Consider the following 57,671-nt stretch of genomic DNA (forward strand, 5'->3'; position numbering starts at 1 on the left):
AGATTAGAAGATTTAAATGTAATCGTTAGAAGTAATCCTAAAACTGGGAAAGTAGCTCTTGTTAGTGGTGGAGGAAGTGGGCATGAACCAGCTCATGCAGGATACGTTGGTGAAGGTATGCTAGATGCTGCAGTTGCCGGTGAAGTGTTTACATCTCCTACACCAGATCAGGTTTATGAAGCTATAAAAGCTGTAGATAATGGAAAAGGTGTATTATTGATAATTAAAAATTATACTGGCGATATAATGAATTTTGAAATGGCTAGCGATATGGCAAAAGATGAAGGGATTGAAGTAGAACAAGTCGTAGTAAATGATGATGTCGCAGTTGAAGATAGCACTTATACTACTGGCAGAAGAGGTATTGCCGGAACAATATTTGTCCATAAAATTGCGGGTGCAAAAGCAGAAATGGGTGGCAGTTTGCAAGAAGTAAAAAATGTAGCTGAGAAGGTAATTAAAAACGTTAAATCTATGGGAATGGCATTAACATCATGTACTTTGCCTGCAGTTGGCAAACCAAGTTTTACTTTAGGAGACAATGAAATGGAAATTGGCATTGGAATACACGGTGAGCCAGGTACACATAGAGATGAAATTAAGCCTGCTGATGAAATTGTGGATGAATTGCTAAATAAGATATTTGACAACCTTAAATTAGATAGCGGTGATGAAGTTGCTGTGATGGTAAATGGCATGGGAGCAACTCCTCTGATGGAGTTAAATATCGCTAATTCAAGAATAAATGATGTCATAGTGAATAAAGGGATTAAAATAGTCAGAACATATATAGGAAACTACATGACTTCTTTAGATATGGCTGGTTTTTCAATAACTTTACTAAAGTTAGACGATGAATTAAAAGAATTGTTATTGTATAAATCAAACACACCAGCTTTAGTTCAGTTTTAATTTTATAAACAATTTATTCCATGTATATCAAGGGTAAAGAAGAGAGAGAACCGTTGATAGGTTCTCTATTTTTTTGCTCTTATATAAATAAATATTGGAGGGGTATATATGTCAACATTTATGGCTGAATTAGTAGGTACAGCAATTTTAATCATCTTTGGTGGAGGCGTAGTAGCAGGAGTTTCTTTAAAACATTCTAAAGCTGCAAATGGTGGATGGATAGTTGTAACAGCTGCATGGGCGCTTGCAGTTGCAATGGCAGTATATGCTGTAGGAGACATTAGCGGTGCACACTTAAATCCTGCAGTTACAATTGGATTAGCAGTTATAGGATCATTCCCTTGGAGTGATGTATTACCTTACATTGCAGCACAATTTATTGGTGCATTCTTGGGAGCATGCATTGTTTACCTTGCATATTTGCCACACTGGGAGGCAACAGAAAGTCCAGAAGCAAAACTTGGCGTATTCTCAACAGCACCAGCTATAAGAAACACATTTGCAAATCTTTTAACTGAATTTATTGGCACTGCAGTATTGTTGTTTGGAATTTTGTTCATCGGAAGAAACGAAATATCACCTGGACTAGCACCTTTTATTACTGGACTTTTGATATTTGCTATTGGATTGTCACTAGGAGGACCTACTGGATATGCTATTAACCCTGCAAGAGATTTAGGCCCAAGAATAGCACATTTTGTTCTTCCAATAAAAGGAAAGGGAGGTTCTGACTGGGGATATGCATGGATACCAGTTGTTGGACCAATACTTGGAGGAATTTGTGGGGCATTGTTATTTAAGCTGATTTTTGGAATGTAATTTTTATATAATAATATTGGATTTAAAGTTTAGAATGGAGGGCTAAAATGAAAAATTATGTAATGGCATTTGACCAAGGTACCACTAGTTGTAGGGCAATATTGTTTGACAAAGATGGTAAAATAGTTGGTGTTTCACAGCAAGAATTTGCTCAAATTTATCCAAAACCAGGATGGGTTGAACATGATGCTATGGAGATATGGGGAACTCAAAGCGGTGTAGCAAGACAAGTTTTAGAGGTAAATGGCATAAGGCCAGATGAGATTGCAGCAATTGGGATTACTAACCAAAGAGAAACAACTGTAGTCTGGGATAAGAACACAGGAAGACCTGTTTACAATGCAATCGTATGGCAATGTAGAAGAACTGCTGATATATGTGAAGAGTTAAAAGCAAAGGGTTATGAGGATTTAGTCAGAGAAAAAACAGGACTTGTAATAGACGCATATTTTTCAGGAACAAAGATAAAATGGATATTAGACAATGTAGAAGGAGCTAGAGAAAAAGCTGAAAGAGGAGACTTATTATTTGGGACAATGGACACTTGGCTTATCTGGAATTTAACTAGAGGTAAAGTCCATGTAACTGACTATACAAATGCATCTCGTACAATGATTTTCAACATAAACACTCTAGAATGGGATGATGAGCTGTTAGAAATACTTAACATACCTAAATCAATGTTACCAGAAGTAAGACCTTCAAGTGAAATATATGGTACTACTGATGAAAGAACATTTGGAGGAGCAAATATTCCGATTGCTGGTGATGCTGGAGATCAACAAGCAGCACTTTTTGGCCAAGCTTGTTTTGAAGAAGGAATGGCTAAGAACACTTATGGTACAGGATGCTTTTTACTCATGAATACAGGAGAAAAACCAGTAAAATCAGATAATGGTCTTTTGACAACTATTGCTTGGGGAATAGATGGAAAAGTAAATTATGCATTAGAAGGAAGTATATTTATTGCTGGTGCCGCAATTCAATGGTTGAGAGATGAATTGAAATTAATTTATGATTCACCACAAAGCGAATATTATGCAAAATTAGTTCCTGATACTAATGGTGTTTATGTAGTACCTGCTTTTACAGGACTTGGAGCACCTCACTGGGATATGTACGCAAGAGGAGCTATCTTGGGATTAACCAGAGGTGTAAAGAGAGAACATATTGTTAGAGCAACTCTTGAATCTATAGCTTATCAAACTAAAGACGTTATTAGAGCTATGGAAGAAGATTCAAAAATCAAATTAAACAGGTTAAAAGTTGATGGAGGCGCAAGTGCTAACGATTTCTTAATGCAATTCCAAGCAGATATATTAGGAGTGCCTGTAGATCGACCAAAAGTATCAGAAACTACAGCTCAAGGAGCAGCTTACCTTGCTGGATTAGCTGTTGGATTCTGGAAAGATAAAAAAGAGATTGAAGACAAATGGGAGCTAGATAAAACATTTGAAGTAAATATGGAATCAGAAAAGAGACAAAAGCTATACAGCAAATGGTTAAAAGCTGTAGAAAGGTCTAAAGACTGGGAAAGAGATTAATAGCGAGGTAATGGATATGTACGATTGTTTAATTATAGGTGCGGGTGTGGTAGGTGCTGCCACAGCCCGCGAACTATCAAAATATGATTTAAAAATAGCAGTACTAGAAAAAGGGACAGAAGTTTGCCAAGGAACGAGTAAATCAAATAGCGCTATAGTCCATGGCGGATATGACGCTACTCATGGCTCTTTAAAAGCGAAACTAAACGTAAGAGGCGAAAAATTATTTGAAACTTTATCAAAAGAACTAAACATCCCCTTTGACAAATGTGGTTCTTTAGTGCTAGCTTTTAATGAAGAAGATGAGAAGAAGTTACAAGAACTATATGAGAATGGACTTAAAAATGGCGTAGAAGGATTAAAAATCATTGACAAAGACGAAATATTAATGATGGAACCACATGTTTCTAAAGAGGTAACTAAAGCGTTGTACTGTAGTGAAGCTGGAATTGTTTGCCCTTTCAATGCAACTTTTGCTTTTATTGAAAATGCTATGGACAATGGAGTGGAGTTGTTTTTAGATGAAAAAGTTATAGAAATAGAAAAAAATGACGACGCAATTTTAGTGCGCACTGAAAAAGGTAGCGAATTTCAAACAAAAATTCTAATTAACTCTGCTGGACTGTATTCAGATGAAATAGCAAGCCTTGCAGGAGACACAGAATTTACAGTAAAACCAAGAAGAGGAGAATACAGAATTTTAGACAAAAAGGTTTCAGATATTGTAAAACATGTTATTTTTACTACTCCTACTAAAGCTGGGAAGGGAATATTAGTTTCTCCAACTGTTCATGGCAATATAATTGTTGGACCAACGTCAGACCCTGTAGAAGATAAGGAGGACACAAGAACTACTGATTCTGGAATAAGCAAAGTTGATGAGGTTGCACGAAAGCTTGTGCCTGAGTTGGCATTGAATGAAACAATCAGATTGTTTTCTGGCTTAAGGGCTTCTATATCACAAGGTGATTTTTTGATATATGAATCTAAAAATATCAAAGGAATGATAAACCTAGGTGGAATAGACTCTCCCGGTTTAGCTTCATCGCCTGCTATAGCCGAGGAAGTACGTGATTTTGTTTCAAGGCATTTAGATTTAGTAGAAAAGAAAAATTTCATCAAAGAAAGAAAAGCAATACCACACTTTAACGATTTGAGTGACGTAGAAAAAGAGGAAATACTCAAAAAGAATCCAAATTATAAGAGAATAATTTGCAGATGTGAAATGATAACAGAAGGAGAAATAATAGAAGCTATTCACAGAAATGCAGGAGCTAGGACTGTAGATGGCATTAAAAGGAGAGTAAGGCCAGGGTCAGGGAGATGCCAAGGAGGATTTTGTGGTCCGAGAATACTAGAGATACTCTCTCGAGAGTTAGGAATTCCTGTAGAAGAAGTATTAAAGGAAGGCCAAGGCTCAAATATTGTTATTGGGAGAACTAAAGGGGTGCTTTAAATGGAATATGATTGCATAGTAATCGGAGGAGGTCCAGCAGGACTTGCAGCTGCTATTGAAGCAAAAGACAATGGAGCTGATAAGACATGTATAATAGAAAGAGATAGAGAGCTAGGGGGCATTTTGAATCAATGCATTCACAATGGATTTGGTTTGCATGAATTTAAAGAAGAACTTACGGGCCCAGAATATGCATACAGGTTTATAGAAGAAGTGTTAAAAAGAGATATAGATGTATATTTAAACACCATGGTAATGGATATATCGAAAGACAAAGAAGTAGTTGCACTTGGTGATAGAGGATTGATGAACTTCAAAGCAAAATCAATTGTATTGGCTATGGGATGCAGGGAAAGAACTGCAGGAGCTATAGGGGTTAAAGGTTTTAGACCATCTGGAGTATACAATGCGGGGATGGCACAGAGATTAATTAATATGGAGGGATATCTCGTAGGCAAAGAGGTAGTCATATATGGTTCAGGCGATATTGGACTCATAATGGCAAGAAGAATGACTCTAGAAGGAGCTAAAGTGAAAGCAGTTGTTGAGATTATGCCTCATTCAAGTGGACTTAATAGAAATATTCATCAATGTTTAAATGATTTTGACATACCGCTTTTATTAAGCCATAAAGTAGCAGAAATTCATGGGAAAAATAGAGTTGAGGGTGTCACGATAGCAGAAGTTGATAACAAATTTAATGAGATTGAAGGCACACGAGAATATATAAGCTGTGACACATTGCTTTTGTCAGTTGGACTTATTCCGGAAAATGAATTAAGTCAAAAAGCTGAAGTGAGTTTAGACCCTAGAACAAAAGGAGCATTTGTTGACAGCAATATGCAAACAGAAATACCAGGTATTTTTTCATGTGGGAATGTACTACACGTACATGATATAGTGGATTTCGTGACAAGAGAAAGCAGGATTGCAGGGAAAAACGCAGCTAGATTTGCAAGGGGAGAATTAAACAACAAAAAATACGTAGATGTATATCCTGGAGATAAGCTCATTTATGTACTTCCTCAAAAGATAGCTCTTGATGATGAAAATGGAGCATTGATATGCTTTAGAAGTAGAAAAATATATCGAAATCCAATTGTAAAGATTTATACAGAAGACAAAGTATTAAAAGAAAAAAAGTACAAGATTATAGTTCCTTCTGAAATGATACAAATACCTTTAAAAAATGATGTGATTAAGAATATAAATGGAAGTATAAGAGTTGATATTGAAGGTGAAGAAAATGATTAGAGATATTACGTGTATCGCTTGCCCAGTGGGATGTGAAATGAGAGTTGAAGATACAGAAAATGGATATTTAATAACTGGATATACTTGTGCTAGAGGTAAAGAATACGCTCTACAAGAAATTACAGATCCAAGGAGAATTTTAACTTCTACTATTGCCGTAGAAGGAGGTATATTACCTGTGCTTCCGGTAAAAACAGATAAAGGTATTCCAAAAGATATGATATTCAAATGTATGGAAGAGATAAATAAAATAAAAGTAAAAGCCCCAATATCTTCAGGAGATATAGTATTAGAAAATGTATTAAATACTGGGGCTAATGTAGTCGCTACTAGAAACATACCTAGTAGAAAATGAGTTAATTTAAAGCATATCATGGAGATGGGAGAGAGATATGCTTATTTTGTTGACTTATATTTTAAATAAAAACCACTTGCAGGTTGTAAGTTCATACTTTAATTCAAATATTCTTTTTAAATCATCAATGATACCTTCACATCTGTATATAACCATTTTATTGCCTGCTATTTTTTCTTCTTCTTTGAAGATAATCTTATCTATTTTTACAACAGAACTTGTTTTATCCTCAGATTCTATTCTAAATCTCAAAGGGATTGGATGATTTGTATTGTTAAACCATGCTATCATTTCAATGGGTTTCATAACTATTTTCATAATAAATCACCTCACAATATATTATAAGTAACTTGACATCATAGGATAATTTTCTTCAGCAACTACGCCACCAATAATAGGATCTATTCCAGAATAAAGGAATGAAGATCTTATAACAGAATCTTGCCCGAATTTAGTTCTTATGTGGTCGATAGATTTGTCTAGAAGTATGTCTTTTTCATTAAAATCTTCAAATAAAGATAATTGAATGAAATCTTCGTCTAAAAGTGATGACAAACTTATTGAGAAACATCTAAGTGGGTTATAATCCCACATTTCTTCGAACAGAGTAGAGGCTGTCTTATATATTGTGTTTGTTGAAGAAGTTGGTATGTGCAATTTTTTTTGATGTGAATAAGAGAAAAATTCACTTGTTTTAAGAGATACCGATATAACATGTGCTCTCATATTTAACTCTCTAAGCCTCATTCCCACCATTTCTGAAATTCCCAAAATAACTTTCAACGCTTCATCTTTAGTGGTTACGTCAAAGGGAAGAGTTGTTGAATTCCCGATTGATTTAACTTTTGATTTATCAGATTTTACATCTGAAGATTCTATTCCATTTGCGTATTCCCAGATTAAAAGACCAGGTTTTTTAAGCCAAGAATAGACATAATTTTTATCCAAATGAGCTAATTCACCTATTGTAAATATTCCTCTGGAATTTAATTTTTTCTTTGTTCTATGACCTATCATAAAAAGATCTTCTACCGGTAAAGGCCACATTTTTTCTGCTATTTCATTATAAAAAAGGGTATGTATTTTATCTGGCTTTGTAAAATCAGAGGCCATTTTCGCTAAAAGCTTATTTGGACCTATTCCTATATTTACAGTAAACCCCAATTCTTTTTTTATCCCTTCTTTCATCTTTTGGGCAGCTTCCATATAGGGTAAATTTCCATTTGAATAATCTAAAAAAACCTCATCTATTGAATAACGTTGAATATTAGGGGAGTAATCAGATAAAAAATCTACCATCGCTTTACTTGCTTTCATATACCTTTCATAATGAGGTTCGACAACTATAAGCTGAGGGCACTTTTCTAATGCACTATATACAGTCTCGCCAGTTCTTATTCCATATTTTTTTGCAGGAATTGATTTTGCCAAGACTATCCCATGCCTTTTTTCTTGATCTCCACCAACTATAGAAGGGACTTCTCTTAAATCTAAATTAGATCCCATTTGTAGATTATAAGCAGCTTCCCAAGAAAGATAAGCTGAGTTTACATCGATGTGAAAAACAATTCTATCATTCATATTAAAAACTCCCATCAGAAATATTATGATTTTATTGTATATGAACAAATGTTCGATGTCAATATATATTTTAAATTATTTAAAAGGGGTATAATTAGAAAGTAAAGAAATAAAGGGAGATGGTGAGATGAAAGTATTTTTAGTTAGAACTGAATTGAGTAATCTTGACAAAGAATATAGTTTAATAAAATTTAGAGAACCCGTAGATTTTGCGTATTTAGCAGGGAACTTAAGAGATTATATAAAGGATAAATGTGAGTTAAAACTCATTGACTTAGCAGTAACAAAAATAAATTTAAAAAGAGAATTACTTGATGAAAAACCGTCTCTTATTGTATTTCAAGGATATTTCGGGCAAGAAAGTACTTTAAATGAACTTAGCAGTTTATCAAAAAATATATTGCCAGAATGCATTACAGCAATAGTAGGAGAGTTATATCCTAACAAAGACTTACCATTTATAGATTTATATTTCAATTCAAATCCTATTGAACAATTTAATGAAACTTTATTGGGTATCGAAGTAGATAGGAGCCTAGAAGAAATAAAAAATAAAGTAGAAAATGTAAATCTTCAGGTTCAAGAAAATATCAATCTCCCAGATAGAAGCATATATAGCGATATAGATAAATATTATTTCTTAAACAATGAAGGTATTATAGAAATTTACACTAGTTTTAGAGAGACTATATACGATAAAGATCTTATTGGCATAAAAAATGGTAAATTATATGATATTAAAGAAATATCTATGCAAATGGACAATGTAGTTTCAAAAGGTATGTACTTTAAGGATTTTGATTTATTTGAGGATGCATTGAGATTAAAGAGTATAGTAAACTTACTTAGTGAAAAAATGGTCAATAAGACATACTATGCTGTTGGAAATTGGCACACGATAAAAGAAAACGAAGAGATCATAGAAAAGTTTGCTCAAATTGGACTAAAAGCTTTAATTATGCCTTTGGAGTTCCCTGAGGATGAAGAAACATGGATTACCATGGGAGAAGTTATAGAAATTTTAAATAAGTACAATGTGGAAATTATAATTTATATAGAAAAAGCTTTAAATGAAGAAGAGGAAGAAACATTGATTTATTGGCTTAAGGAGAGAAAACAAGCCTTAGTCTATTTGGGAAATGATGCATTAGATAAAAATAAAAACATTTATAAAAAGTTATCACTTAAGTTTATTCAATGGATAAGATGGTTTAGCAAAGTAGGATTTAAAGAAACTCAAAGGAGAAGAAAATATTATAAAATTGTGATATGAAATATTTAGATATTTCGTATCACAATTTCATGAGTTACAGGACCTATCATTCTCAGCATAGCGGTCACTCCACAATATTTCTCTTGAGATAATTTAACAGCTTTCTCTATTTTTCTAATATCTAAATCGGTGCCTTTAAATTCATAAATCACATGAAATGAAGTGTATACTTTTGGGTGTTCTTCGGTTGCGGTTGCTCTAACTTTAATTTGTATATCATCGATTTTTACTTTCATTTTATCTAAAATCATCTTTACATCAATCCCAGTACACCCTATGAGGCTTGCTAACATGAGTGCTTTGGGTCTTGGACCAAGATCATTGCCACCATTTTCAACACTTGTATCGATTATTATATCGTGTCCATCGATGTTCATTTTATAGGCAGTATTTCCAATTAAATTTCCAACAACTTCTACTTCTTTCAACATATCAACTCCCAATTAAGTATTTGCATCAGATATTTACCCAATAGGTTATGAGACAAACCTTTCTTTCAAATTTTCTTTATATATGTCAAAAATCTCAGATTCTTTTATATTTAAACTTGGCCTGTCAATTATAATTCTGCCACTATCAAGCATTATTATTCTATCGGAGTATCTTAAAGCATCTCTTATATTATGTGATACCATTAAAGTAGTTATTTTATTTTTTTGTATCAAATCTCTAGTTTTTTCTAATACTAAAGCCGAAGCTTTTGGATCTAAAGCTGCAGTATGCTCATCTAATAATAACAATTTAGGATTCTTCATACATGCCATTATCAGGGATAAACTTTGTCTTTGACCCCCAGAAAGAAATTTTACTTTCTCGTTAATTTTGTTTTCCAAACCAATATTGAAAGATTTTAGAATTTCTATATACCTATCTTTTTTCTGTTTGCGAATGAGTTTATTTAGAGTGAAGTTCTCTCCCTTTTTGTCTGCCAGAGCTAAATTTTCTAAAACAGTAAGATTTAGAGATACAGATTTTGAAGGGTCCTGATGGACTCTACTTATACGTGTTGCTCTTTTTTCTTCAGCTTCATTTGTTATATCAATGCCATTTAATATTATATTTCCATTATCTGCTTTCTCATTTCCAGAAATTAAATTCAACAAAGTAGTTTTTCCACATCCATTTGGTCCTATTATAGCAGTGGTAGTATTTGCTTTTATTTTTAAATTAAATTCATCAAACACAACCAATATATTATCTCTATCAAGATTAAAGCTCTTTTGCAACTTTTTTATTTCCAACATATTTTGTTCCTCCTATCTTAGTTTTTAATTTCTTGATATTTGTCTGAGATGCAAAATTATTATATGAAATAAACAATATAACGATGATTGCACTGATAGCTCTTAAATCTGTTGGATTTAAACCCAGCTCAATAGCTACTCCACCTATGATCTTATATACACATGCACCTAATATTGAACGAGTTGTCAATTTAATTAGTGAAGAATTTTTTCTTATACTGTCGCCAATAATGACTGACGCTAATGCAGTGACAATTATAGAGTTTCCCATGGTGATATCTGCAAATCCTTGATATTGAGCCATTAAACTTCCACTTAGTGCGACAAGACCATTTGAGAGCATAAGTCCCAATGCTTTGAATGAATCACTGTTTTTACCTATTGATTTTACTAAAGTTTCATTATCCCCTGTTGCGATTAGCAAATATCCAATTTCCGTTTTTAAAAATATATCCAATAGTATTTTGATAAAGAGTGCAATCAAAAGAGCTAAAAAAATAGCAGAAGTATTAGAAAATAATGTTTGCTGGTTAAAAAGTGCAACATTGGCTTTTCCATTCAATCTTAAGTTAATAGAATAGAGTATTGTCATCGTTAAGATACCTGACAGTAGAGGTTTTATTTTTAGCTTTATATATAAGAAAGATGTTATGCCGCCAGCTAAAACACCAAACACAAATGACAAAAGCGTAGCAATATATGGGTTGAAACCCGATACCGCAAACTTTGCAAAAACAAAAGCTCCTAGTGAAAAACTTCCTTCTACAGTTAAGTCTGCGATATCTAATATTTTATATGTCAGCATTACCCCCATTGCAAGGACTGCAAATATAAGTCCTTGCTCTATGGATGTTTCCAATAAATTTATCATTACTATAGTCCTCCTTATTTGATACTCACAGCATCTTTGAATACATCATTATTTATATCTATATTTAATAGATTTAAAGTTTGTTCATTGTATACCGTGGATATAGTTTTAGCTTTTTCTACAGGAATTTCTGAAGGCGACAATCCATCGACTAATATTTTTTTAGCCATTGAAGCAGTTTGCTTGCCTAGCTCATAATAGCTGATTCCATTTGTTATTAACAATCCACCTTCCACATGGGCTTCTTCAGCTCCGACAGAAATTATTTTATTCTCATTTAGTTTTTGTGAAATAACAGTTATTGCCGAAGCTATCATATTGTCAGTGATTGCATAAAAACCGTCTATATCTTTTACAAGTGAATCCATAGCTTGAGGGATCTCATTTATATTAGAAACTCCTTTTTCAACTATTTCGAGATTCAATTCTTTAGCTATTTTTTTTGCGTTATCAATCTGAATTTCAGAATTATTTTCACTTGTGTTGTATAAGATTCCTATTTTTTTAATATCAGGATCTAATTTATTAAATATTTCAAGCTGCTCTTTAATAGGACTTTCATCGCTAGTACCTGTGAGATTAGTATTAGGGTTATCTAGAGATTCAACTAATTCACTATAAACTGGGTCAGTCACAGCACTAAAAAGTATAGGTATGTCTTTGGTAGCTTGTTTTGCACTTTGAGCAGCAGGTGTAGCTATAGCATAAATTAAATCTACACCGTCATTTGCAAATTTTTGTGCGATAGATAATGAAGTTGGGATATCGCCTTGTGCATTTTGATATTCTATTTTTACATCAACACCTAATTCTTCAAGTCCATCTACAAAACCTTCTCTAGCAGCATCTAACGCAGGGTGATCAGCTAGTTGTACAATGCCAACAGTAAATTCATTTTCATCATTTGAAGAACTGCAAGATGATATTAGTAAAGCTGAACACAGTAACAATACGATAAATAAGTTTTTTTTCATTTTTAATTCCTCCTTTATAAAATAAAAAATCTCTCGTTCCTATAAAATATATAGGGACGAGAGATATCTCACGTGGTACCACCCAAATTGTGACAATTGTCACCACTCATTTTCAGACCTAACAGTCTTATTCCATGTAACGTTGGAAAAACGAATTTGTCTACTCTAAAATCATTTCAACAAATTAGCTTGGGAGTGTACATTGTTTCAGGATATTATCGGATTCCACCAACCTCCGACTCTCTTTAAATATCTCTTTGAAACACTTCTCTCCTTCAAAGCTTTTATGTATTAAATACATGATAAAGGTATTTTATAGTTTTGTCAAGCTAAATTTATAAATTTTATTATTCTTGATAATATGTTAATATAATATTAAACAAAAAAGAAAGAGGCAGATATTATGGATGAAAAACTGATTAAGGATATTAATTTTATAGTTGAAATTGATAAGATGAAGAGTATTTATAGGAGAACTGAAGTCATAAATGAGAAGAAAAGAGAAGATGATGCCCAACACTCGTGGCATATTGCTATCATGGCTATGGTGCTTCATGAATACTGTGATGAAGAAATTGATTTACTAAAAACTATAAAAATGCTTTTAATACATGACTTAGTTGAGATATACGCTGGGGATACATTTTGTTATGACAAAATAGCAAATGGAGATAAAAAAGACAGAGAAAAAATCGCAGCTGAAAAGATATTTGGCTTATTAGAAGAAGACAAAGGTGAAGAATTTAAAGCTCTTTGGGAAGAATTTGAAGCGATGGAGACCCCAGAAGCTAGGTTTTCAGCATCTATGGATAGACTTCAACCAATGTTAAATAATTACAATAATGGTGGAGGAACTTGGAAAGAATATTCTGTTCCCAAAGAAGATATCTACAAGAGGATTGAGCCAGTAAAATACAGTTCTAAAAAACTATGGGAGTTTGTTTTATACATGTTAGAAGATGCTCAAAAGAAAGGCTACATAATAAAAGATTAGGGTGGATAAAATCAATTAAAATATCAATATTTTATGATAGTAGTAGCTATAATGGGTAAAGGTGTAAAGAGAATTATAAATATCTAGGAGGAGTTTATAATGATTAAAAATAAAAGTTTTTTAATAGCCATATTTTTAATGACAATTCTTTTACTATCAGGGTGTACCAATAATGAGAATGAAGAACTATTAGCTCAGAAAGATGAAGAAATAAATCAATTAAATAAAGAAGTTGAAGAATTGAATAAGAAATTAAAAGATCTGGAACAAGAGTTAGAGGAAACTGATAATATGGATAAATATAAAAACAATGAAGTATTACTAAGAGCATTGGAAACAGTAAACTATCTCAAAAATAAAGATATGGAAGGCTTAGCTAGTGTGGTTCATCCGTTAATGGGTGTTAGATTTACACCATATGAACATATTGATTTGCAAAATGATTTAGTTTTCACAAAGGATAGAATAACTACATTTTTAGAAGACACTCAAGAATATACTTGGGGATCGTTTGATGGCTCAGGAGAACCAATTGTAATGACATTTAGCGAGTACTTTGATAGATTCATATACGATGTAGATTTTGCAAACCCTCATATGATAGGCAATAATTATTCAATTGGAAAAGGGAACAGTTTAAACAATATATCAGAAGCTTATCCAGATGCATACTTTATTGAGTTTCATTTTACCGGATTTGAGCAAGAATATGAAGGTATGGATTGGCGAAGTTTAAGACTTGTTTATGAGAAAATGGATGGAGTATGGTATTTAGTGGGTATAGTTCATGGAGAATGGACGATATGATTACAATAGAATGGAGGAATATCTATGTTAGGTGGTTTTTTAATCGGAATATTTGTAGCTTGGATTCTATCATTCTTTGGCATTGATAGTATGATAATTCAAGGATTGAATGAACTTTTCAAACTAGAAATTACCAGTGCTGGTTATTATACTTTATTTGCGTTGATTGGTCTAGTTGGGGGAGCTATTAAAAATAAGTAATCAAGGTATGGAAAAAGTTTGTTAAAAGTTTAATTTAGTAGTATAATAACTAATGTAAAAATAATTTAAAATAAAGCTTGGAGGATTTCTATGGAAACATATGTAAAATCAGTTGATTTATCTAAAAGATTTGGGGATTACATTGCAGTCAATAAAGTGAATTTAGATGTGAAACAAGGCGAGATATATGGATTTTTAGGGCCAAATGGAGCAGGTAAAACCACTACTATTAGGATGCTTACAGGCACTTTAAAGCCATCAGAAGGAGAAGTCCATATTTGCGGGTTGCCTCTTAGAGATAGGGAATTAGAGATAAAGAGAATGATAGGTGTTATTCCAGACGAACCTAAACTATATGAAGGCTTGAGAGGAAATGAATTTTTAGATTTTATAATTGGGATATACCAATTAAATAAAGACGATATAATTCCAAAGATAGAAGAACTGTCCAGTGCATTTGGGGTAGATTATTTAAATGACTACATTGGTGACTATTCTCATGGGATGAAACAGAAGTTAATGCTCATTTCTGTACTTATGAGAGAACCAAAAGTTATGTTTTTAGATGAACCCACAGTGGGTTTAGATGCAAGATCAGCTAGGCTATTAAAAGATTTGCTCACTAAAACAGCTCAAAAAGGCTCTACTGTATTTATAACTACGCACGTGTTGGAAATAGCTGAAAAGATGTGCGACAGGATAGGGATTATTAATGAAGGGAAATTGATAGCAGAAGGGAACTTAGAAGAATTAAGGTTGTTGAGTAAAGAAGGGAACACTAGCCTTGAAGACCTTTTCTTAGAATTGACGGGTAATGAGGATGTCGTTGACATAGTGGAGGCGCTTTAAAATGAGAGAATTTCTACTATTAAATAAATACGCATCAAAAGTTACAAAACCAAATAAAAACAGTAAGATTAATTTCTCAGGCATATTAGGATGGATTATAACTATAATTGTAATGCTTTCTTTAACTATTCCTTTAGGATTAGTTTTTTATCAAATAGGGAAGGCTTTGATTATTCCACTAACTAGCCTCGGCTTAAATTATGATGGATATTTATTTGACATTTATATGTTTATTTACCCACTTACACTAGGCCTAATGTCAGTATTGACACTAGTTCCAAGTATGGTGTTTAACATATACGAATCCGAAGATTTAGAGTTTTTATTTACATTGCCAATTAGAAAATCAAGTATTTTCATATTTAAGTCAATCATGGGGCTTTCAATGGGCATGATTCCGCTTGCCATGCTTGTCGTGATCGGAATAGTATATGCAATATTAATCGAAGCAAATATAATTCTTAGTGTAATGGCAATATTACTTTTTATATTACTTTTGTTATTTTTATCGCTATTATTAGGTTCGGTTTTTGCTAGAATAATGACAAAATCGAGTGCTAAAACCATTTCACAAGTATTTTTATATGTTAGTATAATCGGTTATGTAGTGATAATGAATTTAATGCCAAGACAGATAAATGCTTCACCTGAAGAAACATTAAATAGTTTTAATTCATTTTTTGGAATTATCCGTGGAGAATATTCGTATTTATTGCCGATAAACTGGTTTATGTATTTAACAAGTTTAGATCTAAAAACAATAGGTCTAGTATCACTATCTATAGTTATTATGGGATATTTTATATATAAGAATTCCAACCACTTTGCATTGGAAAGTGGCAGAGGAAAAGCTAAAGTTGCAAAGGGAGTTAATGTTTCAAGACACCCTGTGATAAATAAAGAACTTAGATTAACTTTTAGAAATCCTCAAAATTTATTTGGAATTGCGTATGCAATTGTATTTCCTGTAATTATGTTGTTAATAAACAAACAGTTTATAAGCGGGGCTATGTTTGTGGCTTTATTTGCTTCGATGTATACGTCAAATTTAAGTATGCAATTGATGAGCGTAGAAAGAAAAACATGGCCACTTACAAGGCTTTTACCTGTTGATGATGGTTTCGTATTAAAAGTTAAAGCTATGATACCTGCTGCAATTTACACATTAGTATATCTCATAGTTTTAATTGTTGCATACTTTGGAATAGGTCTAAATCCAATCATGTTTTTAAGCATCATTCCGATGATTTCAGTACTGTTATTTTCGTCCTATTTTGGGCTATATATATTTTTAAAGGACCCAAACAGAGACTCCAATGGGCCAGCAGTAAAGCTTAGTTTTAGAGAAAGTGTTTCAATACAATTCACATCCTTTTTATTTGGATTAGGTTCGATAATACCATTTGTTATGTTAGACTACATAAATGAAAATTCAAAAATATGGTTTAAAATGATTGCTTGGTTTGGACCTTGGATAATTTTGATAGCTACAGTAGCTATTACAACTAAAACTGTAAAATCAGCTAAAAAAGCCCTGCAAAATTGGGAATGATTTTAGTAGCCAAAAATAACTATTGATAATTATCCTAAACTATGATAATTTAATATAAATAAATACCTTTAAACTAATCCAGAGAGGTTAGAAAGGAGAGCGGATAAGCCTTCTTTTAAATTGATAGAAGGCTTTTATTCTAGCGCATCCTTCAGGTAAAAAGGAGGAAAAAAATGTTAAAAGGAAGAAATCTTGTAGATCCAGAAGACTTTACTTTAGAAGAGCTAGAAAGTATTTTTGAATTAACTCAAGAGATAATTGAAAATGAAAAGGATTTTAACGATGTTTGTCGTGGGAAAATCCTAGCTACTCTATTTTATGAGCCTAGCACGAGAACCAAATTTAGCTTTGAAGCTGCCATGCTTAGATTAGGCGGCCAAGTAATCGGTTTTTCGGAGCCAGGCTCTTCTTCTGTAGCGAAGGGAGAGAGTTTAGCAGATACATTAAGAACAGTTGGAGCTTATGCAGATATAATTGCGATGAGACATCCAAATGAAGGTGCTCCAATTCACGGAATAGAGTATTGTCCAGTTCCGTTGATAAACGCAGGAGATGGTGGGCATCAACACCCTACTCAAACGTTAACTGATTTATTCACTATATTAGATGCACATAAGAGATTGAATAATCTCACAATTGGTTGCTGTGGAGACTTAAAGTTTGGCAGAACCGTACATTCACTTCTTAAAGCAATGTCTAGATATGAAAATGTAGACTTTTTCCTAATCTCACCTCATGAATTACAAATCCCAGATTACTTAATGAATGAATTAAAAAGAAAAAATATAAAGATACATGAAGAAGAAAGACTCGAAAATGTCATAGACAAATTAGATGTGCTTTATATGACAAGAGTCCAAAAAGAAAGATTTTTTAATGAAGCAGACTATGTTAGGTTGAAGGATAGTTATATATTGGACTTAGAAAAATTAAAGAATGCAAAAGAGAACTTAGCAATATTGCATCCACTCCCAAGAGTAAATGAAATAAAAATAGAAGTGGATGATGACAAAAGAGCTTGGTATTTTAGACAAGTTAAAAATGGAATGTACGTAAGAATGGGACTTATTGCAAAACTTTTGGGGGTAAGATAAATGTTAGAGATCACTAGTATAAAAAAGGGAATTGTTATAGATCACATAAAACCAGGAATGGGATTAAAAATATTTGAATATCTAAAATTGGATAAAGCAGATTACACTGTGGCTCTTATAATGAATGCTTCAAGCCAAAAATATGGAAGAAAGGACATAATAAAGATCGAAAACACTATCGATATAGATTTAAATGTATTAGGCTTTTTAGATCCTAACATTACTGTAAATATAATCGAAAATGAAGTAATTATCGACAAAATTAAGTTGGCTATGCCTGAGTATGTTGAGGATATAATAAAATGTAAAAACCCTAGATGTATAACTACTGTAGAAAGAGAAATAACACATAGATTTAAGTTAATAGATCAACAAAATGCAACTTATAAATGCGTATACTGTGATCATATATACAAATGGGAGTAATTTAAATGCTTATAAAAAATATACGACTGGTTGATAAAGAAAAAGATTTTTTTACAGATGTATTGATAAAAGATAATAAAATAGTTAAGTTAGGTGAGTCGATAGAATCAGAGGATGAAGAAGTCATAATAAACGGCAAGGAACTTGTGCTGATGCCATCGTTTATAGATTTACATGCACATTTTAGAGACCCAGGCTATGTTTACAAAGAAGATCTTTTAAGTGGAAGCAGGGCTGCAGTTAGAGGTGGGTTTACTTATGTAAATCTAATGGCAAATACGAATCCAATATGTTCTGATGAAAAAATTGTCTCATATGTGTTGCAAAAGGCCAAAAATATTGGACTGATCGATGTCAATCAGACTCTTTCCATAACCGAAAACTTTGATGGAGTCTCTCTCAACCATCTAGATCATATTTCTAAAGCTATCAAAGTAATATCTGATGATGGGAAGGGGATAAAGAGTTCTAGAGTTATGTATGAAGCACTCATAAAAGCAAAAGAGAAAGACTTAGTAGTACTGATACATGCTGAGGATGAAGAAATATCAAAGATAGACTATAGATTAGCAGAAAACTTGGAGACAATAAGGGATATATATATAAACAAAAAAATAAATGCTAAGTTACATTTAACCCATGTGAGCACAAAAGAAGCTATCGAAGAGATTGAAAGAGCAAAGGGCAAAAATGACAATGTAACATGCGATGTGACGCCTCATCACATCGCACTTTGGGATAATGATTATAGAGTAAACCCACCTATTAGAGAAAAAGAAGATGTAGATAGGCTAATAAAAGCTATAAAAGATGGTGTAGTAGATGCAATAGCAACTGACCATGCACCTCATAGTATAGAAGACAAACAAAAAAATGCTCCAGGAATGGTGGGCCTAGAGACTGCATTTAAAGTAGCATATACCACTTTAGTAAAATCAAAATGCATTGATTTAAAAAGATTATCATGTTTATTAACTTATGGCCCAGCCAGAATTTTAAATTTAGAATATGGAATACTACAAAGCGGGAGTAAAGCAAACTATGTAATCGTAGATTTAGAAAAAGAATCTGTTGTAAACTCAAATGATTTTTATTCCAAATCAAAGAACACTGCATTTGATGGCATGAAGTTCTATGGAGAAATATTAATGACAGTTAAAGATGGAGAAATAAAATACCTTGATGATGCTTTTAAAAAGGAGAGATTTTGTGATAATTGAGAAGCTTTATAATAGAGTTGAAGAAAAAGGATGTGTATGCGTAGGACTAGATACTGCTATTGACTATATACCAGATCAAATTAAAAACAAGTATCAGGACATCGATGAGGTTGTATTTCAATTTAATAAAAGGATTATCGATGCTACTTATGACATTGTAAGCACATATAAATTACAAATAGCCTATTATGAGGCTTTAGGGATCAAAGGATTGATCGCTTACTCAAAGACTTTGAAATATCTAAAAGCAAATGACCTTATTTCGATAGGGGATATAAAAAGAGGAGATATAGCAACTACAGCGATTATGTATAAAAGAGCACATTTTGAGGGTGATTTTGAAGCCGACTTCATAACTTTAAACCCATATATGGGATTTGACAGCATCATGCCTTATTTAGACAATATAGCAAATGGTGACAAGGGCGTATTTGTGCTTCTTAGGACTTCAAACCCAGGTGCCAAGGATATCGAATACTTAAAGTGCGAAGATGGTAAAGAAATTTATTATCATGTAGGAGATAAATTATATGAATTATCAAATCAATATTTATCCTCGTGTGGATATTCACCGATAGGTGCAGTAGTAGGTGGGACACATATTGATGAAGCAATAGAGATAAGAAACAGATATGAAAATATGTTTTTCTTAATCCCTGGGTATGGAGCTCAAGGAGCTAAAGGAAATGATGTGAATCTGTACCTTAAAAATGGGAATGGCGGAATAGTTAATTCCTCGAGAGGGATAATAACAGCACATAAAGGCAAAGAAGATGAATATGAGAATTTCAATCAACATATTAGAAAAGCAGTCTTTGATATGAGGGAGGATATTGGTTTTGAAAGAAGGTAATATTGAGTGTAATGTCATAGACAATAGAGAAATTGCTAACAACATATATAAGATAACTTTACGAGGTCATGTTTTAGGAAATCCAGGTCAATTTTATATGGTTAGAGCTTGGAACGGTCTTGATCCTTTCTTATCAAGGCCTCTAAGCATATCTGATATTCAAGATAAACAAATTAGCTTTGTATATGAATTAAGAGGGAAAGGCACGAAAGAACTAGCTTCAATTAAAACTGAAGAATTAGTTCAACTGACAGGTCCACTCGGAAATGGGTTTACTGTGAATGAAAATTTGAAATCTGCAGTAGTCAGTGGTGGAATAGGCATAGCTCCAATGATTTATTTACTTAAAAAATACCACAAAAACATGGATATGTATGCTGGCTTTAGAGCAGAACCTTACCTAATTGATGAATGTCTTGCTCATTCTAATAATTTATATATAGCATCTGAAGAAGGCTTAGGTTGGCACAAAGGACTTGTTACAGAACTGATAAACGTTGATGATTACGATGTGATTTACGCTTGTGGGCCAGAACCTATGTTAAAAGCAATAGCTAAGATGGCACAAAATAAAACTATGCTTTATGTATCAATGGAAAACTATATGGCTTGCGGGATAGGAAGCTGTTTAGGATGCACAATTCAAACAAGAGATGGGATGAAGAGAGTTTGCAAAGATGGGCCAGTTTTCGACGCAAAAGAGGTGTATTTTTATGAATAGCACTGTAGAGTTTTTAGGAATAAATTTTAAAAATCCTGTAATTGCAGCCTCGGGAACTTTTGGCTATGGAAAAGAGTACGATGAATACTTTGATATAAGTATATTAGGCGGTATATCAACGAAAGGTTTGACACTACATGAAAAAATAGGAAACCTTGGAAGAAGAATATATGAGACTCCTTCAGGGCTTATGAACAGCATTGGTTTACAAAACCCAGGCATCAATAGATTTATAGAAGATGAACTTCCCTTTTTATTGAAAAAGGACATCGTAATATTAGCAAATTTAGGTGGCGACAGTATTGAAGAATATGTTTTAGGGGCTAAAAAGTTAGACGAAACTGATATACCTATCATAGAACTCAACATATCCTGCCCTAATGTAAAAGAAGGTGGAATGGCATTTGGGATTGATGAAAAAGTAGCCTATGAAGTTGTTAAAGAAGTGAGAATGGCGACAAAAAAGAAACTAGTTGTAAAACTTTCACCAAATGCTAAAGATATTTCTAAAATGGCACAAGCTTGTGTAAAAGCAGGAGCTGACGCATTGTCATTAGTTAATACTTTCAACGCACTTGCGATTGACATAAATAAAAGAAAGCCAATATTTAATAACATTACAGCTGGATTATCAGGACCTTGTATTAAACCCATAGCGCTTAGGATTGTGTATGAAGTAAAAAAAGCAGTAGATGTTCCGATCATAGGCATTGGTGGAATAATGGACTATGAGGATGCAATTGAGTTTATCATGGCTGGTGCTACTTTAATACAAGTGGGTAGTGCAAATTTTAGAGACATATACGCCTCAAAGAAGATTGTAGAAGGAATTGAAGAATTTATGAAGAAAGAAAAAATAAGCAATTTAAAAGAAATCACAGGGATAATTGGAGGTAAATGATGGAAATATTAGATTTATTAATTCAAACTGGTGCTATATTAGAAGGCCATTTTTTATTGTCATCAGGTAAACACAGTGACAAATATGTTCAATGCGCAAAGCTACTTCAATACCCAGATAAAGCTGAGATTGTAATAAAAAAAATCGTAGAAAAAATAAAAGATCTAGATATTGATGTAGTGGTTGGACCTGCAATGGGTGGAATAATTGTAAGCTATGAAATTGCAAGACAACTTGGCAAGCCATCTCTATTTACTGAGAGAGAAGATAATATAATGAAATTAAGAAGAGGTTTTGAGATTGAGAAAGGGCAAAAAGTGCTTATCGCAGAAGATGTAATAACAACTGGGAAGTCATCATATGAAACTATTGAAGTAATTGAGAGCTTAGGAGGGGAAGTAATTGGAATTGCAGCTATAATCGACAGAACGGTCGAAAAAATTAACTTACCCTTATATTCTGCATTAAAGTTAGATGCAACAGTATATGATGCAGATGAATGCCCCTTATGTAAAGCTGGTTTAGCGCTAGTAAAACCTGGCAGCAGAAAGTTTAAATAAAATTAATAGTTTAAAAAATAACACCTCTTTAAATTTAATAAAATAGGTGTTATTCTATTACTATGGAGATGATTTTATGCTAACAGGAATAGATATAGTAAAAAATGAGAGAATAGAAAAAATTTTAAAAGAAAATAAAGATGCATTTTATAAAAGAGTTTTTACAGAAAATGAGCTGAACTATATAAAAGCGAAAAAAGAATCTACAGCAACTATAGCTGGACTATTTGCTGCAAAAGAAGCAATTTCCAAAATGATTGGAACTGGCATAGGAGAAATTTCATGGAAAGACATAGAGATAAAACACAATAGTCTAGGTAATCCGTTTATATCTTTGAATAATAAACTTAGATTAATATTTAGTATGTTGGGAGTTGAAGATGTAGACATATCAATTTCAAATGAGAAAGATTATTCAGTAGCTGTGGCTGTAGCTTTAACAAATAAAAGTTCTAAAGTAGAAATACCAATTAATATGCCCTATCGATTAAATGAAAGGAAGCTGGAATCACACAAAGGAGATTATGGGAAAATCGGAATTATTGCTGGATGTATTGGAATGACAGGCGCTTTATATTTATCAGCTTATTCCGCTTTAAGGAGTGGAGCTGGGCTAGTCTACGGATTAGTCAATATGCCTTTATTAAATATAGCTAATATTGTTCCAACGGAGGCGATAATTGTAGATATCGAAAGTTATGTATTGAATAAAATAGACATCAACGAGTTTACGACAATGTTAGTAGGTCCTGGGATGGGAATTGGTTATAAACAAAAGACCTATACTAATTATTGCATAAATAATTTTAAAAACACACTAATAATCGATGCAGATGGTTTAAATAACATCTCAGATGATATCGAAATTTTTAACGAAAGGATTGGGAAAACTATAGTCACGCCACATCCTGGAGAAATGTCTAGATTGATAAAAAAAGACGTAAAATATATAAATCAACATAAAGAAGAATGTGCAGTTGATTTTTCAAGAGAAAGAAATGTAATTACAGTATTAAAAGGGCATGAAACAATAGTAACAGATGGCAACTCTGTTTATAAAAACTATTCAGGAAATCCTGGTATGGCAACAGCAGGAAGTGGCGATGTCTTATCTGGGATAATCACATCTTTTGTTGGGCAGGGATATAATCCTTATGATGCTTGTGTAATGGGGGTATATGTGCATGGGCTAGCTGGTGATTTAGCTAAAGAAAAGTATGGAGAATACGGAATGACAGCAAGAGACATTATAGAATTTTTGCCCAAAGCAATTAATTGTATAGTAAAATAATATTGTACTGGAGATGCATGATATGTTAACAAATCACAGAGAAACATTTCTTGAAATCAATTTAGACAATGTAGAACATAACTTCAATGAAATAAGGAAAATAGTGAATGACAGAACTATAATAATGCCTGTAATTAAAGCTAATGCTTATGGTCATGGCTCAGTAGTATTAGCTAAAAAATACTTGCAAATTGGCGCAACTAGATTTGCGGTGTCCATATTAGATGAAGCAATTGAACTTCGAAGAGAAAATATAAATGTTCCTATTTTGCTTCTAAATTATACTAACCCTAGAAGATACGAAGAAGTTTTATCGTATGACCTAATTCAAACGATATATAGATATGAAGATGCAAGGGAATTATCTAAAAAAGCTATGAATCTAGGGAAAGCCGCAAAGATACACATAAAAATAGACACAGGGATGGGCAGACTAGGTTTTTTACCAACGGATGAATCTATCGACGAGATACTAAAAATAAGCACTCTTCCGAATATAAGCATAGAAGGTATATTTACACATTTTGCAAAAGCAGATGAAAAAGATAAGACAGAGACAATTGAGCAATTTAATAAGTTCATTAAAATTGTAAACAACCTAGAGCAAAGAGGTCTATATATTGAGCTTAAGCATGTTTCAAATTCTGCAGCAATAATCGATTTACCTGAATTTAATTTAGATTTAGTAAGACCTGGAATAATTCTCTATGGACTTTATCCTTCAGATGAGGTAAATAAAGATAGGATTAATTTAAAACCAGTCATGACTCTTAAGTCTGTGATATCAAATGTAAAAAATGTACCAACACATACTGGAATTAGTTATGGACACAAATTTATAACAGAAAAACCTTCAAAAATTGCAACAATTCCTATTGGATACGCAGATGGGTATACAAGGTTATTATCTAACAAGAGTAAAGTTTTTGTTAATGGTCACTTAGCGAATGCAGTAGGCAATATTTGTATGGATCAATTTATGATAGATGTCACAGAAATACAAGATGTAAATATTGGAGATGAAGTTGTATTATTTGGAGACAAAGAAGAAGGATATCCTCATGTTGATGAAATTGCAAAATCAATAGGTACAATTAATTATGAGATTACATGTATGATGAACAGAAGAGTACCGAGAGCATATGTTGAAAATGGAGAAATTGTTGAGATTGTAGAGTATTTGACAGACTGAACTATTGACATAGTTTTTAATAAAGATATATAATCATCATGTAACATTATTTAAATATCTCTAAGCCGATAAGGGAGGTGGATTTCATGGCACAAGTTAATTTTAGACTTCCAGTAATATTGAGCGAAAGTGACATCATGTTTAGACAGCTACAATATTTGTGTAATAACGGTTGCAAATGTAAAAAATATCAAGAATTTGTAAAAGCTTATGAGGAAGTCAGCCAAATCAACTTAACCCTTGCAGAAATAGGCATTGAGGAGGATATGATTGACTTGATGTATTACGAAATGAACTTGGGGCATAGATTTTTATGATAGTAAAAAGAGGAGAAATATATTATGCGGATCTTAGTCCTGTGGTTGGCTCAGAACAAGGCGGAGTAAGGCCTATACTTATAATACAAAATGATGTTGGAAATAAATATAGTCCTACTGTTATAGTAGCAGCGATTACATCTCAAATAAATAAAGCGAGGCTTCCTACACACGTTGAGATTACTGCACAAGATTTTGGGCTACCAAAGGACTCTGTAGTGTTATTAGAACAAATTAGGACTATTGATAAAAAAAGGCTTAGAGAAAAAGTGGGAAAATTCGATGACGAAATGATGGAAAAAATTGATACGGCACTTAAGATAAGTGTTGGACTTGATAATTATTAATAAATACATATTTTAGCAATAATAAGCACTTAGAAATTTTAAAGTGCTTATTATTTTTGCTTATTTATAGTATAATGAAGGTTGACAATTAGTTGATAATTTATAGTGAGGTGTTTTTTGAATGAAAATAAAGAAAAGATTAATCATATTTGGGATGACCGGAATAATTGTTGGTACTGGATTATTTATGAGTTTGGGTGATGCCAATAGCTTTGCAAGTGCTGGTTTAGAAACTGACCCATTGATAACTTTAAGTTACTTAGAGCAAAGAATTTCAGAAGTAAAGAAATATGTTGATGATAAGATAAGTAGTTTAAATAACACTAGCTTAAATAATTTAGTAGTAATAGAACTTAAAAACGGGCAAAAGATAATTGGCAGAGAAGGAACAGAGTTTATATTGAGAAGTGGAAAAGCTATTGCAAAAGTTAGTGATTTAGGAGGAATATCAGACGTTACAGATGGTGTTGACTTAAAAGAAGGAGAAAATATCCCTAGAAATCATCAACTGATCATTCCAAGAGATGATGGTAGAGGTCTAGTTATAATTGAAGATTCAACCTTCGTCTTAGTCAGAGGTGAATATATAATTGAATGAAAATAAAATACATTACGAAGTAAAAATGACAAGTGAAGTTTCAAAAGAAGATGAGCTATCATTTTTAAAACTCTTCAACTTTATTTTTAACAAAAATATGAGTAGCTCATGGTTTGATTGGAAATACAGGAAAAATATTTATGGTGATTCAATTCACGTGTTTTGCTATGATGATACAAATTTAATTGGAATAAGATGTTTCTGGAGAAATGATTTAAACAATCAAATTGCTTATCAACCATGCGACACTGCTGTCTCAGAAGAATATCGCAAAATGGGGATATTTTCTCAGATGAGTAAATTAGCTCTAGAAAAAAGCAAAGGTTCTTTTATTTATAATTTTCCAAATGAAAATTCACTCCCAGGTAATTTAAAACTCGGGTGGCAAATATATAAAAAGAGGTATTTAAGCTTAAACGTTAATAAAGGTGACTTGGACAATAAAGTAGATTATATAGATGAAGACTATTTAAAATGGAGATTTGCTAACAAACCAAACACTAAATATTACTATTCAAGTGGAAAAGAAGTATCATATTTGCTATTAAAGAGAAAAAATGGCATTTATTACTATTTAGGGAATTTCAATCCAGCATACAATGATTATTTTGAGAAAACAAATCTTGGAATCATCCTTAAGTATGTAGATAAAGAAACATTATTTTATAAGTTATTTAAAAAAAATAGCATTACAGTGTTCTATGATAATAGGTTAGAAAAAAAAGATTTCCCTGCTATTCCTATGAATAAAGCAGACTATTTTTAGATGAAGGTGATAATTTGAATAAGAGTAAAATAAAAAAAATACTCAAAAAACCAATGAGCATAGTAAATAGAATTTACACCAAATATGTATATTTTAGATGTCCTAAAAAAGACATCTACGATGTAGATCATCTTATGGAGTTAAATGATAAAGTTATTGTATTTGCGCCACATGTAGATGATGAGACAATAGGTTTAGGAGGCACTTTGTTAAAATACAAAGAGAAGTTAAGTGAAGTGTATATTGTATATATAACAGATGGAAGTGGAGCAACTACAGATTTAAACGAAGATGAGCTAATAAAAGTAAGGAAAAATGAAGCGCAAACACTTAAAGAAATTTATGGAATTAGAGATATTATTTATCTGGATTATAAAGATTCCAAAGTGAACTATAGAGATGACAAATTAATTCGCGACATCAAAGGAGTTGTTGAAGACTTAAACCCTACTATCATATACATGCCATTTTTAATAGACTCACATATAGATCATTACAATACTTCAATAGCTGTTTTAAAAGCATTAGAAAACATAGATAATATTGATAAAAAAAATATAAAAATACTGTGTTATCAAGTCAATAGTCCAATCATGCCTGAACTTATAACCAATATAACAGCTCTTACTAAGGAACAATTTGAAAACAAAAAAAGAGTTTTCAGAGTTTTTACTTCCCAATGGGCTATGGGATTTGATGTATTTATTTTACTTGATGAAAGGCAGAAAATTTATTATAAAAAAGGCGTAGCCGCAGAAGTATTTGTTAAGGCAGACCTAGATTCACTAGCTAAAGCTTCAAAATACCTTATAGAGAATAACTACAATCCTTTGGACTATGTACAACTTAGCGGTGAATTCAATTTGATTAAAGCGTTCAGGAATAATAAGGATAAAAAGAAAGAGTTTAGCAGAAAAGTTAATGAAATTCTCTTCGGAGAGGAGGGAGGCTCTAATAAAATGAGCCATTTAACTTGAAAGTACTACATTTAATCAGTGGAGGAGATAGTGGAGGAGCAAAAACTCATATTATATCTCTGTTAAAAGGCTTAAGCAAATCGATAAATGTTAAATTGATATGCTTTATAGAAGATTCATTTTATCAAGATGCTCTAAAAGAGGGAATAAACATTGAAGTTTTTAGGCAAGATAAGAGATTTGATTTGTCTGTGGTTGATAGATTAGTAGCAGAAATAGAAAAAGAGAATTATGATATAATCCACTGCCATGGCGCAAGAGCTAACTTCATAGCTACATTTTTAAAAAGAAAAGTAAATAAACCATTTGTTACAACAATTCATAGTGACTATAAGCTGGATTTTAAAGACAATTTCTATAAAAGGCTAGTATACACAAATCTAAATAGGATTAGCTTGAAAAAATTCGATTATTACATCGCTGTTTCAGATACTTTTAGAAATATGTTGATAGATAGAGGCTTTAGACGAGACAAGATTTTTGTAACATATAATGGTATTGATTGTGACAAAGGAGAGCATTTTATATCTAAAGAAGATTTCTTAAATAGATATGAAATCAAATATGATAAAGATGATGTGTTTGTGGGTATTTTAGCTAGGCTAGATAAAGTAAAAGACCACGTTACATTTTTAAAAGCTGTAAATGAGGTATTAAAAAAGCACAAAATTAAAGTCTTAATTGCTGGAGAAGGGCCTGAAAAAGAAGAAATTGAGAAAATGCTAAAGGAGTATGGCATAGAGAAAGATGTTTATTTATTAGGATATGTAAATGATGCATATTCTTTTATAAATGCAATTGACATAAATTGTTTGACTTCTGTAAGCGAGAGTTTTCCTTACACAATCCTAGAAGGAGCCAAATTTAAAAAACCTGTAATAACAACAAATGTAGGCGGTATAAACAAACTTGTTAAAAACGGAGTAAATGGATTTCTGATAGAAGTAGGTGATTACTTAGAATTAGCCGATAAAATAGTCTACTTAGTTGAAAATGAAGAAGAAAGGACTAAAATGGGGCAAAGACTACATGCTGATGTTTGTGAAAAGTATTCGTACAATTCTATGGCACAGAATCACATAAAGATTTATAATCATATTTTAAGCTCTTCCCCAAAAGTCCTAATGTCAGGTTATTTTGGATTTGACAACAGCGGAGATGATGCAATACTCAAGGCCATAGTCAATGATTTGCTTGATTATGACAATGATTTAAAAATTAAAGTTTTATCTAATAACCCTGATAAGACCGAAAAAATGTGTGAAGTATTTTCTGCTAATAGATTTAAAATAAGAGAAGTTATTTCTTCAATTAAAGAAACAGACTTATTGATCAGTGGTGGAGGAAGTTTGCTGCAGGATATAACTTCTACAAGATCCCTTTTATATTATTTAGCTTTGATGAAATTAGCGCTCATGTTTAAAAAATCAATTTTTGTATATGCAAACGGGATTGGACCTATCAATAAGAAGATGAATAGAATTCTAACACGCAAGATTCTCAACAAAGTAGACTATATTTCATTAAGGGATAATTTATCTAAAGAATACTTAGAAGAATTGGGAGTAAAAAACAATAACATAAAAGTTACTGCAGATCCTGTATTTACACTCAAAGCAACTGATGAAAACTTAGTGAAAGATATATTAAAAAATGAAAAAATACCAATAGACAAGCCAATCGTAGGTATTTCAATAAGAAGATGGAACGATGATCAAAAAGTGTTAACAGAATTTAAAAAGACAATAAATTATCTGATAAACACTAAACAAGTAAATGTCATTTTAATACCAATGCATTTTAAGGAAGATATCGAAATAAGCAATCGCTTATTAGAATTGACAAATTTAGAAGGATGCTTTATCCTTAGAAATGAATATCCTGTAGAAAATATATTAAGCATAATTAAAAAAATGGACTTAATCATATCCATGAGATTGCATACTTTGATATATGCAGCATCTCAAGTAACGCCCATGATTGGCGTTGTTTATGATCCAAAAGTAGAAGGATTTTTGAAGGAAATGGAGTATGATTATTATGTCGATTTAAAAGACATAAAATCAGAATATCTAATTGATTATATCGAAGAAATATACACTAATAAACAAACAATAGTAAACAAACTGTCAGAAAAAAGGGAAGATTTAATGAAATTATCTAAAGAAAATGTTGAATTAGTCTACAGCTTGTTGGGAAGGTGAATGGATGAGAAAAGTAAATTTCTTTGGAATAAATGTTGAAAATACAACTCTAGAGGATATCAGCAAAGATTTAGAAAATGCATTGTTAAACAAGAAAAAAACAACTGTATTCACGCCAAATACTGAAATAGTTATGATGGCAAAGAAAGACGAAAGTTTAATCAAATTAATAAACTCTGCTGTCCATGTTATACCAGATGGAATAGGTTTAATCTATGGAGCCAAGTTAAAAAACATAGAATTAAAAGAAAGAGTCACCGGCTATGATACATCCATAAAATTATTAGAAATTGCTAATAAACATGGCTTAGGGCTATATCTTCTAGGGGGAAAAGCTGGAGTAAGTAAAGACGCATTTGAAAACATATTAAAAAAATATCCCAATATCAGATTGTGTGGGTATCATCATGGATATTTTAGTGGTTCACACACAGGAAATGATAATTCTTTAGAAGAACAAGAAGTAATTGAAGACATAAATAGATCTAAACCTGATATAATATTTGTTGGATTTGGATTTCCTAAACAAGAAATATGGATAGATAAAAACAAGGATAAGATTAATGCTACAGTTTTGATAGGAAATGGCGGAGTGATTGATGTACTCTCAGGGAGAGTAAATAGAGCGCCTGACATATTTATTAAATTAAATTTAGAATGGTTTTATAGATTAATTAAAAACCCTTCTAGAATAAAGAGACAAATATACTTACCCATGTTTTTAATTAAGGTAATATTTGATAAAAACGCTATAAACGAGTTAAATTAGGAGGAGATTTTATGAATATTGACCAACTTTGTGTAAATACAGTTAGAATGCTAGCAGTAGAGGCTGTTGAAAAATCAAAATCTGGGCATCCTGGCATGCCTTTAGGTGCAGCGTCTATGGCATATACTTTGTGGGCGAAGGTCATGAATCACAATGGAAAAAATCCGAATTGGATAAATAGAGATAGATTTGTTTTATCAGCAGGTCATGGATCGATGTTATTATACTCATTACTACATTTGTTTGATTATGGATTAACCATTGATGATTTGAAGAATTTTAGGCAATTAGATAGTTTAACACCAGGGCACCCTGAATATGGCCATACCAAAGGGGTAGAGGCTACCACTGGGCCATTAGGCCAAGGAATATCGATGGCTGTAGGAATGGCAATCGCTGAGACTCATTTATCTAAAATATTTAATAGAGATAAATTCAATATAATTGACCATTACACATATGTAATAGCTGGAGATGGAGATTTGATGGAAGGTGTAAGCAATGAAGCATCTTCTTTAGCAGGGGCATTGAAACTCGGAAAGTTGATAGTACTGTATGATTCGAACTCAATTTCAATAGAAGGCAGTACTGATATTGCTTTTACAGAAAACGTCAGAAAAAGATATGAGGCATTAGGTTGGGAAACACTTTATGTCGAAGACGGAAATGACTTAAAAGCAATAGAAAAAGCTATATTACAGGCAAAGAAAAATTTGAACCAACCTACATTAATTGAGATAAGAACTCACATTGGTTACGGCACAGAGAAACAAGACAGTGCATCTGCTCATGGAGAACCATTGGGAGAACACAATATAGAACTGCTTAAGAAAAACTTAAATTGGGAATATAAAGCATTTGAAGTGCCTGATGAAGTTAAAAGTCATTTAAAGGAAGTATGTGTTAACTTAGAAAACAAGGAAAAAGAATGGAATGAGATGTATAAAAAATACATGGATGTATATCCAGAGTTAGCTAAAGAGTTAAAAGCTTGGATTAATAAAGATATACCTGTTAATTATCTAGACTCAGATGATTTTTGGAATTTTGAAAAAGATTTATCGACAAGGGAAGCGTCAGGAGTATTGATTAACAGATTAGCTGAAGTTATTCCAAATTTAATTGGAGGCTCTGCAGATCTATCACCATCTACAAAGACGTATATGAAAAACAGAAAAGATTTCTCTAGCGAAGATTACACTGGCTCAAATATTCACTTTGGAGTAAGAGAACATGCGATGGGAGCGATATTAAATGGACTTTCTTTACATGGGGGAGTTAGACCATTTGGGGCTACATTCTTCATATTCTCTGATTATATGAAACCTGCAATGAGGCTATCGTCAATGATGAAACAACCTGTCACCTATGTATTGACTCACGATAGTATAGGAGTGGGAGAAGATGGTCCAACTCATCAACCTATTGAACAACTAACTGTGTTTAGAGCACAACCCAATTTTATAATTTTTAGACCATGTGATGCAAGAGAAACTGCTGCTGGATGGTATACAGCAATAAAATCCACAGAAACTCCTGTTGGACTAGTTCTTTCTAGACAAACACTTCCTTTGTTAAGTGGAACAGGGAAAGATGCATTAAAGGGAGGATATATCTTAAGAAAAGAAACTAAAAAACTGAAATTGATATTGTTAGCTACAGGTTCTGAATTGAATTTAATTTATAAAGCAAGTGAAATATTAGAAGAAAAAGGTATCGGAACAAGAGTGGTAAGCATGCCTTCATTCGAGTTGTTTGAAATGCAAGATGATGATTACAAACAAAAAGTCCTACCTTCTAATGTAAGAGCTAGAATTGCTGTAGAAGCGGGATCATCTTTAAGCTGGTATAAATACGTCGGCTTAGATGGAAGAATCGTTTCTATCGATAGTTTTGGAGCTTCTGCACCTGCTAACAAACTTTTTGATAAATTTGGACTTAGTGTTGAAAAAATAGTAGAAAATGCACTAGACTTAATTAATTAAGGGGGAGCCAATTGGCTTCCTCTATTGATGTGTAAATTTATATTTAATATTTCAAATAAATGTGTTATATTAAATATTCGGAGGATAGTTATGAATATAAAATTAGTTGCCATAGATATGGATGGTACATTATTAAACGATTATGGGGAAGTAAGTGATGCAACAATTGAAGCATTAAAAGCTGCTCAAAGGAAAAATGTGGAAATTGTCATTTCTACAGGCAGAGTTTTGAAATCAGCTCTTTATTTTGCAGAAAAATTGGGGTTAAAGAGCTATACAATAGCTTCAAATGGCGCAATTATAGCTGATAGAGATTTGAATATTATTTATAATTCGCCGATAGACAACCAAACGATCAAAACTGTTGTCGAAGTAGCAGAACAAGAGAATATTTACTTTCATTTTTACAATGAAAACACTTATTTCTCAAATAAATATATAAGTGAAATAGATAAGTATTACAATTCATCTAAAGAGAGATTAAAGGGTCAGAACATTAACTTTGAGCTCTTTGATGATATAGATGAAATAATTAACCGAAAAGACTTAAATATTTACAAATTTTTATTCATTGATGATGATTTGAATAAATTAAATAAAGTAAGAGACAGATTAAGAGAAATAGAAGGGGTTAATATATCAAAAAGTGGGTTCAATAATATTGAACTAACCAGAAGTGATGTATCGAAAGGACAGGCATTGCAATATGTTTCAAATTTGCTTGGAATTGATAGATCAGAGATCATGTCAATAGGAGACAATGACAATGATATTTCTATGCTAGAGAAAGCTGGTATTTCAGTAGCCATGGGCAATGCAGAAAGAGCAATAAAAGAAATTGCTGACTTCGTGACAAAAACAAACAATGAAGACGGAGTAGCATATGCATTTAGGAAATTTATATTAGAATAGGTGATAAAATGGCATTAAATATAGTGTTAGTTGAGCCAGAAATACCTCAAAATACTGGCAATATATCAAGAACTTGTGCTATTACTAAAACAAGACTTCATCTTGTCAAACCACTTGGCTTTTCTGTTGACGATAAGCACTTAAAAAGGGCAGGACTTGATTACTGGGATCTACTCGATGTATTTTACTATGATAGTTTTCAAGAATGCATTGAAAAGTTTAACGACTATCCTTTTTATTATTCTACAACTAAAGCAAAAAAAATTTATACAGATTTTAAATATGAGGATGAATCTTTCTTTGTTTTCGGAAAAGAGACAAAAGGGTTGCCAGAGGACTTAATATACAAAAATATAGATAAAGCAATAAGGATACCTATGAGAGGTGATTTAAAAAGATCACTAAATTTATCTAATTCTGTAAATATTATTTTGTATGAAGCGCTAAGACAGTTAGGTTTTCCTGGATTAGTGTAGAATAAAACTAAAAAAGGAGGATACAAATATTATGAGTTTAATAATCCCTGTTCTTGGGGGATTGGGTATGTTTTTATATGGCATGACTATGATGGGCAGTGGATTAGAGAAAGCAGCAGGAAATAGGCTTAAATCAATCATAGAAGCGCTAACCACCAATAGACTTATGGGAGTTTTAGTCGGTACAGTTGTAACTATGATTATTCAAAGCAGCAGTGCTACAACTGTAATGGTAATTGGATTTGTTAATGCTGGTCTTATGACTCTACCGCAAGCTGTTGGAGTAATAATGGGAGCAAACATTGGCACAACCATAACAGCTCAATTGATTGCATTTGATTTAGAGTTTATAGCACCGATTGCAGTAGCTGTTGGGGTTGCAATTTGGATGGCAGCTAAAAATAAAAGTGCAAAATCATATGCTGAAATTTTGATTGGATTTGGGATACTTTTTATTGGCATGGGGATGATGAGTGATGGATTAAAACCATTTGCTGAATTGCCTGCTTTCACAAGAATAATCACCAGCCTAAACAATCCAATACTGGGGATGTTAGTAGGATTAGGTATTACGACATTGGTTCAAAGTAGCTCTGCGTCAATCGGATTGTTAGAAGCTTTAGCAAAACAAGGATTAGTCAATATTGGCATATCATTACCCATTCTTTTCGGCAGCAACATTGGTACAACAACAACGGCATTAATATCGAGTGTAGGTGCTAATAAAACAGCAAAGAGAGCTGCTGTAATTCACTTTCTATTTAATGTAGTCGGAACGATTTTTTTCATGACATTGTTGAGTTACCCAATCAAACAATTAGTTGTATACATATCACCAAATGATGTTACAAGGCAAATTGCAAATGCTCATACACTTTTTAATGTCATAAACGTAATTTTATTGTTTCCATTTGCAAACTTACTAGTAAAAGCAGCAGAAAAATTAATTCCTGGCGAAGATGAAGTTGAAGTAACCGAAGCAATATATTTAGATAAACGTATCATACAAACTCCTTCTATAGCTCTAGCGCAAGCAAAGAAAGAGACTTTGAGAATGGGTGAATTAGTTAATGATAATATCTTATCATGCCAGAGGGTTTTAATTGAAGATAAAATAGACGAAGTAGACTCTATTCTTGAAAAAGAACAAATAATAAATAAAATTCAAAGAGAAATAACAGATTATTTAGTCGCGCTTTCCAATGCTCCGCTATCAGACGAGCAGCATACAGACATAAATGCAATGCTTTATATAATAGGTGACATTGAAAGAGTAGGAGATCATGTAGAAAACATCACTGAACAAGCACAATTCAAATTTGAAAATAACATATATTTCACACCCAATGCTATAGATGAACTTACTTATATGTTTGAAGTTTGTAAAAAAGTATTTGAAACAGCTATGGTATCATACAGAGATACAGATGAAAGTCTAGCTAGACAAGTACTTGCTCTAGAGGATGAAGTGGATAGACTTGAAAAACAAAATAGAGCTAATCACATTGAAAGGCTCAATCAGATGCTTTGTAGCACTGGAGCAGGAGTAGTATTTTTGGATGTAATAAGCAATTTAGAAAGAGTATCCGATCACTCAAGAAATATTGCGATGTATGTATTGGATAAATTTAAAGAATAAAAAAATTTTATATTGAATTATTTAATATAGTAAGTTATAATTAAAGCGAAGAAAAGTTGTTAATTTAGTAACAAAATTTAATAGTTTCGATTCTGGATGATTATTACGGGAGAGACCGTTAAGGCGCCGAAGGAGTAATTATTTAAGCTAGCCACTTAGATATGAACCTCTCAGGCAAAAGTACCGCAATATGACAGAACTCTGGAAAGTGACATTACACCGAAGGAGCAATCTCTTATAGAGAGAATCTCTCAGGTCAATAAACAGAGTAAGTAGGCAGACAGTCTATTTATTCTGTTTTTTTTGTAATATGTGGTATATATAGATTAAATATAAATTTAGGAGGTTAAATTATGTTATACGATGTTGTAATAATTGGGGCAGGACCTGCAGGACTATCTGCGGGATTATATGCAGCTAGAGCAAGGCTAAACACTTTGATTATTGAGAAAGATGTAGCTGGAGGTCAAATTGTCACTACTGAAGAAGTAGCTAACTATCCAGGATCAATAGAAAATGCAACAGGTCCTTCACTAGTAGCTAGAATGGTAGAGCAAGCAGAAAGTTTTGGTGCAAAAAGAACAACTGACACCATTAAAAGTGTTGATTTTTCAGGTAAGATAAAAGTTCTAAAAGGCGAAAAAGCTGACTACGAAACTAAGACAGTTATAATTGCTACTGGAGCGACTCCAAAGAAAATTGGATGTCCTGGAGAAAAAGAGCTAACCGGTAGAGGAGTATCATATTGTGCTACTTGCGATGGTGCATTTTTTGAAGATTTAGAAGTATTTGTAGTAGGTGGCGGCGATGCTGCAGTTGAAGAAGCAATGTTTCTAACTAAATTTGCTAGAAAAGTTACTATAATTCATAGAAGAGACTCTTTAAGAGCAGCAAAATCTATACAAGAAAAGGCTTTTGCAAATGAAAAAATTCATTTCATGTGGGATACCGTTATCACAGAGTTAAGAGGAGATGAACTACTAGAGTCAATGGTAGTTAAAAACCTAAAAACAGGGGAAGAAAAAGAGATATTTGCTGATGAAAACGATGGAACATTTGGCGTTTTTGTGTTTGTAGGATATGATCCCGCTACACAATTATTTGAAGGTATCATCAACATGGAAAAGGGCTATATAATAACAGATGACAAAATGGCAACAAATATACCAGGGGTATTTGCTGCTGGGGATAATAGAGTAAAACCACTAAGACAAGTTGTAACTGCAACCTCAGACGGTGCAATAGCAGCTACACAAGCAGAGAAATATATAGAAGAAAATATTTTTGAATAAGGAGGAGTAGTAATGATCGAACTAAACAAAGATAATTTTGAAGAAGAAGTTTTAAAAGCTGAGGGGACAGTATTAGTAGATTTTTGGAGTCCATCTTGTGAACCTTGCAAAGCATTGATGCCATTTGTTCATAGTTTGGAAGAAAAATATGCAGATAAAATCAAATTTACTTCATTGGATATTACAAAAGCTAGAAGAGTAGCAATAGGACAAAAGGTTTTGGGTTTGCCAGTAATTGCTATATATCAAAATGGCGAGAGAATAGATTCAGTTGTAGGAGACGAAGCAACAGAAAAAAGTGTTGAAGAATTAATCAAAAAATATTGTTAAGCCTCTAACTCATTTGAGTTTAGGATATATGTGAAATATTTAAGGGAGGTGAAGTAAATGCGTCTAGAATTAGGTAATGTCCTAATTAAAGATGTACAATTTAGCGATACAACTAAACTTGAAGAAGGTGTACTTTCAATAAATAAACAAGAATTAATTGATATATTAATGGAAGATGAACACTTGAAAAAAGTAGAAGTTGATATTGCTAAACCAGGAGAGAAAGTAAGAATTACACCTGTAAAAGACGTTATTGAACCAAGGGTAAAAGTAGATGGTCCTGGAGGAATATTCCCAGGGATTTTATCAAAGGTAGATACGGTTGGCTCTGGAAAAACAAATGTATTAAAAGGCTGTGCAGTAATGACAACAGGTAAAATTGTCGGTTTCCAAGAAGGAATTGTCGACATGTCAGGACCAGGAGCAGACTATACTCCTTTCTCAAAACTAATAAACATAGTTTTGGTTTGTGAACCAGTTGATGGTTTAAAACAACACGAACATGAAAAAGCTGTCAGATTAGCAGGATTTAAAGCTGCTAAGTATCTTGGGGAGACCGCTAGAAATATCATTCCTGACGAAGTAAAAGTATATGAAGTTGATACATTTACAGATGGATTGAAGAAATATCCAAATTTACCAAGAGTTGGATATGTACAAATGCTTCAAACTCAAGGATTATTACATGACACATATGTATATGGTGTAGATGCAAAGCAGATAATACCAACTATAATGTACCCAACAGAGTCCATGGACGGTGCAATTGTCAGTGGAAACTGCGTTTCAGCATGCGATAAAAACACAACTTATCATCACCTAAACAATCCAGTAATTGAGGATTTACTAAAAGTACATGGTAAAGAGTTAAACTTTGTTGGTGTTATAATTACAAATGAAAATGTATATTTAGCTGACAAAGAAAGATCTTCAAATATGACAGCAAAATTAGCTGAATATCTTGGATTAGATGCTGTTATAATATCACAAGAAGGATTTGGTAATCCTGATACTGACCTTATAATGAATTGCAAGAAGATTGAAGCTAAAGGAATAAAGACAGTAATAATAACAGATGAATATGCAGGAAGAGATGGTGCAAGCCAATCTTTAGCAGATGCTGATAAATCTGCAGATGCAGTTGTAACAGCTGGGAATGCAAACGAAGTAATAACATTACCTCCAATGGACAAGGTCATTGGTTCTTTAGAATATGTTGACATAATAGCTGGCGGATTTGATGGTAGTTTGGCTAAAGATGGTTTTATTACTGTTGAAATTCAAGCAATAACAGGCGCTACAAATGAAATAGGATTTAGTAATTTAACTGCTAAAACATTTTAATACAGTTACGTTTTATAATAAGGAAAGGAAGTGGAAAAATGTCAATCTTTGATGAAAATTCAAAAGTTATCATCATTGGTGACAGGGACGGAATCCCTGGACCAGCGATTGAAGAATGTATAAAAACCACTCCTGCAGAAGTAGTATTTTCAGCAACAGAATGCTTTGTCTGAACGGCTGCAGGAGCAATGGACTTGGAAAACCAAAAAAGAGTAAAGGAACTAGCTGAAAAGTATGGCTTAGAAAACACAATAGTTGTTCTAGGCGGTGCTGAAGCTGAAGCAGCAGGATTAGCTGCAGAAACAGTTACAGCTGGTGATCCAACTTATGCAGGTCCATTGGCAGGAGTCTCGTTGGGACTCAGAGTTTATCACGCAGTAGAACCAGAATTTAAAGAGTCAGTAGATCCAGAAGTATATGATGAACAAATCGGTATGATGGAAATGGTTTTAGATGTTGACTCAATAATAGAAGAAGTAAAAGGAATGAGAGAGCAGTATTCAAAATATTAATTCTCCAACTAAATTTAGGAGAGGAGGGAAACAAATGGGGAAAATAAAAATAGTACACTATCTAAATCAATTCTTTGCAGGAATTGGTGGAGAAGAAAAAGCTGATTTCAAACCAGAAGCAAGAGAAGGAGTTGTAGGACCTGGTATGGCACTACAAGCTGGTTTTAAAGATGAGGCTGAAATAGTTGCTACAGTTATATGTGGAGATAGTTATTTTAATGAAAACATAGAAGAAGCTAAAGCAAAAGTGCTTGAGCTTGTTAAACAATACAATCCTGATTTGTTTATTGCTGGGCCAGCATTTAACGCAGGAAGATATGGGGTAGCTTGCGGTGCTATAACTGAAGCAGTTCAAAATGAATTAAACATTCCAGCTTTAACAGCAATGTATGAAGAAAATCCAGGAGTTGATTTATATAGAAAATCAATATACATCATTCCTACAAAAGACAGCGCTGTTGGGATGAGAGATGCAGTGTCAAAGATTGTACCATTTGCATTGAAATTAGCAAAAGGGGAAACGATTGGTTCACCTGAAGAAGAAGGATATATCAAGAGAGGTATAAGGGTTAATTATTTTGCTGACAAGAGAGGCTCTCAAAGAGCTGTTGAAATGTTAATCAAAAAAATAAATGGTGAAAAATACGAAACTGAATACCCAATGCCAGATTTTGATAGAGTAACTCCAAATCCAGCGATAAAAGATATTACTAAAGCAAAAATTGCTCTTGTAACATCTGGTGGTATCGTTCCAAAAGGAAATCCTGACCATATCGAATCAAGCTCTGCATCAAAATATGGCAAGTACGATATAGAAGGAATTATTGATTTAACTGAAGATACTTTCCAAACTGCACATGGTGGATATGATCCAGTATATGCTAATGAAGATGCTGACAGAGTTTTACCAGTTGATGTATTGAGAGATTTAGAAAAAGAAGGCAAAATCGGCAAACTTCATAGGTATTATTACGCAACAGTAGGAAATGGAACATCAGTTGCAAATGCTAAGAAATTTGCTAGTGAGATTGGAAAAGAGTTAGTGGCTGATGGAGTTGACGCAGTTATACTAACTTCCACCTGAGGCACCTGTACTCGTTGCGGTGCAACAATGGTAAAAGAAATAGAAAGGGCTGGATTACCAGTTGTTCATATTTGTACAGTAGTTCCTATTTCATTGACAGTAGGTGCAAATAGAATAGTTCCAGCAATTGCGATACCTCATCCACTTGGAAATCCACAATTAAGTCCAGAGGAAGAGAAAGCATTAAGAAGGAAGTTAGTAGAAAAAGCATTAAAAGCTCTAACTACTGAAGTAACAGATCAAACAGTATTTGAAGATTAAAATATAATAGTATTTATGAAAGGGTGATATTTATCACCCTTTTCTAAAATACAAAGAATTTTTTGGGGGTGACTCTTTTGAGTAATGCGGTTATTAAAGGTGCAAGCTATATATTGGTACATGCGCCAGATATGGTTGTTCACAATGGAACAACCCAAACTACAGAAAAAATATTAAATTCAAATTCAGAGTATCTTAAAAATTTAAGAAATAGTTTAAGAACTTATGAACAAGCAGTAAACTATTTACCAAATCAAGTTTATATCGGGAATAAAACACCTGAAGATCTTAAAGCTATACCACAGCCATGGGTAGATAAACCTGTTGAAGGTGCAACTAGAAATGGGAAATTTGGAGAAATTATGCCAGAAGATGAGTTTATAGGCTTAATGAAGATTGTCGATGTATTTGATTTAGTTAAATTGTCTAAGGAATTTACAAAAATAATTAAAACTAAACTTTCTAATCACCCATTAATAAGTGATGAGTTGGTATCAAGACTTAAAGATGGAGAAGAATTCAACGATATAAATAAATTAATAAGTGAGCAAGATGCTGAACCACTATATTTTGATAATAACATAGTTGGATGTGTAAAGAGAGCACATGACATTGACCAAAATTTAAGTGCACATGTAATTTTTGAAAACTTAGTTTCAAAAGCATCTGCTGTATTAGCAGCTCTTCACTTAATTGACAAGACAAAGATAAATCCAGATGATATAGAGTATGTAATTGAATGTTCTGAAGAAGCTTGTGGAGATATGAACCAAAGAGGTGGAGGAAACTTTGCAAAAGCAATCGCGGAATTCGCAGGGCTAAATAACGCTTCAGGCTCTGATATTAGAGGATTCTGTGCTGCTCCAACTCATGCATTGATTTCTGCGGCATCTTTAGTAGGAGCAAATACTTTTAAAAATGTTCTAATAGTATCAGGTGGTTCAACTGCTAAATTGGGCATGAATGGCAAAGACCATGTCAAGAAAGGATTGCCAATATTAGAAGATGTAGTAGGCGGATTTGCTGTATTGGTAAGCGAAAATGATGGAGAAAGTCCTATTCTAAGGAATGATTTAGTAGGCAGACACACAGTAGGCACTGGTTCATCACCTCAAGCTGTAATAACATCATTAGTTACTGCACCACTTGACAGAGGAAATTTAAAGATTACTGACATAGATAAATACTCTGTAGAGATGCAAAACCCTGATATTACAAAACCTGCTGGAGCTGGAGATGTTCCAAATGCAAACTATAAAATGATTGCAGCTTTAGGAGTAAAAAGAGGGGAACTAGAAAGAACTCAAATAAATGAATTTATTGAAAAACATGGGATGGAAGGTTGGGCACCAACTCAAGGGCATATACCTTCAGGGGTTCCATACGTTGGTTTTGCAATAGATGATATCAAATCCGGCAAAGTAAAAAAAGCGATGATCATTGGTAAAGGAAGTTTATTCCTAGGGAGAATGACAAATTTATTCGATGGAGTATCAATTGTAATAGAAAATAATGACGGAAGAAAAGAAGAAAGCAAAGGTATTTCAGAAGAAGAAATCAGAAGCTTTGTAGCAGAAGCTATGAGAGACTTTGCAGCACACCTTTTAGAAGAATAGGGGTGATTATGTGCAATCAGATAACATCGTAAAAACAGTAGCAAAGATATTTAATGATATTGCTGACACTCTTGAAACAGGACAATACGGAGAAAAAATAAGAGTCGGTATAACTACTTTAGGTAGTGAACACGGGATATCTAACGTCGTTAAAGGCGCAGAACTTGCTCAAAAAATAAATAGTTCAATCGAAGTTGTATTGATAGGGCCGAAAGTAGAGACTGAATTAACTCAAGTTATAGTAGAAAACGAAGAGGAAGGCTATAAAAAGATGGAGGAAATGCTCGATAACAAAGAGATAAGTTCCTGCGTTACTATGCACTATAGTTTTCCGATTGGAGTCTCTACAGTTGGACGTGTTATAACTCCTGGAAAGGGTAAAGAGATGTTCATAGCTACCACAACTGGGACCTCTTCATCAAATAGAGCTGAGGCAATGGTTAAAAATGGCATATACGGAATTATTTCTGCCAAAGCCATGGGCATTAAAAACCCAACAGTAGGTATACTCAATGTAGACGGAGCAAGACAAGTAGAGAGAATTTTTAAAGAACTCATATCTAACGGATATGATATAAACTTGACTGAGTCTACTAGAGCTGATGGTGGGTGCGTAATGAGAGGCAATGATTTATTAGCTGGCACACCAGATGTAATGGTCACAGACACATTAACAGGAAATATATTGATGAAAGTTTTCTCTTCATATACAACAGGTGGTAGCTATGAGGCACTAGGTTATGGTTACGGCCCAGGGATAGGAGAAGACTATAACAGGCTAGTATTAATCATATCAAGAGCATCAGGCTCTCCTGTAATAGCAAATGCGATTAGTTATGCAGCAGATTTAGTAAAAGGAAAAGTATTTGAAATAGCAAAAAATGAATTTGAAAATGCAAATAAAGCAAATTTAAAAGAACTATTAAAATCTTTAAATAAAGAATCTGTTAAAAAAGAAGAGAATAAGTTCGTTAAAATGCCAGAAAAAGAAGTTGTAACTGGTACAATAGATGGAATTGACATCATGGAACTTGATGATGCAGTAAGCGTGCTTTGGGAGAATCAAATCTATGCAGAATCAGGCATGGGATGCACAGGGCCTATAGTTATGGTGAACGAAAGGAATTTAAAAGAAGCTATAAATGTATTAGCAAAAGCAGGATACAATGTTAAAAAAGCTGAAGATTGTTAAAAACTTAAGGTTTAGGCCTTAAGTTTTTTGTTTGTATCACAAAAATTTGATATAATACAAGTACAAAGAGGAGGTGAAGTGATTGAAACTTAATTATGAGTTAACTTTAGAACAAAGCCAAAAATTAATAATGACTCCTGAATTAAGGCAAGCAATTCAATTGCTTCAATATAACAGTTTAGAATTACAAGAATATATATTGAGGGAAATAGAAGAAAATCCTTTGCTAGAGTATGAAGATACAATAGAAGAACCACAAGAAATTAGCGATTTTGACCAGATAGATTGGAAGGAATACATCGAAAATTACGATGATATCAGTTATAAACAGGAAATAAATAAAGATGAAAATACTATTACGTTTGAAAATTTTTTCACATCTTCGCAAACCCTTAAAGAATATCTCTTAGAACAATTATCAATGGTTAGTGTAGGACAAAGGGAGTATAAGATTGCAGAATACATCATTCAAAATATAGATAGCAATGGTTACTTAACTGAGAGCACTCAAGAAATAGCGAAAGCTATGGGCGTTTCAGAATCTGAAGTAGAAATAATGCTTGGAGTAGTTCAAACTTTTGAACCTACAGGAGTAGGTGCAAGAAATTTAAAAGAATGCTTGCTACTCCAATTAAAAGATAGAAAAGATTTAATTTTAATAAATATAGTTGAAAATTATTTAGAAGACATTGCGCTAAATAAATTATCAAAGATTGCCTCAGAGCTAAATATAGATGTCGAGGAAGTTCAAAGATATGCAGATGAAATAAAATCTCTTGAACCAAAACCGGGAAGATCTTTTGCAGGAAGTAGTGAAGAAATAAAATATATTATTCCCGATGCTAAATTAGAAAAAGTCGATGGTGAATACGTTGTCCTCATAAATGAAGTAACTATTCCCAAGTTAAACATAAATAATTTTTATAGAGAATTAATTAAAAATTCAGATGAAACAACAAGTCAATTTTTGCAAGAAAAATTAAACTCTGCCGTTTGGATAATAAAGAGCATTGAGCAGAGAAAACAAACATTAACTAAGGTAATAGAATCGATAGTAAAATTTCAAATTGATTTTTTTGAGAAAGGAGAAGGATATTTAAAACCGTTGACACTAAAAGACGTCGCGGAAGACATTAAAATGCACGAGTCAACTGTTTCAAGAGCAACAAATGGCAAATACATCCAGACATCTAAGGGAATTTATGAATTAAAATATTTTTTCTCACAAGCTATTAAGGCAAATGAAGGATTGATTTCATCTGATACCGTTAAAAATACTATTAGAGAAATAATAGATTCCGAAGATTCAAAAAAACCGATGAGTGATCAGGAAATATCTTATAAATTAGAGAAAATGGGTATCTCACTATCACGAAGAACGGTTGCAAAGTATAGAGAAGAGCTAAAAATTCCATCTTCTAAATTGAGAAAAAGATTTTAAATTGTAATCGCTTGATATATTTTAAATTGTTGGGTATAATATGTATGTAAATTTTTTATAAATGGTGGGACAAAATATAGGGCTAAGGGACAAATATTGCCCATGTATGGAGGTGGTCCCATTAGATACTTTTGATGTGTTTAGGATTATTGTACCAGAAGCATTAGAATTATTTGAAAAAAGGTATATGATACTAAGGGAAATTAAAGACAATCAACCAATTGGCAGAAGACTTTTGTCAATTAAGTTGGGGATGACAGAAAGAAATGTCAGAACAGAAGTTGAAAATTTAGTTAAACATAATTTATTAGACATAAAAAATATGGGTATGTATGTTACAGACGAGGGTGAAAATGTATTATCAGAGTTATCTGATTTGTTTAAAAAAATAATGATAAAGCCTGAACTCTCTAAAGAAGTATCCGCTATCTTAGGTGTAAGAGATTGTTATGTGGTTTCAGGAAATTCGTCTTTAAGTGAATTCACTCTCAAAGATCTTGCTAAGACTGCATCTGATGTGTTAGTTAGCACTCTAGAGCCAAATTCAATAGTTGGTGTTACTGGAGGGCATACGATGTTAGCAGTTTCAGAGCAAATTTCTTCTAAAAAAGAGTTTAAAGACGTAACTGTAATACCTGCAAGAGGAGGCTTGGGAACTGATTTAAAGACACAAGCCAATACTGTTGCTTCTAAATTAGCGCAAAATATTGGCGCTAACTATAAACTCTTATACATCCCAGATAGCATAGGTCAAGATGTAAATGAAATAGCAAGTAAAAACAAAGAAATCAAGGACACGCTTGACTTAATTGAAATGATCGACATATTCGTATTTGGCATTGGTAGAGCCGATGTTATGGCTAAGAGAAGAAATTTATCTGAAGACAATATAAAGTTTTTAGAAGAAAATCATGCTGTAGCAGAAGCATTTGGACATTTTTTCGACATTGAAGGCAATGACATTTTAGAATATGGATCAGCTGGATTATCATTGAAGAAGTATTTAAAGATTGATAAAGTTATTGGAGTAGCTGGTGGTGAAGAGAAAGCTGAAGCGATTATGGCTATTTCATCACTCAGAAAAGATATAACTTTAGTTATTGATGAAGCAGTAGCAAAAAAAATAATTTTTAATAAAATTTAAGGAGGAATTTTTTATGGCATTAAAAGTAGGGTTAAGTGGATTTGGGAGAATTGGTAGAGATGTAACTAGAGCATGGGCAGAAAGCAATAATGATTCTTTTGACATCGTTGCAATCAATGAAATAGGCGGTTCAATTGAGCAAATGGCTCATCTTTTCAAATATGATAGTATCTATGGTAAATTCAATGGTACAGTTGAAACTTATGAAGAAGGAATCATCATCAATGGTAAAAAGGTCAAAGTTGTTGCAGAAAAAGATCCTTCTAAGTTGCCATGGGGCGAGTTAGGAGTAGATATAGCAATTGACTCTACAGGTGTATTTAAGAAAAGAGAAGATTTTGAAAAACACTTACAAGCTGGAGCAAAAAAACTAGTAATAACTGCACCAACAGAAGGCGAAGACATCACTATTGTTTTAGGAGTTAATGATGATAAATACGATCCTGCAAAACACAATATAATTTCAAATGCTTCATGTACAACAAACTGTTTAGCACCAATTGCTAAAGTAATATTGAACAATTTAGGAATTAAAAAAGGATTGATGACTACAGTTCACGCATATACAAATGACCAACAAGTTCATGATAAATTCCATAAAGACCCAAGAAGAGCAAGAGCTGCAGCTGAAAACATCATACCAACTACTACTGGAGCAGCAAAAGCAGTTGCGTTAGTATTGCCAGAATTAAAGGGCAAATTAAATGGATTCTCAGTAAGAGTACCAGTTCCAACAGTATCTTTAGTAGACGTTGTATTTGAAGTAGAAAAACCAACAACTGCAGAAGAAGTTAATAAATTGTTAAAACAAGCTAGTGAAAATGAATTAAAAGGAATCCTTGGATATACAGATGAATTGCTTGTATCAAGAGATTTCTTAAAAGACAAGAGATCTTCAATTGTTGATGCTGATTCAACTATGGTAATAGATAATATGGTAAAAATAGTATCTTGGTACGATAATGAGTGGGGCTATTCAAATAGAGTAGTAGATTTGGTAAGCATGATAGCATCAAGGTGGTAAAAAGGTCGGGTCTAATGACCCGACTTATCCATTAAGAAATCATTTTGGAGGTGCATATTTTGAAAAGAAAAAAAACACTTAGAGATATAGATGTAAACGGTAAAAGAGTATTAGTTAGAGTAGACTACAATGTACCTATGGATGATAATTTTAATATCACAGACGATATAAGGATTACAAGCTCCTTTCCTACAATCAACTATCTATTGGAAAACAATGCTAAAGTTATTCTGATGTCTCATTTAGGGAGACCTAAAGGGGAACCAAATAAAAAATATTCGCTAGAACCAGTAGCAAAAAGATTGTCAGAACTTTTGAATAGAGAAGTGATATTTGCTGATGATGATAGAGTAGTTTCAGAGAAAGTTATAGAAATGGCAAACAATATGAAACCTGGCGACATTATGTTACTCCAGAACACGAGATTTAGAAAAGAAGAAGAAAAAAATGGAGAAGAATTTGCTAAGGAATTAGCAAGCTTAGGTGAAATATTTGTAAATGATGCTTTTGGCACATCTCATAGAGCCCATGCTTCAAATGTTGGAGTCAGCAAATATTTACCTTCAGCATTAGGATTTTTGGTAGAAAAAGAAGTAAATGTGATGGGAAAAGCACTAGAAAATCCAGATAGACCTTTTGTCGCTATACTAGGTGGGGCTAAAGTATCAGATAAAATTGGTGTTATTGAAAATTTACTATCCAAAGTAGACGCTATAATAATCGGTGGTGGAATGGCTTTTACATTTTTAAAAGCCAAAGGATATGAGGTTGGCAAATCTTTATTAGAAGAAGATAAAATAGAATTAGCAAAAGAAATACTAAATAAAGCTGTTGAGAAAAATGTCGCTATAGCTCTACCGGTAGATGTAGTCGTAGCCAAAGAATTTAAGAATGACACAGAATTTAAAACTGTCCCAATAGATAAAATACCTGATGATATGATGGGTTTAGACATTGGGCAAGAATCTGTGGAGCTATTTGAAAATATAATTAAAGAAGCAAAAACTGTAATTTGGAACGGACCTATGGGTGTGTTTGAAATGGATAATTTCAATAAAGGTACTTTTGAAATAGCTAAAGCTTTAGCAAAAGTCGATGCTATTACAATAGTTGGAGGAGGAGACTCTGCTAGTGCAGTTGAAAAGGCAGGACTAGCAGACAAAATGACACATATTTCTACAGGAGGAGGAGCTTCCTTAGAATTCTTAGAAGGAAAAGTATTGCCTGGAATAGAGGCTATAAGCGATCTAGATTAGAAAGAAAGGGGTAACTATATTGAGAAAACCTATTATAGCAGGTAATTGGAAGATGAACAACACTATAAAACAAGGAGAATCCTTGGTTAGTGATATATTGGGAAAAGATCTAAGCAGAGATGTCGAAGTTGTTATTTGTGTACCTTTTACTTTTTTAGATAGAGCAAGCAAATTAGTCACAGGCACTCAAATTAAATTAGGAGCTCAAAATATGCATTGGGAAGAAAAAGGTGCTTATACTGGAGAAATATCTCCTGTGATGTTAAATGAAATAAAAGTGGAGTATGTTATAATTGGACACTCTGAGAGAAGACAATATTTCAATGAAACAGACGAAACTGTAAACAAAAAAATAAAGTCAGCACTAACATACAATTTAACACCAATTGTATGTGTTGGCGAAAGTTTAGAAGAAAGAGAAAATGGCAAATATAAAGAATTAATTGAAAGCCAAGTCACAAAGGCTTTTGAAGGGATAACAAAAGAGGATGCAGTTAAAACTGTAATCGCCTACGAACCAATATGGGCAATTGGCACAGGGAAAACTGCATCGAGTGAACAAGCTGAAGAAATATGCGCTTTAATAAGATCAATCTTAGAAAAATTATACGATGCAGACACTTCTCAAAAGATAAGAGTGCTTTATGGTGGAAGTGTAAAACCAGATAATATTAAAGAATTGATGAATATGGAAAATATAGATGGTGCGTTAGTAGGTGGCGCAAGCCTTAAAGCGAATGATTTTGTTCAGCTAGTCAACTATAAGTTGGAGGAATAATATGTCAAAAAAACCAGTAATGCTTATGATCCTAGATGGATTTGGTCTAGGCAAAGAATACGAAGGAAATGCTGTTTATTTAGCAAAAAAACCAAATTATGACAAAATAGTTTCAAAATACCCACACAGTACTCTTTATGCTAGTGGACTTTATGTGGGATTACCTGAAGGACAGATGGGTAATTCAGAAGTTGGACATTTAAATATTGGCTCAGGAAGAATTGTATATCAAGAACTCACTCGAATTTCAAAAGAAATTAGAGAAGGCAATTTTTTTAAAAAAGAAGAGTTTTTAAATGCAATAGCACATGCAAAAGAAAACCACTCAAAACTACACTTGATTGGGTTGGTTTCAGACGGTGGGGTTCACAGCCACAACACTCACCTTTATGCACTGCTTGAATTGATGAAAAAACAAGACTTTAACGATGTCTATATACACGCAATACTTGACGGTAGAGATGTGCCACCAACTATCGGTAGCGAGCATTTAAGAGAATTAGAAGCAAAGATAAAAGAAATTGGAGTAGGTAAAATTGCAACAGTTTCAGGCAGATACTATGCTATGGATAGAGACAAGAGATGGGATAGAGTAAAACTCGCATATGATGCTATTGCCTTAGGGATTGGCAAAGCCATGTCAAATCCTATTGATGTAGTGGAATCATCGTATAAAGAAGGGGTAAATGATGAATTCATTTTGCCTACTGTGATTCTAGAGGATAATAAGCCAGTAGCAACGATTGAAGATAACGACTCTATAATATTCTTTAACTTTAGACCTGACAGAGCTAGGGAACTCACAAGAGCTATTATTGACGATGAATTTACAGGTTTTGAAAGACCACTGAGGAAGAATTTGTACTATGTCACTATGACTGAATACGATAAAACTATTCCCCATGTGCATGTCGCATATAAAACTGACAATCTAGTAAATACTTTAGGCGAAACCATAAGTAAATTAGGTTTAAACCAATTGAGAATCGCTGAAACTGAAAAATACGCACATGTGACATTCTTTTTCAACGGGGGCAGAGAAGTGCCATTTGAAAACGAAGATAGAGTGCTTATACCATCGCCAAAAGTAGCCACTTATGATCTAAAGCCAGAGATGAGTGCTTACGAAGTAAAAGATGAAGCAATAAGACGCATTAAATCAGGTAAATACGATTTAATTATATTAAATTTTGCTAATCCTGACATGGTTGGGCACACAGGAGTAATTCCTGCTGCTGTAAAAGCAATTGAAACAGTAGATGAGTGCATGGGAGAGATACTCGATTGTATGCATGAAGTAGGAGGAGAGGTGTTAGTGACGGCAGATCACGGCAATTCTGAGTATATGTTAGATGAAGTCACAAAAACACCGGTAACATCACATACTTCAAACAAGGTACCATTTATACTTGTAAGTGATAGAGATGTCTCTTTAAAAGATGGAATACTTGCAGATATAGCTCCAACTATATTGCATTTACTTGACATTGAAAAACCAAGTGAGATGACAGGAGAAACATTGATTATAGAAAAATAATACAGAAAATAATTAAAAGGATAGGAGTGGTAATAAATGAGCATGATAGTTGATATTTATGCTAGAGAAGTACTTGATTCGAGGGGAAATCCTACAGTTGAAGTTGAGGTTTATACTGAAAATTCTTTTGGTAGTGCAATAGTACCATCTGGGGCTTCAACTGGTATATACGAAGCTGTTGAATTGAGGGACAACGATAAGTCCAGATATTTAGGAAAAGGCGTATTAAAAGCAGTAGAAAACGTAAATGAGATAATCGCAGAAGAATTAATAGGAATGGATGTATTTGATCAAGTTCTGATTGATAAAACCATGATAGAATTAGATGGTACTGACAATAAAGGTAAGCTTGGTGCCAATGCTATACTTGCAGTATCAATAGCAGTTGCTAAAGCAGCAGCAAATGAACTAGGATTACCACTTTACAGGTATATTGGTGGAGCAAATGCAAAGACTTTACCTGTGCCAATGATGAATATATTGAATGGTGGACAACACGCAGATAACAACGTTGACATTCAAGAGTTTATGGTAATGCCAGTAGGTGCAGAGAACTTTAAAGAAGCTCTCAGAATGGGCGCAGAAGTATTCCATAACCTCAAAGCTGTATTAAAAGCAAAGGGATTGAGCACTTCAGTTGGCGATGAAGGTGGATTTGCACCTAATTTATCAAGCAACGAAGAAGCTCTTAAGACAATAGTAGAAGCTATTGAAAAAGCTGGATATGTGCCAGGAAAAGATGTTATGCTTGCTATAGATGTAGCATCGTCAGGGCTTTACGATGAAGACAAAAAAATATACTCATTAAAAGGTGAAGGAAAAGAACTAAACGCAAAAGAGATGATCGATTATTACGAATATCTATTGGATAAATATCCTATCATTTCAATAGAAGACGGACTTGCAGAAGATGATTGGGATGGATGGAAATTGATGACTGAGAGATTGGGTAGTAGGGTTCAAATTGTTGGAGATGACTTATTTGTTACAAATACAGATAGGTTGCAAAAAGGAATTGAGCTAGGAGTAGCAAATTCAATATTGATTAAATTGAATCAAATAGGGACAATTACAGAAACATTGGACGCTATTGAACTTGCCAAAACTCACGGATACACAGCAATAGTATCACATAGATCAGGAGAATCAGAAGATTCAACAATCGCTGACTTAGCTGTAGCTACAAATGCAGGACAAATTAAAACTGGAGCACCATCTAGGACAGACAGAGTAGCTAAATACAATCAGTTGTTGAGAATAGAAGACGGTTTATATGAAACTGCAAAGTATAATGGAATAAAATCATTCTACAATTTAAAAAAATAATGTATTGACATATGTAATAATTGCACATATAATAAATGCAGATGCGAATCATTCGCATCTGCATTTATTATTACTAGGAGGAATTACAATGAAAAAAAGAATTATTTATATTATATTATCACTTGTACTAATAATTTCAATTTCTGGTTGCGTTAGAGATGAAAATGATATTGATGCTGAAACAAAACCAATCATAACTACTACGCTTTTCCCACAATATGATTTTTCAAAGATTATTGTAGGAGACAAATTCGATGTCATCATGCTACTTCCCCCAGGAGTTGAGGCGCATTCATTTGAATTAACACCCAAAGATATGAGTACAATAACAAATTCTGATTTATTCATATACACAGGAGATACTATGGAGCCATGGGTCAACAATATCATGGATACATTAGTTGAAGCAAATGTAAATGTTTTGGACTTGAGTGAAGGCATCAAATTAAAAAAATTTGAATTTGAAGGCCATGAACATCACGAAGAGGGCGAAGAACCTGAAGAACACGAAGATTTAGAGTATGATCCACATTACTGGACAGATCCAATGAATGCTAAGGTAATGGTGGATGAAATTTTAAAAGCGGTAGTATCAATTGACAAAGCCAATGAACAATACTACACAAAAAATGCAGAAGAATTAAAGGAAAGCTTAGATAAACTCGACGAGGAAATAAATCAGGTGGTAAATAATTCGGAAAGCAAAACCATCATATCAGGTGGGCACTTTGCTTTTGGATATTTTGCTGATAGATATGGACTAGAATACACCTCCCCTTATGAAGGGTTTTCTCCTAACGCTGAACCCTCAGCACAAGCCATAGCAAATTTAGTAAAAATTGTCGAGGAAACAGGTGCTAAAGCAATATTTTATGAAGAATTGGTCGATCCTAAAATTGCAAAGATAATTTCAGAACAAACTGGTATAGAGATGCTAGAGTTACATGCTGCGCACAATGTATCAAGAGAAGAACTAGAATCGGAAGTTCATTATATCGATATCATGAATAAAAACTTAGAGAATTTAAAAAAAGGGCTTGGTTATAATGAATAAGCTAATTGAAGCTAAAGACCTAAATGTAAATTACGGTGAAGAAAAAGTATTAATAGATGTAAGTTTTACGATTTATGAAAATGATTTTATTGGATTAGTCGGAGAAAATGGGTCTGGTAAGACAACTTTAGTAAAAGCATTACTTGGAATTATCCCAAGTACAAGCGGGAGCATAAATTTTATTGGCAATAAAAATAAAATGACTATTGGGTATCTACCACAAATACTAGTTACTGGGAATATTAAATTCCCAGCACTAGTACATGAAATAGTTGGGTTAGGCTTACTTGGAAACAAGAAATATCCTAAAAAAATCACTAAAACTGATATGGAAAAAATAGAAGATACTTTAACTAAAGTTGGAGCGATAGATTTAAAGAACAAAAGAATAGGTGATTTATCTGGAGGACAACAGCAAAAGGTACTATTAGCTAGGGCATTAGTTAACAATCCCAATTTACTAGTCTTAGATGAACCCACTAGTGCACTTGATCCGAAAGCTAGAGAAGAAATATTTGATATAATTGACAAGGTAAATAAAATGGGAACAGCTATCCTATTAGTTTCTCATGATGTACAAAGCCTTATGAAGAGAGCGAAAAAAATAATGTTAATTGATAGAAAAATACTCTATTATGGTCTTTCTCAAGACTTTAATCAGAACTCATATTAGTTAGGAGAAAGGTGATTTTATGAATATTATTGAAACGATAAGTGAGGCAATGTCATTTGTGTTTATGCAAAGGGCAATGGTGGTAGGCATATCTATAGCTTTTATCAGCTCCATTTTAGGATCATTCCTCGTATTGAAAAGATATTCCTTAATTGGAGACGGGCTAGCTCATGTCAGTTTTGCAACAGTTGCTTTAGCATTAGCTTTAGGTCTATCACCTCTTTTTGTATCATTACCTTTAGTAATTTTAGCTTCGATACTCATTATGAAATTAAACGAAAAAGCATCTTTAAACGGAGATGCGAGTATAGGTTTAGTCTCTTCATTTTCAATTGCGATTGGAGTAATTATAGCAAGCAAAGCTAAAGGGTTTAATACCGATATAAATAGTTACTTGTTTGGAAGTATATTGGCTATAGATAAAACGGATAGTTACATTTCTGTGATAATGTCTATAATTATGATCATCATAGTATATATATTTTATCAAGATTTATTGGCAGTTACATTTGATGAAGAATTTTCTAAAGTATCAGGCGTAAATACAACTTTTATCAATTATCTACTATCAATATTAACTTCTATCACAGTAGTACTAGGGATGAGAGTACTAGGCACTTTGTTAATCTCAAGTTTGATTATTTTCCCAACGATTAGTTCTATGCAAATAGCCAAGAGCTTCAAATCACTTTTGATTATTGGGGTATGTGTTGCTATCTTTTCAATGATAACTGGACTCATAGGCTCATATGTATTTAACATTCCATCTGGACCAAGTATAGTATTGACAAATACACTTGTGTTCGTGTGTTTTTACACAATAGGTAAATTAATAAAGAGATAAGTGGTGATATTAAATGGACTCAAATGTTAAAGAAATATTAAATTCAAAAGGTATAAAGGCAACTAAACAACGCATATACTTATATGAACTTCTAAGAAAACAAGATAGGCCACTAACTGCTGAAGATATATATTTACTAGCAAAAAATGAAATAGATTGTTTCAATTTGTCGACTGTATATAGAATTTTAGATATTTTCGTAAAAAACAACATCATAATTAAATCTAAGCTAGATATTGACGAAAAATTTTACTTTGAAATAGCCCGTGAAAAACACAGACATTATTTACTTTGCATATATTGCAATCAAATAATACCTTTATCGGATTGCCCAATTGAGAAATACGAAAAAAAGATTGCCAAAGAAACAGGCTACAGCATAGTTGATCACAATCTAGAGATAAAAGGGATCTGCCCGAATTGTAAAAAGAGGCATCAAATACACTAAAATTCTCAAATTTGTTTGATTTTAAAGTATCTCTATGATAGAATATTAATGTTAAAGGATAATGTTATGGGAGGTGTGATATGGCAACATTTTTTGCTGTATTGATGCTCATTTCAAGCTTAGTGCTTATAGTGAGTGTATTAATGCAAGAGAGTAAACAAGAAGGCTTAGGCGCAATTGGAGGAGGTGCAACTGATTCCATTTTCGGAAAAAGCATAGGTACAAGTAAACAGGCACTATTAAGGAAGGTCACAATAGTTGCGTCTGTTGTATTTATGATTTCTGCGTTGGGATTGGCAATTTAAAACTAAATAAGAGGGGGAAGATTGATGAATATCGCGCTGATCGCAGCTCCTGTCGTTGGAGTTGTTGCTTTGTTATTTGCTCTATACAAGGCAACTTACGTGAATAAGAAAAAGCCTGGTAATGAAAGAATGGTAGAGATAGCCTCTTACATTCATGAAGGAGCGATGGCTTTTTTATTAAGACAGTATAGGTATTTAGCAGTATTTATTTTGGTATTATTTGTAGTTCTTGGTCTATTGATTAGCTGGAAAACCTCTATAACATTTTTGTTTGGAGCATTGTTTTCCGTATTAGCTGGTTATTTTGGGATGAATGTAGCTACTAAAGCTAATGTAAGAACTTCTAATGCTGCGATGGAGAGCGGTATAAACGAAGCCTTGAAAATAGCATTTTCAGGCGGTACAGTAATGGGAATGAGCGTTGTAGGACTTGGCATACTCGGCGTTAGCGTATCCTACATAATTTTTAAAGACCCTGAAATTATAACTGGATTTGGTCTAGGGGCATCATCCATTGCATTATTCGCAAGAGTAGGTGGAGGAATTTACACAAAGGCAGCAGATGTTGGGGCTGACTTAGTTGGTAAAGTAGAAGCTGGCATACCAGAAGATGACCCAAGAAACCCTGCCGTCATAGCAGACAATGTTGGGGACAACGTAGGAGACGTAGCTGGTATGGGAGCAGACCTATTTGAGTCTTATGTGGGTGCAATTATATCAGCAGTGACTTTAGGACTCATCGCATATGGAGATAATGGAATCTATTTTGCATTAGCATTTTCAACAGTTGGAATATTAGCTTCAATTATAGGTGTATATTTTGTAAGGGGAGATAAAGACCCTCAAAAATCTTTAAATACTGGAACAGTAGTAAGTTCATTTATCACTTTGATCATGGCATTTGTGTTAAGCAATGTATTTTTAGATAGTTATAAACCTTTTATCTCAATAGTAGCAGGGCTTGCAGTCGGTTTACTAATTGCAAGAATAACTGAATATTATACATCCTCAGATTATAAACCAGTTAAAAGAATTGCAAGAGAATCAGAGACAGGAGCTTCAACAAATATTATTGGAGGACTATCTGTCGGAATGATGTCTACAGCTCTTCCTATTATAGTAATAGCTGCAGGTATACTCGTTGCATATTATGCGTCTAACGGCGCAACCGATCCAGCTCAAGGACTATATGGGATAGCATTAGCTGCAGTTGGGATGCTTTCTACAGCTGCTATGACTATAGCAGTAGATGCTTATGGACCAATAGCAGACAATGCAGGCGGAATTTCTGAAATGTGTCAATTGCCTAAAGAGGTAAGAAAAATTACTGACAAGCTTGATTCAGTTGGGAACACTACCGCAGCTATTGGAAAGGGATTTGCAATAGGGTCAGCTGCTCTTACTGCTTTAGCACTATTTTCATCCTATACACAAGCAGTTTCTCTTTCAAGCATAGACATTACAAGACCAACTGTAATTTCAGGATTGTTTATTGGAGGTATGCTTACTTTCCTATTCTCTGCAATGACAATGGACGCTGTAGGAAAAACTGCTTTTAGCATGATTGAAGAAGTTAGAAGCCAATTCAAAGAAAAACCCGGCATTATGGCTGGCACTGAAAAACCTGATTATGCAAGATGCGTTGATATAAGCACAAAAGCAGCGCTTAAAGAGATGATAATCCCTGGATTATTAGCTGTTTTTGCACCTGTATTGATAGGTATATTGTTAGGACCTGAGGCATTAGGTGGATTATTAGCAGGATCATTGATAACAGGAGTTTTGATGGCTATATTTATGGCAAATTCAGGTGGTGCATGGGACAATGCTAAGAAATATATAGAAGAAGGAAATCATGGTGGAAAAGGCAGCGATGCTCATAAAGCAGCTGTTATTGGAGACACTGTAGGAGATCCTTTTAAAGATACTGCAGGTCCTTCTTTGAACATATTAATAAAACTAATGACGATTGTTTCGTTAGTATTTGCAAAAGTATTTTTAACTTATGGTGGAATATTGTTCTAAAACTAAAATCCCTCTTTGAGGGATTTTTTTATGTGATAATTTACAAAAAATATGATATAATTCAAAAGTAAATATTTGATTTAAAGAGGTTGAAAAATGTGATTGTAAATATAGATGGCATGAATATAAATTACATAGTTGAAGGAGAAGGAAGTCCAGTAGTTGTATTACATGGATGGGGTGCAAACATTGAAACTGTCATACCGATAGTAAATGTTCTAAAAAGCTCATATCAAGTATATGCCATTGAT

The 57,671-nt window shown here is 33.1% G+C and carries 59 protein-coding genes, 1 riboswitch and 1 other annotated feature (2 of these 61 running past the window's edge); of the genes, 53 read left to right on the forward strand and 6 right to left on the reverse strand.

Annotation, left to right across the window (positions count from 1 at the left end):
• The 6 genes from dhaK to E4100_RS03370 all read left to right on the forward strand — a co-directional run.
• A protein-coding gene (gene dhaK, locus E4100_RS03345; RefSeq protein ID WP_135270627.1) for a dihydroxyacetone kinase subunit DhaK crosses the window boundary here: on the forward strand, positions 1-912 show its 3' portion. The gene continues 84 nt to the left of window position 1, outside the view; the window shows 912 of its 996 coding nt (coding positions 85-996); its start codon lies beyond the left edge, outside the window; the stop codon is at positions 910-912.
• Between the two features lie 108 nt (positions 913-1,020).
• Complete coding sequence (locus tag E4100_RS03350; protein WP_135270628.1) at positions 1,021-1,731, forward strand: MIP/aquaporin family protein; 711 nt, start codon at positions 1,021-1,023, stop codon at positions 1,729-1,731.
• Positions 1,732-1,778: 47 nt separating this feature from the next.
• A complete protein-coding gene (glpK, locus tag E4100_RS03355) occupies positions 1,779-3,275 on the forward strand; it encodes a glycerol kinase GlpK (RefSeq protein WP_135270629.1) in 1,497 nt (498 codons plus the stop codon).
• A gap of 16 nt (positions 3,276-3,291) precedes the next feature.
• Entirely contained in the window at positions 3,292-4,731 is a 1,440-nt protein-coding gene (locus E4100_RS03360; RefSeq protein WP_135270630.1) for an NAD(P)/FAD-dependent oxidoreductase, read from the forward strand.
• Positions 4,732-5,985: an NAD(P)/FAD-dependent oxidoreductase gene (locus tag E4100_RS03365; protein ID WP_135270631.1), complete on the forward strand. Its 1,254-nt coding sequence runs from the start codon at positions 4,732-4,734 to the stop codon at positions 5,983-5,985.
• The gene (locus E4100_RS03370; protein ID WP_135270632.1) at positions 5,978-6,340 is read left to right on the forward strand and encodes a DUF1667 domain-containing protein; all 363 of its coding nucleotides are present in this window, start codon (positions 5,978-5,980) and stop codon (positions 6,338-6,340) included. The genes E4100_RS03365 and E4100_RS03370 overlap by 8 nt, the downstream gene beginning before the upstream one ends.
• Positions 6,341-6,394: 54 nt before the next feature.
• Here E4100_RS03370 and E4100_RS03375 read toward each other — a convergent pair whose 3' ends face one another.
• Positions 6,395-6,658, reverse strand: coding sequence for a hypothetical protein (locus E4100_RS03375; RefSeq protein ID WP_135270633.1), 264 nt, complete (start codon positions 6,656-6,658; stop codon positions 6,395-6,397).
• A 21-nt stretch (positions 6,659-6,679) separates the two neighbouring features.
• Entirely contained in the window at positions 6,680-7,921 is a 1,242-nt protein-coding gene (locus E4100_RS03380; RefSeq protein WP_135270634.1) for a Y-family DNA polymerase, read from the reverse strand.
• A 127-nt stretch (positions 7,922-8,048) separates the two neighbouring features.
• Between E4100_RS03380 and E4100_RS03385 the strand changes: the two genes are divergently transcribed.
• A complete protein-coding gene (locus E4100_RS03385; protein WP_135270635.1) occupies positions 8,049-9,194 on the forward strand; it encodes a hypothetical protein in 1,146 nt (381 codons plus the stop codon).
• 5 nt (positions 9,195-9,199) lie between these two features.
• Here the strand turns inward: E4100_RS03385 and E4100_RS03390 are convergent, their stop codons facing one another.
• From E4100_RS03390 to E4100_RS03405, 4 genes are read right to left on the reverse strand one after another with little or no spacing between them, the layout of a single operon-like run.
• The gene (locus tag E4100_RS03390) at positions 9,200-9,622 is read right to left on the reverse strand and encodes an OsmC family protein (protein WP_209315243.1); all 423 of its coding nucleotides are present in this window, start codon (positions 9,620-9,622) and stop codon (positions 9,200-9,202) included.
• A 48-nt stretch (positions 9,623-9,670) separates the two neighbouring features.
• A complete protein-coding gene (locus tag E4100_RS03395; RefSeq protein ID WP_135270637.1) occupies positions 9,671-10,438 on the reverse strand; it encodes an ABC transporter ATP-binding protein in 768 nt (255 codons plus the stop codon).
• Positions 10,404-11,309 carry an ABC transporter permease gene (locus tag E4100_RS03400; protein ID WP_135270638.1) on the reverse strand — a complete coding sequence of 302 codons (906 nt, stop codon included), beginning with the start codon at positions 11,307-11,309 and terminating at the stop codon, positions 10,404-10,406. Before E4100_RS03400 ends, E4100_RS03395 begins: the two co-directional genes overlap by 35 nt.
• A gap of 14 nt (positions 11,310-11,323) precedes the next feature.
• Positions 11,324-12,283: an ABC transporter substrate-binding protein gene (locus E4100_RS03405; RefSeq protein ID WP_135270639.1), complete on the reverse strand. Its 960-nt coding sequence runs from the start codon at positions 12,281-12,283 to the stop codon at positions 11,324-11,326.
• Positions 12,284-12,332: 49 nt separating this feature from the next.
• Positions 12,333-12,571, reverse strand: a binding site (T-box leader).
• Between the two features lie 115 nt (positions 12,572-12,686).
• Between E4100_RS03405 and E4100_RS03410 the strand changes: the two genes are divergently transcribed.
• The 46 genes from E4100_RS03410 to E4100_RS03630 form a co-directional block, all read left to right on the forward strand.
• Positions 12,687-13,277 (forward strand): HD domain-containing protein, encoded by a 591-nt coding sequence (locus E4100_RS03410; RefSeq protein WP_135270640.1) that lies wholly within the window; start codon positions 12,687-12,689, stop codon positions 13,275-13,277.
• A 99-nt stretch (positions 13,278-13,376) separates the two neighbouring features.
• Positions 13,377-14,084, forward strand: coding sequence for a hypothetical protein (locus E4100_RS03415; RefSeq protein ID WP_209315244.1), 708 nt, complete (start codon positions 13,377-13,379; stop codon positions 14,082-14,084).
• A 24-nt stretch (positions 14,085-14,108) separates the two neighbouring features.
• The gene (locus tag E4100_RS09285; protein WP_167792064.1) at positions 14,109-14,285 is read left to right on the forward strand and encodes a hypothetical protein; all 177 of its coding nucleotides are present in this window, start codon (positions 14,109-14,111) and stop codon (positions 14,283-14,285) included.
• Between the two features lie 90 nt (positions 14,286-14,375).
• A complete protein-coding gene (locus E4100_RS03420; RefSeq protein ID WP_135270641.1) occupies positions 14,376-15,134 on the forward strand; it encodes an ABC transporter ATP-binding protein in 759 nt (252 codons plus the stop codon).
• 1 nt (position 15,135) lies between these two features.
• Positions 15,136-16,686, forward strand: a complete 1,551-nt coding sequence (locus E4100_RS03425; protein WP_135270642.1) for a hypothetical protein — start codon at positions 15,136-15,138, stop codon at positions 16,684-16,686.
• Positions 16,687-16,859: 173 nt separating this feature from the next.
• On the forward strand, positions 16,860-17,780 hold the full coding sequence (gene pyrB / locus E4100_RS03430) for an aspartate carbamoyltransferase (RefSeq protein ID WP_135270643.1): 921 nt from the start codon (positions 16,860-16,862) through the stop codon (positions 17,778-17,780).
• On the forward strand, positions 17,781-18,206 hold the full coding sequence (locus tag E4100_RS03435; RefSeq protein WP_135270644.1) for an aspartate carbamoyltransferase regulatory subunit: 426 nt from the start codon (positions 17,781-17,783) through the stop codon (positions 18,204-18,206).
• Between the two features lie 5 nt (positions 18,207-18,211).
• Complete coding sequence (locus tag E4100_RS03440) at positions 18,212-19,426, forward strand: dihydroorotase (protein ID WP_135270645.1); 1,215 nt, start codon at positions 18,212-18,214, stop codon at positions 19,424-19,426.
• On the forward strand, positions 19,416-20,279 hold the full coding sequence (gene pyrF / locus E4100_RS03445; RefSeq protein ID WP_135270646.1) for an orotidine-5'-phosphate decarboxylase: 864 nt from the start codon (positions 19,416-19,418) through the stop codon (positions 20,277-20,279). Before E4100_RS03440 ends, pyrF begins: the two co-directional genes overlap by 11 nt.
• Complete coding sequence (locus tag E4100_RS03450; RefSeq protein ID WP_135270647.1) at positions 20,266-21,000, forward strand: dihydroorotate dehydrogenase electron transfer subunit; 735 nt, start codon at positions 20,266-20,268, stop codon at positions 20,998-21,000. Before pyrF ends, E4100_RS03450 begins: the two co-directional genes overlap by 14 nt.
• A complete protein-coding gene (locus E4100_RS03455) occupies positions 20,993-21,901 on the forward strand; it encodes a dihydroorotate dehydrogenase (protein WP_135270648.1) in 909 nt (302 codons plus the stop codon). Before E4100_RS03450 ends, E4100_RS03455 begins: the two co-directional genes overlap by 8 nt.
• On the forward strand, positions 21,898-22,461 hold the full coding sequence (pyrE, locus tag E4100_RS03460; protein WP_135270649.1) for an orotate phosphoribosyltransferase: 564 nt from the start codon (positions 21,898-21,900) through the stop codon (positions 22,459-22,461). The genes E4100_RS03455 and pyrE overlap by 4 nt, the downstream gene beginning before the upstream one ends.
• A 76-nt stretch (positions 22,462-22,537) precedes the next feature.
• Positions 22,538-23,752, forward strand: a complete 1,215-nt coding sequence (locus tag E4100_RS03465; protein ID WP_135270650.1) for an NAD(P)H-hydrate dehydratase — start codon at positions 22,538-22,540, stop codon at positions 23,750-23,752.
• 22 nt (positions 23,753-23,774) lie between these two features.
• Positions 23,775-24,944 (forward strand): alanine racemase, encoded by a 1,170-nt coding sequence (alr, locus tag E4100_RS03470; protein WP_135270651.1) that lies wholly within the window; start codon positions 23,775-23,777, stop codon positions 24,942-24,944.
• 86 nt (positions 24,945-25,030) lie between these two features.
• A complete protein-coding gene (locus tag E4100_RS03475; protein ID WP_135270652.1) occupies positions 25,031-25,261 on the forward strand; it encodes a hypothetical protein in 231 nt (76 codons plus the stop codon).
• The gene (locus tag E4100_RS03480; protein ID WP_135270653.1) at positions 25,258-25,608 is read left to right on the forward strand and encodes a type II toxin-antitoxin system PemK/MazF family toxin; all 351 of its coding nucleotides are present in this window, start codon (positions 25,258-25,260) and stop codon (positions 25,606-25,608) included. The genes E4100_RS03475 and E4100_RS03480 overlap by 4 nt, the downstream gene beginning before the upstream one ends.
• 121 nt (positions 25,609-25,729) lie before the next feature.
• A complete protein-coding gene (locus tag E4100_RS03485; RefSeq protein WP_135270654.1) occupies positions 25,730-26,206 on the forward strand; it encodes a hypothetical protein in 477 nt (158 codons plus the stop codon).
• Complete coding sequence (locus tag E4100_RS03490; RefSeq protein WP_135270655.1) at positions 26,199-26,972, forward strand: GNAT family protein; 774 nt, start codon at positions 26,199-26,201, stop codon at positions 26,970-26,972. Before E4100_RS03485 ends, E4100_RS03490 begins: the two co-directional genes overlap by 8 nt.
• Before the next feature lie 14 nt (positions 26,973-26,986).
• A complete protein-coding gene (locus E4100_RS03495) occupies positions 26,987-27,949 on the forward strand; it encodes a PIG-L deacetylase family protein (protein ID WP_135270656.1) in 963 nt (320 codons plus the stop codon).
• Positions 27,946-30,153, forward strand: coding sequence for a polysaccharide pyruvyl transferase CsaB (csaB, locus tag E4100_RS03500; RefSeq protein ID WP_135270657.1), 2,208 nt, complete (start codon positions 27,946-27,948; stop codon positions 30,151-30,153). Before E4100_RS03495 ends, csaB begins: the two co-directional genes overlap by 4 nt.
• Positions 30,154-30,157: 4 nt before the next feature.
• Positions 30,158-30,922: a WecB/TagA/CpsF family glycosyltransferase gene (locus E4100_RS03505; RefSeq protein ID WP_135270658.1), complete on the forward strand. Its 765-nt coding sequence runs from the start codon at positions 30,158-30,160 to the stop codon at positions 30,920-30,922.
• 11 nt (positions 30,923-30,933) lie between these two features.
• Entirely contained in the window at positions 30,934-32,907 is a 1,974-nt protein-coding gene (gene tkt, locus E4100_RS03510) for a transketolase (protein WP_135270659.1), read from the forward strand.
• A gap of 90 nt (positions 32,908-32,997) precedes the next feature.
• Positions 32,998-33,819 carry a Cof-type HAD-IIB family hydrolase gene (locus E4100_RS03515; RefSeq protein WP_167792065.1) on the forward strand — a complete coding sequence of 274 codons (822 nt, stop codon included), beginning with the start codon at positions 32,998-33,000 and terminating at the stop codon, positions 33,817-33,819.
• A gap of 8 nt (positions 33,820-33,827) precedes the next feature.
• The gene (trmL, locus tag E4100_RS03520) at positions 33,828-34,295 is read left to right on the forward strand and encodes a tRNA (uridine(34)/cytosine(34)/5-carboxymethylaminomethyluridine(34)-2'-O)-methyltransferase TrmL (RefSeq protein ID WP_135270661.1); all 468 of its coding nucleotides are present in this window, start codon (positions 33,828-33,830) and stop codon (positions 34,293-34,295) included.
• A 31-nt stretch (positions 34,296-34,326) separates the two neighbouring features.
• Positions 34,327-35,934 (forward strand): Na/Pi cotransporter family protein, encoded by a 1,608-nt coding sequence (locus E4100_RS03525; protein ID WP_135270662.1) that lies wholly within the window; start codon positions 34,327-34,329, stop codon positions 35,932-35,934.
• Positions 35,935-36,030: 96 nt separating this feature from the next.
• Positions 36,031-36,130, forward strand: a riboswitch (glycine riboswitch).
• Between the two features lie 157 nt (positions 36,131-36,287).
• Positions 36,288-37,226: a thioredoxin-disulfide reductase gene (trxB, locus tag E4100_RS03530; RefSeq protein WP_135270663.1), complete on the forward strand. Its 939-nt coding sequence runs from the start codon at positions 36,288-36,290 to the stop codon at positions 37,224-37,226.
• A gap of 12 nt (positions 37,227-37,238) precedes the next feature.
• The gene (trxA, locus tag E4100_RS03535; protein ID WP_135270664.1) at positions 37,239-37,556 is read left to right on the forward strand and encodes a thioredoxin TrxA; all 318 of its coding nucleotides are present in this window, start codon (positions 37,239-37,241) and stop codon (positions 37,554-37,556) included.
• Positions 37,557-37,613: 57 nt separating this feature from the next.
• Complete coding sequence (locus tag E4100_RS03540) at positions 37,614-38,900, forward strand: glycine/sarcosine/betaine reductase component B subunit (RefSeq protein ID WP_135270665.1); 1,287 nt, start codon at positions 37,614-37,616, stop codon at positions 38,898-38,900.
• A gap of 38 nt (positions 38,901-38,938) precedes the next feature.
• Positions 38,939-39,412: a glycine/sarcosine/betaine reductase complex selenoprotein A gene (gene grdA, locus E4100_RS03545; RefSeq protein WP_135270666.1), complete on the forward strand. Its 474-nt coding sequence runs from the start codon at positions 38,939-38,941 to the stop codon at positions 39,410-39,412.
• Positions 39,413-39,446: 34 nt separating this feature from the next.
• Positions 39,447-40,757 carry a glycine reductase complex selenoprotein B gene (grdB, locus tag E4100_RS03550; RefSeq protein WP_135270667.1) on the forward strand — a complete coding sequence of 437 codons (1,311 nt, stop codon included), beginning with the start codon at positions 39,447-39,449 and terminating at the stop codon, positions 40,755-40,757.
• A 77-nt stretch (positions 40,758-40,834) separates the two neighbouring features.
• On the forward strand, positions 40,835-42,373 hold the full coding sequence (gene grdC, locus E4100_RS03555) for a glycine/sarcosine/betaine reductase complex component C subunit beta (RefSeq protein ID WP_135270668.1): 1,539 nt from the start codon (positions 40,835-40,837) through the stop codon (positions 42,371-42,373).
• Positions 42,374-42,383: 10 nt separating this feature from the next.
• Entirely contained in the window at positions 42,384-43,565 is a 1,182-nt protein-coding gene (gene grdD / locus E4100_RS03560; RefSeq protein WP_135270669.1) for a glycine/sarcosine/betaine reductase complex component C subunit alpha, read from the forward strand.
• A gap of 82 nt (positions 43,566-43,647) precedes the next feature.
• Positions 43,648-45,006: an RNA polymerase factor sigma-54 gene (rpoN, locus tag E4100_RS03565; protein ID WP_135270670.1), complete on the forward strand. Its 1,359-nt coding sequence runs from the start codon at positions 43,648-43,650 to the stop codon at positions 45,004-45,006.
• Between the two features lie 61 nt (positions 45,007-45,067).
• Positions 45,068-46,150, forward strand: a complete 1,083-nt coding sequence (locus E4100_RS03570) for a sugar-binding transcriptional regulator (RefSeq protein WP_135270671.1) — start codon at positions 45,068-45,070, stop codon at positions 46,148-46,150.
• A gap of 13 nt (positions 46,151-46,163) precedes the next feature.
• Entirely contained in the window at positions 46,164-47,174 is a 1,011-nt protein-coding gene (gap, locus tag E4100_RS03575) for a type I glyceraldehyde-3-phosphate dehydrogenase (protein ID WP_135270672.1), read from the forward strand.
• 59 nt (positions 47,175-47,233) lie between these two features.
• Positions 47,234-48,430, forward strand: coding sequence for a phosphoglycerate kinase (locus tag E4100_RS03580; RefSeq protein WP_135270673.1), 1,197 nt, complete (start codon positions 47,234-47,236; stop codon positions 48,428-48,430).
• Between the two features lie 19 nt (positions 48,431-48,449).
• On the forward strand, positions 48,450-49,208 hold the full coding sequence (tpiA, locus tag E4100_RS03585; protein WP_135270674.1) for a triose-phosphate isomerase: 759 nt from the start codon (positions 48,450-48,452) through the stop codon (positions 49,206-49,208).
• Between the two features lies 1 nt (position 49,209).
• On the forward strand, positions 49,210-50,745 hold the full coding sequence (gene gpmI / locus E4100_RS03590) for a 2,3-bisphosphoglycerate-independent phosphoglycerate mutase (protein ID WP_135270675.1): 1,536 nt from the start codon (positions 49,210-49,212) through the stop codon (positions 50,743-50,745).
• A 36-nt stretch (positions 50,746-50,781) separates the two neighbouring features.
• Positions 50,782-52,071 (forward strand): phosphopyruvate hydratase, encoded by a 1,290-nt coding sequence (eno, locus tag E4100_RS03595; protein ID WP_135270676.1) that lies wholly within the window; start codon positions 50,782-50,784, stop codon positions 52,069-52,071.
• Between the two features lie 88 nt (positions 52,072-52,159).
• On the forward strand, positions 52,160-53,125 hold the full coding sequence (locus E4100_RS03600; RefSeq protein WP_135270677.1) for a metal ABC transporter substrate-binding protein: 966 nt from the start codon (positions 52,160-52,162) through the stop codon (positions 53,123-53,125).
• Entirely contained in the window at positions 53,118-53,798 is a 681-nt protein-coding gene (locus E4100_RS03605) for a metal ABC transporter ATP-binding protein (protein WP_135270678.1), read from the forward strand. Before E4100_RS03600 ends, E4100_RS03605 begins: the two co-directional genes overlap by 8 nt.
• Positions 53,799-53,817: 19 nt before the next feature.
• On the forward strand, positions 53,818-54,642 hold the full coding sequence (locus E4100_RS03610; RefSeq protein ID WP_135270679.1) for a metal ABC transporter permease: 825 nt from the start codon (positions 53,818-53,820) through the stop codon (positions 54,640-54,642).
• 13 nt (positions 54,643-54,655) lie between these two features.
• Positions 54,656-55,090, forward strand: a complete 435-nt coding sequence (locus tag E4100_RS03615; protein ID WP_135270680.1) for a Fur family transcriptional regulator — start codon at positions 54,656-54,658, stop codon at positions 55,088-55,090.
• Positions 55,091-55,170: 80 nt separating this feature from the next.
• Entirely contained in the window at positions 55,171-55,395 is a 225-nt protein-coding gene (gene secG / locus E4100_RS03620) for a preprotein translocase subunit SecG (RefSeq protein ID WP_135270681.1), read from the forward strand.
• A 24-nt stretch (positions 55,396-55,419) separates the two neighbouring features.
• The gene (locus E4100_RS03625; RefSeq protein ID WP_135270682.1) at positions 55,420-57,420 is read left to right on the forward strand and encodes a sodium-translocating pyrophosphatase; all 2,001 of its coding nucleotides are present in this window, start codon (positions 55,420-55,422) and stop codon (positions 57,418-57,420) included.
• A 98-nt stretch (positions 57,421-57,518) separates the two neighbouring features.
• On the forward strand, positions 57,519-57,671 hold the 5' end (the start) of the coding sequence (locus tag E4100_RS03630) for an alpha/beta fold hydrolase (protein ID WP_245196349.1). Its footprint extends 615 nt past the window's final position; only the first 153 of its 768 coding nucleotides appear in the window; it begins with the start codon at positions 57,519-57,521; its stop codon lies off the right edge, out of view.

The sequence above is a fragment of the Soehngenia longivitae genome (assembly GCF_004684055.1).
GTDB lineage: Bacteria > Bacillota > Clostridia > Tissierellales > Tissierellaceae > Soehngenia > Soehngenia longivitae.

What these genes read in the sequence shown, in the direction of transcription:
- E4100_RS03395 (WP_135270637.1), bottom strand. Translation starts at nt 10,438, where the DNA reads ATGTTGGAAATAAAAAAGTTGCAAAAGAGCTTTAATCTTGATAGAGAT.
- E4100_RS03405 (WP_135270639.1), bottom strand. Translation starts at nt 12,283, where the DNA reads ATGAAAAAAAACTTATTTATCGTATTGTTACTGTGTTCAGCTTTACTA.
- E4100_RS03475 (WP_135270652.1), top strand. Translation starts at nt 25,031, where the DNA reads ATGGCACAAGTTAATTTTAGACTTCCAGTAATATTGAGCGAAAGTGAC.
- E4100_RS03605 (WP_135270678.1), top strand. Translation starts at nt 53,118, where the DNA reads ATGAATAAGCTAATTGAAGCTAAAGACCTAAATGTAAATTACGGTGAA.
- E4100_RS09285 (WP_167792064.1), top strand. Translation starts at nt 14,109, where the DNA reads ATGTTAGGTGGTTTTTTAATCGGAATATTTGTAGCTTGGATTCTATCA.
- gap (WP_135270672.1), top strand. Translation starts at nt 46,164, where the DNA reads ATGGCATTAAAAGTAGGGTTAAGTGGATTTGGGAGAATTGGTAGAGAT.
- E4100_RS03525 (WP_135270662.1), top strand. Translation starts at nt 34,327, where the DNA reads ATGAGTTTAATAATCCCTGTTCTTGGGGGATTGGGTATGTTTTTATAT.
- E4100_RS03425 (WP_135270642.1), top strand. Translation starts at nt 15,136, where the DNA reads ATGAGAGAATTTCTACTATTAAATAAATACGCATCAAAAGTTACAAAA.
- E4100_RS03625 (WP_135270682.1), top strand. Translation starts at nt 55,420, where the DNA reads ATGAATATCGCGCTGATCGCAGCTCCTGTCGTTGGAGTTGTTGCTTTG.
- E4100_RS03370 (WP_135270632.1), top strand. Translation starts at nt 5,978, where the DNA reads ATGATTAGAGATATTACGTGTATCGCTTGCCCAGTGGGATGTGAAATG.
- E4100_RS03485 (WP_135270654.1), top strand. Translation starts at nt 25,730, where the DNA reads ATGAAAATAAAGAAAAGATTAATCATATTTGGGATGACCGGAATAATT.
- E4100_RS03375 (WP_135270633.1), bottom strand. Translation starts at nt 6,658, where the DNA reads ATGAAAATAGTTATGAAACCCATTGAAATGATAGCATGGTTTAACAAT.
- E4100_RS03480 (WP_135270653.1), top strand. Translation starts at nt 25,258, where the DNA reads ATGATAGTAAAAAGAGGAGAAATATATTATGCGGATCTTAGTCCTGTG.
- pyrB (WP_135270643.1), top strand. Translation starts at nt 16,860, where the DNA reads ATGTTAAAAGGAAGAAATCTTGTAGATCCAGAAGACTTTACTTTAGAA.
- glpK (WP_135270629.1), top strand. Translation starts at nt 1,779, where the DNA reads ATGAAAAATTATGTAATGGCATTTGACCAAGGTACCACTAGTTGTAGG.
- E4100_RS03515 (WP_167792065.1), top strand. Translation starts at nt 32,998, where the DNA reads ATGAATATAAAATTAGTTGCCATAGATATGGATGGTACATTATTAAAC.
- E4100_RS03385 (WP_135270635.1), top strand. Translation starts at nt 8,049, where the DNA reads ATGAAAGTATTTTTAGTTAGAACTGAATTGAGTAATCTTGACAAAGAA.
- E4100_RS03365 (WP_135270631.1), top strand. Translation starts at nt 4,732, where the DNA reads ATGGAATATGATTGCATAGTAATCGGAGGAGGTCCAGCAGGACTTGCA.
- trxA (WP_135270664.1), top strand. Translation starts at nt 37,239, where the DNA reads ATGATCGAACTAAACAAAGATAATTTTGAAGAAGAAGTTTTAAAAGCT.
- trxB (WP_135270663.1), top strand. Translation starts at nt 36,288, where the DNA reads ATGTTATACGATGTTGTAATAATTGGGGCAGGACCTGCAGGACTATCT.
- E4100_RS03615 (WP_135270680.1), top strand. Translation starts at nt 54,656, where the DNA reads ATGGACTCAAATGTTAAAGAAATATTAAATTCAAAAGGTATAAAGGCA.
- E4100_RS03380 (WP_135270634.1), bottom strand. Translation starts at nt 7,921, where the DNA reads ATGAATGATAGAATTGTTTTTCACATCGATGTAAACTCAGCTTATCTT.
- E4100_RS03410 (WP_135270640.1), top strand. Translation starts at nt 12,687, where the DNA reads ATGGATGAAAAACTGATTAAGGATATTAATTTTATAGTTGAAATTGAT.
- E4100_RS03350 (WP_135270628.1), top strand. Translation starts at nt 1,021, where the DNA reads ATGTCAACATTTATGGCTGAATTAGTAGGTACAGCAATTTTAATCATC.
- E4100_RS03400 (WP_135270638.1), bottom strand. Translation starts at nt 11,309, where the DNA reads ATGATAAATTTATTGGAAACATCCATAGAGCAAGGACTTATATTTGCA.
- E4100_RS03610 (WP_135270679.1), top strand. Translation starts at nt 53,818, where the DNA reads ATGAATATTATTGAAACGATAAGTGAGGCAATGTCATTTGTGTTTATG.
- E4100_RS03570 (WP_135270671.1), top strand. Translation starts at nt 45,068, where the DNA reads ATGGTGGGACAAAATATAGGGCTAAGGGACAAATATTGCCCATGTATG.
- E4100_RS03420 (WP_135270641.1), top strand. Translation starts at nt 14,376, where the DNA reads ATGGAAACATATGTAAAATCAGTTGATTTATCTAAAAGATTTGGGGAT.
- E4100_RS03435 (WP_135270644.1), top strand. Translation starts at nt 17,781, where the DNA reads ATGTTAGAGATCACTAGTATAAAAAAGGGAATTGTTATAGATCACATA.
- alr (WP_135270651.1), top strand. Translation starts at nt 23,775, where the DNA reads ATGTTAACAAATCACAGAGAAACATTTCTTGAAATCAATTTAGACAAT.
- eno (WP_135270676.1), top strand. Translation starts at nt 50,782, where the DNA reads ATGAGCATGATAGTTGATATTTATGCTAGAGAAGTACTTGATTCGAGG.
- E4100_RS03600 (WP_135270677.1), top strand. Translation starts at nt 52,160, where the DNA reads ATGAAAAAAAGAATTATTTATATTATATTATCACTTGTACTAATAATT.
- secG (WP_135270681.1), top strand. Translation starts at nt 55,171, where the DNA reads ATGGCAACATTTTTTGCTGTATTGATGCTCATTTCAAGCTTAGTGCTT.
- trmL (WP_135270661.1), top strand. Translation starts at nt 33,828, where the DNA reads ATGGCATTAAATATAGTGTTAGTTGAGCCAGAAATACCTCAAAATACT.
- E4100_RS03455 (WP_135270648.1), top strand. Translation starts at nt 20,993, where the DNA reads ATGAATAGCACTGTAGAGTTTTTAGGAATAAATTTTAAAAATCCTGTA.
- E4100_RS03415 (WP_209315244.1), top strand. Translation starts at nt 13,377, where the DNA reads ATGATTAAAAATAAAAGTTTTTTAATAGCCATATTTTTAATGACAATT.
- pyrE (WP_135270649.1), top strand. Translation starts at nt 21,898, where the DNA reads ATGATGGAAATATTAGATTTATTAATTCAAACTGGTGCTATATTAGAA.
- E4100_RS03360 (WP_135270630.1), top strand. Translation starts at nt 3,292, where the DNA reads ATGTACGATTGTTTAATTATAGGTGCGGGTGTGGTAGGTGCTGCCACA.
- E4100_RS03440 (WP_135270645.1), top strand. Translation starts at nt 18,212, where the DNA reads ATGCTTATAAAAAATATACGACTGGTTGATAAAGAAAAAGATTTTTTT.
- gpmI (WP_135270675.1), top strand. Translation starts at nt 49,210, where the DNA reads ATGTCAAAAAAACCAGTAATGCTTATGATCCTAGATGGATTTGGTCTA.
- E4100_RS03465 (WP_135270650.1), top strand. Translation starts at nt 22,538, where the DNA reads ATGCTAACAGGAATAGATATAGTAAAAAATGAGAGAATAGAAAAAATT.
- E4100_RS03505 (WP_135270658.1), top strand. Translation starts at nt 30,158, where the DNA reads ATGAGAAAAGTAAATTTCTTTGGAATAAATGTTGAAAATACAACTCTA.
- E4100_RS03540 (WP_135270665.1), top strand. Translation starts at nt 37,614, where the DNA reads ATGCGTCTAGAATTAGGTAATGTCCTAATTAAAGATGTACAATTTAGC.
- tkt (WP_135270659.1), top strand. Translation starts at nt 30,934, where the DNA reads ATGAATATTGACCAACTTTGTGTAAATACAGTTAGAATGCTAGCAGTA.